Here is a 57,671-nt window from a genome sequence, read left to right as displayed (position 1 = left end):
CTCTATCGCGATACCGCTACCTGGCTGATGTGGCGACGCGACGCGTTTACGCCGAACGTTGAGGCGCTGAAATACCTGATTATCGATATGTTTGACGACCGGCCACAACACGACGGGCTGCTGCATCCGCTGCCGGACAGCGAGCAGACGCCGCTCAAATAAGTAATGACCACCAGGGCCACTGGCCCGCATCTACCGCAAGAGGGATTGCATGAATATGATTAAAACCCGCGCCGCCGTTGCCTGGGCACCTGGCGAGCCGCTGAAAATTGAAGAAGTGGATCTGATGCCGCCGCAGAAAGGCGAAGTTCTGGTACGCATTGTTGCTACCGGTGTCTGCCATACTGATGCCTATACGCTCTCCGGTAAAGATCCTGAAGGCGTCTTCCCGGCTATTCTTGGTCATGAAGGTGGCGGTGTAGTGGAAGCGGTAGGCGAAGGGGTTACCAGCGTGGCGGTGGGCGATCACGTTATCCCGCTCTACACCCCGGAGTGCGGCAAATGTAAATTCTGCCTCTCCGGTAAAACCAATCTGTGTCAGGCGATCCGCGCTACCCAGGGCAAAGGACTGATGCCGGATGGCACCACGCGTTTCTTTAAAGATGGCCAGCCGATTTTCCACTATATGGGTACCTCAACCTTCTCGGAGTACACCGTCGTACCGGAAATCTCGCTGGCCAAAATCAGCAAAGAGGCACCGCTGGAAGAAGTGTGCCTGTTAGGCTGCGGCGTGACCACCGGGATGGGCGCTGTCATGAACACCGCAAAAGTCAAAGCGGGCGACACCGTAGCAATCTTTGGCCTTGGCGGCATTGGCCTCTCGGCGATCATCGGTGCGCAGATGGCGAAAGCGGGCCGCATTATTGCTATCGATATCAATACCAGCAAGTTTGATCTAGCCCGCAAGCTGGGTGCCACCGACCTGATTAACCCGAAAGATTATGACAAGCCTATTCAGGATGTCATCGTTGAGCTGACCGATGGCGGCGTCGATTTCTCCTTTGAGTGCATCGGTAACGTCAACGTCATGCGCTCGGCGCTGGAGTGCTGCCATAAAGGCTGGGGTGAGTCGGTTATCATCGGCGTGGCCGGTGCCGGTGAGGAGATCTCCACCCGTCCGTTCCAGCTGGTCACGGGTCGCGTCTGGCGGGGTTCCGCGTTTGGTGGTGTGAAAGGCCGCAGCCAGCTGCCGGGTATCGTACAGGATTATCTGGATGGCAAGTTCGCGCTGAACGATTTCATCACCCATACCATGGGGCTGGATGAGATCAACGACGCTTTTGATCTGATGCACGAAGGAAAATCGATTCGCTCTGTGGTGCATTTCAACAAATAACCGGAGGCGTTATGGCATCCACGCTGGAACTGCTGGAAGAACACCGTATCTTTGGTGGCTGGCAACAACGCTGGCGACATCAGTCAGCGGTACTGAACTGTCCGATGACGTTCAGCATTTTTCTACCGCCGCCTAAAGCTGATACGCCGCCGCCTGCGGTCTGGTTTCTTGCCGGGCTGACCTGCAGCGACGAGAACTTTACCACCAAAGCGGGTGCCCAGCGCGTGGCCGCCGAGCTGGGTCTGGTGCTGATTATGCCGGACACCAGCCCGCGCGGTGACGCAGTGGCTAATGATGAGAGTTACGATCTTGGCCAGGGCGCCGGGTTTTATCTCAACGCGACGCAGCAGCCGTGGGCGGCGCACTATCGCATGTTTGACTACCTCAGCGACGAGCTGCCGGCGCTGCTGGCAGATAACTTCAAGCTGAGCGACCGGCAGTCGATCATGGGCCACTCAATGGGCGGGCATGGTGCGCTGGTGCTGGCGCTGCGCCTCGGCGGACGCTTTGCCTCCGCTTCCGCCTTTGCACCGATTGTGAATCCCGGCGAGGTGCCGTGGGGACAGAAAGCGTTTACTGCCTACCTTGGCGACGATCGCCAGACATGGCGCGAGTGGGACAGCTGCCTGCTGATGCAGGAGGCGGAGCAGCGTCTGCCGCTGCTGATCGATCAGGGTGACGGTGACCAGTTTCTGGCTGACCAGCTGCGTCCGGAGCGCCTCGAGGCGATTGCGCGTGAACAGGGCTTCCCGCTGGAGCTGCGTATTCAGCCGGGTTACGACCACAGCTACTTCTTTATCGCCACTTTTGTGGAAGATCACCTGCGCTTTCACGCGAAACATCTGCTGGTATAACGGTATCGCCCTGCAGGGCGATACTGCGCAGGGCGCGCATTCATGCGCCCCTGCATTACATCAGCGATTCTGCCACCAGCCCGTCAATCATCACCTGCGGCATGCCCTGCGAGCAGTGCTCAATCCGGCCGCGCACGCCATAGACCTGCGCGAGCGTCTGCGGCGTGATCACCTCTGCGGGTATCCCATCTGCCAGGCGCCTGCCCTGCTTCAGCATCAGCGCATGGTCAGCATGCCGCAACGCGATATTGATATCGTGCACCACCACCACCGTGACCATATTGCGCAGCCGCGTTTCGCGTCGCACCAGATCCATCACGTGAAACTGATAGTTGAGATCCAGCGCGCTCAGCGGCTCATCCAGCAGCAGCAGCTCAGGCCGGCGGATCAGCGACTGCGCCAGGCCCACCAGCTGCTTCTGGCCACCTGAGAGCTGATCGAGATAGCGCATCGCCAGATGGGCAATGCCCAGCTGCTCCAGCAGCGCCATAATCTCCGCTTCGCTGTCAGCATTGTGCAGGCCACCCGACGCGCGCTGCGCCACGATAATCGATTCCAGTACATGCAGGTGGACCCCGGCGGGCAGCGTCTGCGGCAGGTAGACCACGCGCTGTGCACGCTGCGTAAAGGGCTGCGCCATTAAATCAACGCCGTTCAGCCAGAGTGCGCCTTCGCCTTTACCCAGGCCCGCCAGCGCGCGCAGCAGCGTGGATTTTCCGCAGCCGTTCGGGCCGAGCAGCACGGTAATCTTACCGCGCGGCAGCGTGGCAACGTCCAGGTTGTCGATCACCTGACGTTTAGGATAGCCGGCGCTGAATTGCTGAATACGTAAACCTGAACTCATTACACGCTCCCCCGGTGACGCAGGATAATACTCAGAAAGAACGGAACGCCGACCAGCGAGGTGACGATCCCCACCGGAATAATCACGCCCGGGATCAGGTTTTTCGACGCAACCGAGGCGAGCGACAGCACCAGCGCACCGACCAGCGCACTGGCAGGCAGATAGTAGCGGTGATCCTCGCCAAACATCATGCGGGCGATATGCGGTGCTACCAAACCGATAAAGCCGATAGGGCCGACAAACGCCACCGCCAGCGCCGAGAGAATGCTGATGCGTAACAGCGTCGCCAGCCGCAGGCGGCGTACGTCGATACCAAAGCTGATAGCGCGATCTTCTCCCAGCCGCAGCGCGGTCAGCTTCCAGCTGCTGAGCATAGAAAACGGTACCAGCAGCGCAAAAGCGGCACTGAGCATACCCAGTTTTTCCCACGACGCACGCGCCAGGCTGCCCATGGTCCAGAACACCAGCCCCTGCAGCGTGTCTTCACTGGCGATAAACTGCATCATCGATACCAGCGCGTTAAAGGTAAACACCAGGGCAATACCAAACAGCACCACGCCGGAGGTCGAGACTTTGCTCCAGCGCGTAATGCCATCCAGCATCAGCGCGGCAAACAGGGCAAACACAAAAGCGTTAGCGGAGATAAACCACTGATCGGAGAGGCCGGGAAAACCGACGCCGAGGATAATGGCCAGCGCAGCGCCAAAGGCGGCAGCGGAAGAGACGCCCAGCGTAAAGGGGCTCGCCAGCGGGTTATTCAGAATGGTTTGCATCTCTGCGCCTGCCAGTCCCAGCGCCAGCCCGACCACCACCGCCATCAGCGCATAGGGCAGACGAATATCCCAGACAATTACGCGGGTGCCGGCGTCCATTGCGGCCGGATGCAACAGCGTCTGACCAAGCGTTTCCAGCGAGAGTCCGGCCGGGCCGAGGGTGAAATCGAGAATAACCGAGGCGAGAATAGCCACAACCAGTACGCCAGTCAGCAGCAGTCGCTGACGCAGCACCTGACGATAACGTGTCAGGGTGTCAGCTTCAGGGGGGTGTTCCGCTATCAGCACGGAATCCGTCGTACGCATGAGTCTACCTGTATAGCCGTAATCATAACGGCTGACACAATAGAGCAGGTGATAATAATTATCAATTATATCTCTGTAACAAAGCTCAAACGGTCCGGGACGCATAAATGCGTTCCCTGCGTCTGGATTGGGTGCAACCGTTGGGGCGGCATTGATGCCGCCCTGGCCCGGGTGAATCGCATGAAACCAGGGACGCATAAATGCGTCCCCTACGGACCGTGCAATCACAGGGGCGGCATTGATGCCGCCCTGGCCCGGGTGAATTGCCTGAAACCTGGTTCGCATAAATACACAGGGGACGCATAAATGCGTCCCCTGCGTTTGAATTGAAATGCCGCCACGCCAGGTTTTACTGCTTAAAAACCGGGAACTCCATGTCGCTGTATTTCACCACGCGACTGCCGCGCGTCAGCCGGTAACCCATCCAGATAATCAGGAATAGCGGAATACCGATATAGGTTGCTGCCACGCCATACCAGTCGATGGTATCGGCGAGGAACGCCTGATAGTTCTGTCCCAGCGTAATAATCAGGCAGAGCACAAAGGCGAAGATGGGGCCCAGCGGGAAAAAGCCGGATCGATAAGGTAAATCAGCGAGATCGCGTCCCTGAGCCTCATAGCCGCGGCGGAAACGATAGTGACTGATGGCAATCCCCAGCCAGGCGATAAAGCCGGTCATACCTGAGGTATTAAGCAGCCACAGGTAAACTTCCTGATTACCGAACTTTGACGTCAGGAAGCAGAGACCCGCTACCACGGTGGTCGCAATCAGCGCGTTGCGTGGCACGCCGCCTTTTGAGAGTTTTGCAAAGATGCGCGGCGCTTTGCCCTCGCGGGCGAGATTAAACAGCATGCGCGTTGAGGCGTACATACCAGAGTTACCCGCCGAAAGTACCGATGTCAGGATCACTGCATTCATGATCGCCGCTGCGGAGAGCAGACCGGCATTCTGGAACACCAGCGTAAACGGGCTGACGCTGATATCGGTTACGTCATTGTGCAGCAGCTGCGGATCGGTATAGGGCAGGATCAGGCTGATGATCAGAATCGCAAACACATAAAACAGCAGGATACGCCAGAAAACCTGTCGTACCGCGCGCGGAATATTTTTTGCCGGATCTTCCGACTCCCCGGCGGCGATGCCGATAAGCTCCGTGCCCTGGAAGGAGAAGCCGACAATCATCGCCACGCCAATCATTGCGGAAAACCCGCCGGCAAAAGGCGCGTCGCCCACGGTCCAGTTGTGCCAGCCTGCGTGTTCTGCACCGCGCATGATGCCGGTGATCATCAGAATGCCGACCATAATAAAGATAATCACGGTGGCGACTTTAATCAGCGAGAACCAGTACTCTGCTTCGCCAAAACCCTTCACTGAGATGAAATTAATCAGAAACATCAGGCAGAGAAAGGTGGCGCTCCAGATCCAGCCGGGCGTATCGGGGAACCAGTAGTTCATCACCAGCTGCGAGGCGACCAGATCAACGGCGATGGTCACCGCCCAGTTGTACCAGTAGTTCCAGCCCAGTGCGAAGCCAAAGCCCTCTTCAACATATTTTGCGCCATAGGTCGCGAAGGAGCCGGAAACCGGCATAAAGGCAGCCAGTTCGCCGAGGCTGGTCATCAGAAAGTAGACCATCAGCCCGATCAGGGCATAGGAAAGCAGCGCGCCGCCGGGTCCTGCCTGTGAAATGGTGGCGCCGGAAGCGACAAACAGGCCGGTGCCGATGGAGCCGCCGATGGCGATCATGGTGAGATGGCGCGCTTTTAATTCACGGCGCAGCCCAGGTTGTTGTGTTGTTTTTGAGTCATTATGCATGTGTAAACGCTATGCCGGATAAAAATAAGGCGCGATTGTAGCAGCTAACCCTGCGCTGTATAGCATTCACCTCGGGTTATTAGTTACCTTCATGATCGGCGGGCGATTATTAGCAGCACCCGCCGCCGCAGGCTATTCACAGCAGTATGCGAGAAAGCGGTTGAGCGCGTTTGAGAGATGTTTTTGCCGGTGGTGGATACGGTAGAGCGTGCGCGTCAGGCGCGGCAGCGGTACCTCAACTTCTGCCAGCGTACCTGCTTCAAGCAGGTCGGCGATCACCCGGCGCGACAGGCAGCTGATGCCCATACCGTGCCGTACCGCATGCTTGATCGCTTCGGAGTTACCCAGTTCCATACCGAGCTGAAACTGCGGCAGATGCGACAGCAGCTGGTAGTCAACGATTTCACGCGTGCCGGAGCCGCGCTCACGCAGGATCCACGGTGCCGCCGCAAGGCTTGCCAGCGTTACCGGCTGCTGCTGCAGCGCCGAGTCAGGTGCTGCAAACACCACCAGCTCATCTTCCAGCCACGGCGTGCTAATGATATCCGGCTCGTGGCATGGCCCTTCGATCAAACCGATGTCGACGCGGAAATCTGCCACCGCCTGAATCGCATCCTGACTGTTGCCGACGCTCAGTTCCAGCGGCAGTCCGGGAAAGTCGCGCCGGTAAGCGGCAATCATGCCAGGCAGCAAATAGTTACCGATAGTGCTGCTGGCAAACAGCCGGATCGCCCCGCTGTCTTCCCGAAAAAGCTGCTCAATTTCACCCGCCTGCTCCAGCAGCCCCACGGCGCGCGGATAGAGCAGCCGGCCATGTTCATTCAGTACCAGCCGCTTGCCGACGCGGTCGAACAGCTGTACGCCGAGCTGGTTTTCGAGATCCGCCAGCGCCGCGCTCACCGCCGACTGCGACAGCGACAGCACCTGCGAGGCCTGGGTGGTTGAACCGCTCTTCAGCACCTCAGTAAACACTTCAATCTGGCGTAGCGTGATATGCATGATTGCTCCTCAGGCCATATAGCGCTGTATCAGCCAGACGATAATGCCGATCCAGATCAGCAGGATCAGGCCAAAGCCGGCACGACTGACAATTCTCACCCCGCGCGCACGCTGTACCTCCGCGCGTTCAGCGCTGCTGATACGAATGTCGCGCGGCAGCAGACGCAGCAGAATGATCACGCCGAGCGGCACAATGATGGCGTCGTCCAGCAGACCAATAATCGGGATGAAGTCGGGAATAAGGTCAATCGGGCTGAGCGCATAGGCTACCAGTCCAAAGGCCATCAGTTTGAACCACCATGCCGTACGCGGATCGCGACAGGCAAACCACAGCGTCAGAACGTCCCGCTTAATCAGCTGTGCCCAGCGGCGCAGGCGCACAAACATAGCCCTTCTCCTTATCACTTATTCCGGTCGATTATAAAGATATTATCAATTTCACTTTTATAACAGAGAGGCGCAGGCTATTGCCATACTCAGGAGGTGGTTAATGGCTGAATTTAGCATATTTAAACCGGCGCTCCCGCCCTGCCGGGTGGTGCCGGGTCTGGTCCTTACGGCGGCACTGGCAGCTGGCGCCGCCTGGCTTACCACGCTGCCGTGGCTGTCTCACGCCGGTCTGGGCGCGCTGACGCTGGCAATTATTGGCGGCATTATTGCAGGTAATACCTTCTATCCGCATATAGCCATTCACTGCGATAGCGGCGTACTGCTGGCTAAACAGCGCCTGTTGCGCCTCGGCATTATTCTCTATGGCTTTCGCATCACCGTTCAGCAGATCGCCGGCGTTGGCCTGCGCGGCGTCGTGATCGATACGCTGATTATTGGCACAACGTTTCTGCTTACCTGCCTGGCGGGTATCCGGCTGCTGAAAATGGATCGCGAGACGGTGTGGCTGATCGGTGCCGGCAGCAGCATCTGCGGTGCGGCGGCGGTGCTGGCAACGGAACCCGTGGTCAAAGCTGACGCCTCGAAAGTGGCGGTGGCGGTGGCAACGGTGGTGCTGTTTGGTACTGCCGGGATCCTGATTTATCCCCTGCTGTTTACGCTGCTGCCGGCTGTCAGCGCCGCGCAGTTTGGCATCTTTACCGGCTCCACGCTGCATGAGGTAGCGCAGGTGGTAGCGGCCGGGCACGCTATGGGCGCTGAAGCAGAGAACATGGCGGTGATCACCAAGATGCTGCGCGTCATGATGCTGGCCCCTTTTCTGCTGCTGTTGGGCAGCTGGCTCCGGCGGCGTGGCCCGCGCACGGCCACCTCTGCACGCAGCTTTCCGTGGTTTGCGCTGCTGTTTATCGCAGTCGCGCTGGTTAATTCACTGCAGCTGCTGCCGGCCGGACTGATTAGCGCCCTGAACCAGCTGGCTGATCTGCTGCTGGCGATGGCGATGGCAGCGCTGGGTCTGACCACGCGCTTCTCCGCGCTGAAGCAGGCGGGCGCGAAGCCGCTGCTGCTGGGGCTGATAATGTTTTGCTGGCTGATCGCCGGCGGCGGTGCGCTGAATTTGCTGGTGCAACATTTCATGGCATAGCGGCTTCCGCTATCATGTGCGCCTTGCTTTTGTTAACGCCCACACAGGAGAGCGGCATGAAATATATCGGTGCACACGTCAGCGCATCCGGCGGCGTGGATCAGGCAGTGATCCGCGCCCATGAGCTGGAGGCCACCGCCTTTGCGCTCTTTACAAAAAATCAGCGTCAGTGGAAAGCTGCGCCGCTCTCTGCGCAGACCATTGACGCGTTCAAAAGCGCCTGCGCGCGGTATAACTACTCTTCCGCGCAAATCCTGCCGCACGACAGCTTTCTGATCAATCTGGGTCACCCGGAGGCTGAGGCGCTGGAGAAATCGCGTGCCGCTTTTCTGGATGAGATGCAGCGGGCCGACCAGCTTGGTCTGACGCTGCTGAACTTCCACCCCGGCAGCCATCTGCAGAAGCTCGATGAAGAGACGTGCCTGAAGCGCATCGCCGAATCGATCAACATCACGCTGGATAAAACGCAAAATGTGGTCGCGGTGATTGAAAATACCGCCGGCCAGGGCAGCAATCTCGGCTACCGTTTTGAGCATCTGGCGACCATTATTGAGCACGTTGAAGATAAATCACGCGTGGGGGTCTGTCTGGATACCTGTCACACCTTTGCCGGCGGATACGATCTGCGGACCGAAGCCGACTGCATCGCAACCTTTGCCGAATTTGAGCGCGTGGTGGGCTTTAACTATCTGCGCGGGATGCATCTGAACGACGCCAAAAGCGCACTCGGCAGCCGCGTCGATCGCCACCACAGTCTCGGTGAAGGCAACATTGGCAAAACCGTGTTCAGCTGGCTGATGAAAGATGCACGCTTCGACAATATTCCGCTGATTCTGGAAACCATTAATCCCGATATCTGGAAAGATGAGATCGCCTGGCTTAAAGCAGAGCAGCACGCCTGACAACAGGCAATAAAAAAGGGAGCCTTAGCTCCCTTTTTTTATGTCCGTCGGGTTACGCGGCTTTCGCCAGCTCCTCTTCCGGACGCTTCAGTACGGCGTAACCGAGACCGGCAATCGCGGTACCGATGATAATCGCCAGCAGATAGCCCAGCACCGGCGTAATCGCCCCCGGGATCAGCAGCACAAACAGACCGCCGTGAGGTGCCATCAGCTTCGCGCCAATCGCCATTGAGATAGCGCCGGTCACGGCACCGCCAATGATGCAGCACGGCAGCACGCGCATTGGATCGCGCGCCGCAAACGGAATAGCCCCTTCAGAGATAAAGCAGAGACCCAGCACCAGTGCCGCTTTACCGCCCTCCTGCTGTCCTTTGTTGAATTTGCGACGAGCAACCAGCGTGGCCACACCCATTGCCAGCGGTGGCACCATGCCCGCAGCCATAATAGCGGCCATTGGCGCATAGGTTTGCGAACTCAGCAGACCGACGCCGAAAGCATAGGCCACTTTGTTGACCGGACCGCCCATATCGGTACACATCATACCGCCGAGAATGGCACCCAGCAGCACGGCGTTCGCAGTACCCATGTTGGACAGCCAGCTGGTCAGGCCGCTCATGATGCCGGCAACCGGTTTACCCACAACGTAGATCATCAGCAGGCCCGTGATCAGGCTCGCGACCAGCGGAATAATCAGTATGGGCTTCAGGGCTTCCATGCTCTGCGGCAGCTTCACTTTGCTGCTCAGCAGCTTCGCTGCGTAACCTGCAATGAAACCGGCAATGATGCCGCCGAGAAAACCGGCGTTAATGCTGGTAGCAATCATCCCGCCAATCAGACCAGGCGTCAGGCCCGGGCGGTCAGCGATAGAGAAGGCGATAAAACCTGCCAGAACCGGCACCATCAGCGCAAATGCGCTGCCGCCGCCGATCTGCATCAGCGCCGCAGCCAGCGTGCCTGGCTCTTTAAACGCGGTGATCCCAAACGCGAACGACAGCGCAATGCTCAGGCCCCCTGCCACCACCATCGGCAGCATGTAGGAGACACCGGTCAGCAGGTGACGATAGGCGCCCGCTTTCTCTTTACTGTCACTCTGTGCGCTGGCGCTCTGACTGCCGGAAGGCTGATAAATTTTCGCTTCCGCCTGCGCTTTATCCAGCTCCTGCGCCGTTTTTTTCAGCGCCAGGCCGGTGGAGGTGCGATACATCGGCTTGCCGGCAAATTTTGCCAGATCGACGTCGATATCTGCGGCCACGATCACCAGATCGGCGGCAGCCACCTCTTCCGGCGTAATCGGGTTACCGGCACCCACGGAACCACGGGTTTCTACTTTCACCCACCAGCCGCGTTTTTTCGCTTCCGCGTCAATCGCTTCTGCCGCCATAAAGGTGTGTGCTACTCCGGTCGGACAGGCAGTAACAGCAACAATGCGTTTCTGTGCTGTCGCCGCAGCCGGCACCGCTGCAGCGCCTGCTGCCGGCGCGGTTGCTGGCTGCCAGCGCTGCGCGTTTGCCCGCGCCTGTGCGATCGCCGCCTGCGGATCGCGCAGCGCCTGCTGCACATCAACGCACGCCACGGATTTGCCCGCCAGCTGCGCATCTTCCGGAATATGTTCACCGGCAACCAGGATCAGTTCGGCTTCAGCGGCACTGTTGGCCAGCTCCAGTCCGGCCTGTGCTGCTGCAGTGCGCAGACGTTCAGTTGCCAGATGTGCGGAGGCCAGTCCCAGTGAAGAATCTTTTATCAGCAGCGTTTTCATTATCATCGCTCTCCTGCTGTTAGTTAACGGGTTGTAAGTCGACGCGCGCCATCATCGCGGCCAACCGGGTACGATCGGCTACGCCGACGTTGCTCTGACTGACAGCCATCGCCGCCACAGCGGTAGCGAGTCGCAGCGTATGTTCGCTGGATTCACGCATCAGCAGGCCGTAAATCAGGCCGCCGACCATGGAGTCACCGGCACCCACTGTGCTGACAACCTCACAGACAGGCGGTTTTGCCAGCCATTCGCCAGATGCGTTGACCCACAGCGCGCCTTCTGCGCCGAGCGAAATCACGACGTGCGCGATTCCCTGCTCGCGCAGCTCATGCGCCGCGTTAATCACATCCTGCAGTTCAGGCAGTTTGCGGTTAGCCCAGATCTCCAGCTCGCGCCGGTTGGGTTTAACCAGCCACGGCGCTGCTTTCAGGCCTGCAACCAGCGCATCGCGACTGCTGTCAAAAATAATGCACGGGCAGAGCGTACGCAGATCGCTCATCCAGCGGGTAAACGCTTCAGGCGTCACGCCGCCCGGCAGGCTGCCGCTGACGCAGACCATATCGAACTGGCCGAGCCAGGTCAGAGAATCTGCGGTAAAGCGCTCCCAGTCCTGTGCTGTCACCTCAAACCCGGAGAAGTTAAGGTCAGTGACCTCGCCATCTTTTTCCGTGAGCTTTACGTTAATACGGGTACGACCCTGCACAACCTGAAAGCGGTTAGCTATCCCCAGCTCGCTGAACAGCTGCTGGAAACCGTCCTGATTTTCCCGGCCCATAAAGCCACCGACAGTGACGTCGATGCCGAGATCTTTAAGCACTTTGGCTACGTTGATGCCTTTGCCTGCCGCATGCAGGCCGGTGGTTTTCACCAGATTGACTTCACCGCGCTCTATTTCCGGCGTAAAGCCTACCAGGTCATAAGCCGGGTTCAGCGTAATGGTGGCGACGCGACGGCTCATGCTGCCCCCTCACCCAGACCGGAATTAATGGCTTCTTCAATTGCCTGCATCGCCTGTGGCGCATCATCACCGCTGGCGGTAAAGCGCAGGCGATGGCCTTTCTTCACGCCCAGCGCCACCACTTTCATCAGGCTGCGACCGTTAGCAGGCTTGCCGCTGCCGTCGAGATTAGTCACGGTGACGTCACTGTTAAACTGTTTGATCACGCTGACCAGCGCCGTGCCCGGACGCGCATGCAGGCCATGCTCATTGCGAATGGTAAACTCTGCGGTCAGGACTTCAGCCGCTTCATCCACTTCGCTGGTGAGCAGCGCCAGTACACCGGCTGCGTCCGCTTTCAGCAGGCGTTCAGCTTTATTGTTCTGCAGCAGATTGCTCAGGTAGCCCAGCACCTCCAGCGGACGCTCATCCACAGCGGCAACCGTCAGCAGCAGCGCCACGCGTTCGCCCTGCCAGTCAAACGGTGCTGCCGGGCGGCTTACCGCGACTGCGCTGCCCAGGTTGCCCTGCGCGCTGTCGTTCAGCCAGATCCCCTGGCCCAGACTCAGCGGTGTGCGGGAGATAACCTCTGTGATAAATGCCGCGTCAACTGCACCGGCAGCCTGCAGACGACCGGCATTCAGCGCCTGCAGCGTGATCAGATCGTTCGCCGCCACATCCACCGCAATCAGCGAGGTATCAAAGGTAAATTCAGCTCCCTGCTTCTCACCCATCAGCAGCGCGCGCAGATCTTCGGCGGAAGCCGATTTCAGCTGCTCTGCCACGCTGTCGTCGCTTAACACATGCGTCAGCTGACGCAGCAGCGCCAGATGCTCATCTGATTTAGCGGCGATGCCGATAGCGACATAGGCGATCTGCCCTTCGCCCCACTCTACGCCCTGTGGAAACTGATAAACCTGCACGCCGGTTTTCAGCACCAGGTCACGGGTGTCGGTAGTGCCGTGTGGAATAGCAATGCCGTTGCCGAGAAAGGTACTGGTCTGCTGTTCGCGAGCCAGCATGCCGCTGACATAGCCTTCAGCAACATTGCCTGCTGCAGTCAGCGCGGCAGCAACCTGACGAATAGCGTCTTCTTTTGTCTGTGCCGTGGCGCCGGTATGGATGGCCTGAACTTCGAGCTGGAACATATCTCTCCTCGCTTGCTGAATTGAATCGTTTCAGCTTAATGGCGAAAAAACACGCTGCATCACAGCCACTTAGCCGCAACTACAACGCTGAAACGTTTCAGGGAATATGGTACAGGCGGACCTTTGAGGCAAGAAAATGTGTAAACCAAAGAACAGATCTTTGACGCTACGCACACTTCATCGGGAAATTAAGATTTTTCGCACGCTACAGCTGATGAATGTGCTGAAGGTGAAGGCAGCCGGTTGGGCAGATTTTCAGCAGACTTACAGCATGTCAGGGTGCCGTCTCTGCTTCAAGCTGCAGCAGATAGGTCATCGCCTCTTCCCGGCTACGGCCGCACATTTCCGGTCCAGGCTGCAGGCCTGCGCAGACGGCCGGACGCAGTGGCGAACCAAACAGCTGGCAGCGCTGCTGCGCATCCAGCTGAACGCAGGGCGTATTGGCAGGCTTGCCGTGAGGCATACCCGGAATAGGCGAAGAAATTGAGGGCGCGGTGCAGCAGGCACCGCACTGGTCGCGGCATAACATGAGGCGCTCCGGCAGAGATTTCGCGGCGACAATAGCAGCCCTGCCCCCTGAAAGCTATGCGCGGATAACAATTTTACCAGGCCTCACTTGCCTGTTTTCGATCGCGCGCGTAACGTGACGCGCACCTCTCTTTTCTGAGTGAAGAACATCATGCCTAAGGCAAACGAAATCAAAAAAGGAATGGCCGTTACCTGGAACGGCAAGCTGTTGCTGGTGAAGGATATTGATGTGCAAAGTCCCAGCGCACGCGGGGCGGCAACGCTCTATAAAATGCGGTTTACCGATGTCCGTACCGGCCTCAAGGTCGAAGAGCGATTCAAAGGCGACGATATTATCGATGCCATTCAGCTGAGCCGTCGGCCGGTAACCTTTTCTTATATCGATGGCGATGAATATGTGTTTATGGATGATGAGGATTACACGCCCTATAACTTTAAGCAGGAGCAGATTGCCGAGGAGCTGCTGTTTATTCCGGAAGGCGGGATCCCCGGCATGCAGGTGCTGACAATGGAGGGTCAGGTACTGGCGCTGGAGCTACCGCAAACGGTGGATATGGTGATTGCTGATACGACGCCGGGCATCAAAGGCGCATCCGCCAGCGCGCGCACGAAACCCGCAGTGATGAGTACCGGCCTCTCGGTACAGGTACCTGAATACCTCAGCAATGGCGATCGTATTCGCATTCATGTGGCTGAACGACGCTATATGAGTCGCGCCGACTGATCGCCGCGTTGTCCGCGCCCGTCAGGTTGTTATACTATAACACTATCGGGCGCGGTCCGCGTTGCCGGCCGCGCGCTCAGTTCACCGCCTGCCAGATGCAGCAGGCCACAGGGAGAAACTATGACGCGCGTCAACCTCATTACCGGCTTTCTCGGCAGCGGCAAAACCACCACGCTGCTGCATCTGCTCGCCCATAAACCGGCCAATGAGAAATGGGCGATTCTGGTCAATGAGTTTGGCGAGGTGGGCATTGATGGTGCCCTGCTGGCCAACCGCGGCGCGGCGCTAAAAGAGATACCCGGCGGCTGCATGTGCTGCGTTAACGGCCTGCCGCTGCAGGTCGGACTCAATATGCTGCTGAAGCAGACAAAGCCCGATCGTCTGATCATCGAACCTACCGGCCTCGGCCATCCCAAACAGTTACTTAGCATGCTTCGCGCTGCGGTGTATCAGCCGTGGATAACAGTGGATGCGACGCTGACCCTGCTCGATCCACGCCAGCTTGCCGATGCGCGCGTGGCCGCAAACGAAAATTTTCGCGATCAGCTCGCTGCCGCTGACATTATTGTCGCCAGTAAAAGCGATCGGTGGCAGCCGGAAGATCGCCAGCGTCTGGCGGACTGGCAGCGGGATAACCTGGGTGACCGCCTGCTGACAGAAACCGCATGGGGTAAAATCGACCCGGCCCTGCTGACACAGCCGGCACAGATTGATCGCCCGCTTCCTGACGCGGTCCACCATCCCCACAGCTCGCGCCAGCAGGGTCTGGCGGCGCTGAAACTCGAAGGCCAGGCGCGCTGGCGGCGTGCGTTAAACGAAGGTCAGGGCTATGCTTCCTGCGGCTGGATTTTCGATGAAGAGACACAGTTTGATACCATTCCGCTGCTGGAGTGGGCGCGACATGCGCCGGTTGATCGGGTAAAAGGCGTGCTGCGTACGCCGGATGGTCTGGTGAACGTGAACCGACAGGGTGACGATCTGTTTATTGAAACCCGCCCGGTTACCCCGCCTGATAGCCGTATTGAACTGATCCATCATCAGCCAGCCGACTGGAATGCGCTGCAGACCTCGCTGTTGAAGATTCGTTTAAATTAATTGCGCTAGGTTTGCCTGTTATTTTACTTTTTGGGTGTCACTTTTTATGCGCGCAACACGTCTTGTCACTATCCTGCTGCTGAATGCACTGGGTGTGATGCTGTTTCTCTCCTGGTACCTGCCCGCTAATCACGGTTTCTGGTTCGCTGTCGATAAAGGGATCTTTTTCAGCTTTAACGATCTGATGGTCGATCACCACGCGTTTGCCGTGCTGGTAGCGATAACCAACTATCGCGGGTTTGATGCGGTTTCCCTGCTGGCGATGGGGCTGCTTTACCTCGCGTTCTGGCGACGCGAAACGCCGGAAGGACGCCGGCGCATGCTGGCTATCGGGATCACCATGCTGCTGACGGCCGTTGTATTAAATCAGCTGGGCCATCTGCTGCCGGTGAAACACGCCAGCCCGACGCTGTTTTTTGATAATGTTCATCGCGTCAGCGAACTCACCGGCATTCCCGCAAAAGATGCCTCGCGCGATAGCTTTCCTGGCGACCACGGCATGATGCTGATTATTTTTGCCTGCTTTATGTGGCGCTATTTTGGCTTCCGGGCATTTTTAACCGGCGTGCTGATTGTGGTGCTGTTTGCTCTGCCGCGCATAATGGCCGGTGCCCACTGGTTTACCGATATTGCCGTGGGTTCGCTGTCGGTAATATTAGCTGGTTTAAGCTGGTGGCTATTAACGCCCGCCAGCGACAAACTGGTGACGTGGCTATATCGCACGCTGCCTGGCAAATATAAGCCACGCGCGTAATTGTTTAGCGCAGGTAACCGGAGAGCAAAAAGTGACCCGCCTGCGCTTATTTAATGCTTTAAAAAACTATTAGCGACCTAACAGTTTGCCATCAAAAGAAAACATGATGGCAAACAAGCCTTAACATTTTCTCTTGTTATCCCCTGTCCAGTCAGAACCCGCTGAAAATCAGCATTAACGCCGGAATTGCCCGCTTAAGCGGCGGCTTATTTGCGCATTAATTACGCCCACCTGGTGATAAAGTAGCCGTTCAGTGAATGTTTTAATTTACATCAAAAAAACCTATAGAAATTTATATAAAACCACTCGCCACGCGGTCTGTAATCAGTTAACCTCAAGCTCGATTACCCTGGTGCAGCATAAAATGTGGTGGCAAACCGAGCGAAAAATGTGTCCATTAACACATTTTAGTAATTAAGGATTTGTCTTAGACCGCGGTACTTATTAATCTCAACCCGTTTTGTCATCTGGCTGGCGACATTCTGTCGTAAGGACATCGAAGGAACACACGTATAATGGTCAAGTCTCAACCAATTCTGAGATACCTCAGGCGGATTATTCCCGCGGTAGTATTAGCCACACTTTTATCAGCATGTAGTAGCAGCCATAACGGCCAGAATGCGAAAAACGAGAATCATGAAGTTAACAACCACAATGGTTTTTTACTTCAGGCGTCTCAGGACGAATTTGAACAAATGGTGCAGAATGTGGACATCAAGTCCCGCATCATGGAACAGTACAGCGACTGGAAAGGTGTCCGCTATCGCTTAGGCGGTGATACCAAACGTGGCATCGACTGTTCTGCTTTTGTTCAGCGCACCTTTCGCGACCAGTTTGGTCTGGAGCTGCCCCGCTCAACGTATGAGCAGCAGGACACGGGCAAAGGGATTTCACGCGGTAAACTGCGTCCGGGTGATTTAGTGCTGTTCCGTGCCGGCTCTACCGGACGACACGTTGGCATTTATCTGGGCAATGATAATTTTGTTCATGCCTCTACCAGCAGCGGCGTAATGATTTCAAATCTTAATGACAGCTACTGGAAGACACGCTACCGCGAAGCACGACGGGTTCTGGCTAAAAATCCAAGCTGAGCCCTTTTCTCCGATGATTCTCTCAGCCAGAGAAAACAGAAACGCTGCCCCGGCAGCGTTTTTTTATTGCGGATAAACACCCCGCTAAAATCCGGTTGGTAATCAGAAATATAACAAGACTTTCTTTGCATCCTCGTTATATTCTCACTGCCTATCCAGTGCAGCCGTATACGGTTTTACTTACATGGCAATATCAGGAACATTGACACCATGCCTCTGTCGCGGACGCTGAAACCGCACGCTACGCATACGCGCCGTCTGTTCCGGAAGAGTGCGCTGGCAGGTATGGTTTCGTTTATTCTTTTCATCAGCATCCTGCTGTCGCTGACCTGGCATAAACGCCAGCAGCAGCATGAGCTGCTGCTGCAACACAGCGTGGACGACCTGCAGCAGATGCTGTCAGTGCTGACCGATACGCTGCGTCCGCTACAGCAGTATACGCTGCTGGATTGCAACAGCGTCAGCCGTGAGCTCACCTCGCGTGCTGCCTTTGCAGATAATATCCGCGCGATTCTGCTGGTGCGGGACGGCCTCGCCTATTGCTCATCGGCCACCGGCGCCTTCAGACTGCCTGCCAGTGAGATTTCACCCGCCACCGACCTGGAAAGCGATCGCGATTTACGGCTGCTGCCGGGCACCCCGCTGCTGCCGTCGCGCCCGGCGCTGGCGCTGTGGCTCAAATATCCCGGCAGCGCAGAGAGCGGCATTATGACAACGATTAACCTCTCCCTTGCGCCCTATCAGCTGCTCGCCTCTTATTACCCTGAAATCACCGGCATGGCGCTGGTTATTGGCAATGATGCGCTGAAGAGTGACGTCAGCCACACTATTCCGCGCCGCGACCTGCCAGCCGAACTGGCTACCCTTGCGCTGCCTCAGAGTGATATTCGTTTTGTTCTTTATGGCAGCACGCTGGCAATGCGCGACTATCAAATGACGCTGCTGACGGGCGTGCTGTTTGCGCTGATGATCGGCTGCCTGACCGGCGTGCTGCTTAACCGCCGCCAGCGCCCGGCGCGCGAGATTATGCTGGCCATCAGGCGCGGGCAGTTCTATGTCGAATACCAGCCGTTAATTACGGCGCATAACGAACAACCTTATGGCGTGGAAGCCCTGCTGCGCTGGGCACATCCCATCGAAGGCGCCATCCCGCCCGATGTATTTATCAGCTATGCCGAAGCGCAAAACCTGATTATTCCGCTGACCCGGCATCTGTTTCACCTGGTGGCGCGCGACGCGCACACCCTTAGCCAGCAGCTGCCGCGCGGCACGCGTCTGAGCCTTAACCTCTCACCTCTGCATCTGGCAGCCGACAGTTTCCGTCACGACGTGCGGACATGGCTGGCCGGAATGCCGGCAGATCACTTCAGCTATGTGTTTGAGATCACTGAACGCACTATGGTGAGAGAAACGAATGCCGGAGAGGTGTTTGCCTGGCTGCATGCTAACCAGTTCAGCATTGCCATTGATGATTTCGGAACCGGACATAGCGCCCTAATCTATCTGGAAAAGTATCCTTTTGACTATCTGAAAATCGATCGGGGATTTGTTCAGAGTATCGGCACGGAGACGCTGACCTCTCCGGTACTGGACGCAGTGCTGCTGCTGGCTAAGAAGCTCAATCTGAAAACGGTGGCTGAGGGCGTGGAGACCCGCGAGCAGGCCAGCTGGCTGGTCAGCCGTGGCGTGACGCACCTGCAGGGATATCTGTTCAGCAGGCCGCTGCGGCCGGAAAAGTTAGTCAGCTACTATCAAAACTTTCCGCATTTCGGGTATGGCGATATAAATACGCTTACCGGCTAAGCTGAAGCACGGCTGTCAGCGGCCGGTGAAATCTTCTGCAATCGCCACGCCCTGATTTTTCAGGCAGCAGCTGGCGGCACTTTCGTTAATCCGCTGGATCAGCAGACAGGGATGCCCTTCACAACGGGCGATTTTGCACTCTACCTGGATTTGCGCCAGCGTTTCGCGCAGCTGATGCAGAATATCCAGCGCCAGCGACCCTTCATGGCTCAGCAGTCTCAGCGCAACCAGATCTTCATCATTAATGCCGCTGGTGGTTTCCAGCAGTTCAATCTCGCCTATCTGATCTGCAGACCAGCGATAAAGCTGTGGCAGACGATGCACAACAGAGAGTTGCAGCATAGGGTTCCCCAAAGATATTGATCCTGTTTCCCGCCAGAGCCCGCATGCTCATAGCCGGAAATCCCACCTCAAATCAAAAAACGGATGTCAGTGATGACCTTCGCGTTTTAAATACAAAACCATCGAAAAAAAGCGTTATTTGCGAGCGTTCTCGCAGTCAGGCCTATGTTTACCGCGATCGTCAGATACAGACAACCAGTTTATACGCATTAGCGTTACTTTTTTGTCTAAAAATTTTCACATCATGGAAACATTAAGCATAACGAATAGCTGGCGATTCGCGAGCCGCGTTCTCTTTTTTTGCCTGAGGAGGGGAAATACGCCAGGATCGCATAAATACGCCAGGGCCGCATAAATGCGGCCCCTACAGGGGATAGAGCACCACATAAATGTAGGGGCCGCATTTATGCGGCCCTGGGCGGTATGGGGCGCCGCATTTATGCGGCCCCTGAGGGATTAAGTGGTTTTGCGCGGGCGGGCAGCGTAACTAAACAGGATCAGGGAAAGAGTGGCGCACAGTGCAATTGTTGCCACCATTGGCCATGCGCTGTTCATGCTGACCAGCGACAGCAGCGCACCCACCAGGCCGCCAACGCCAAAGCGCAGCGTGCCTGCCAGCGACGAGGCGGTTCCCGCCATGTGCGGAAACTCATCGAGTACAATTGCCATGGCGTTAGAGGAGACGATAGAAACACAGCCGATAAACATCGCTACGCCCAGCACCAGCGGCAGAAAGCCGAGCTGCAGCGCGCTGACAATCAGCAGCCAGAGGCCCATGGCAAACTGAATGGTCAGTCCCAGGCGAAACATCTTCAGCGGGCCAAAACGGCGCACCGCACGGCTGTTAATCAGCGTCATCACAAAAAGAAAGATGATATTCAGGCCGAAATAGTAGCCAAAATCCTGCGGCGAGACGTGATTGACTTCGATATAAACAAAGGGACCGGCGTTGAGAAACGCAAATAAACCGGCAAACGAGAAGCCGCTGGCCAGCATATAGCCGAACACCCGCTTATGGCGTACCAGCGCTACAAAATTGCCCAGCATGGTACGCAGATGAAAGCGCTGACGCTGTTCCGGCTTCAGCGTCTCCCGCACCTGTGTCACCACCAGCACGGTGGTGATCAGCGCGGCAATCGCCAGCGCCCAGAAGATTGCGTGCCAGCTCCAGATAAGCAGCAGCCACCCACCCAGCACCGGTGCCACCAGCGGTGCGATGGTCGTGATCAGCAGCACAAACGACATCATGCGCGAAAAGTCCTCTTTTGAATAACTGTCGCGCATCAGGGCGTTAATAACCACGCTGGCAGCAGCAGCAGAGAGACCATGCAGAAAGCGCATCAGGATCAGCTGATCAATAGAGCCGGAGAGTGCGCAGGCGGCGGCGGCACAGGCGAAAATCAGCGTGCCCAGCACAATGACCGGCTTGCGGCCATAGCTGTCGGCCAGCGGACCATACACCAGCTGCCCGATAGCAAATCCCAGAATGTAGAGATTCAGCGTCATCTGCACGCTGCCCGCGGACACGGCAAACTCGCGGGCAATCTGCGGCATAGCGGGCAGATACATATCAATGGAGAGCGGCATCAGCATCGCCAGCAATCCCAGAATCACCACTAATCCCGCCGGGGAGTTTTTCTCCTTGCGCACCCTTTACTCCGTTATTTGTGCTGTTTCAGTTCGTCTGGCAGCCCGATGCTGTCAATCTCTTCCGGGGTCAGTGCGCGATATTCACCCTCTTCCAGCACCTCATCCAGTACAATCGTGCCGATGCTCTCACGATGGAGCGCAACCACATGATTTCCCATCGCGGCAAACATGCGCTTCACCTGGTGATAACGGCCTTCGCCGATCGTCAGTCGCGCTGCTTTCTCATCGAGGATCTCCAGCCGGGCAGGCCTGGTCAGCGTCTTCTCATTGTGCAGCTGGATACCGGCAGCAAATGTCTCCACCAGCGCCGGATCGAGTGGCGCTTCCACCTCTACCAGATAGGTTTTCTCTAAATGATGACGCGGCGAGGTGATGCGATGCGACCACTGACCATCATCCGTCAGCAGCACCAGACCGGTGGTATCAATATCGAGTCGCCCGGCGGCGTGCAGCTTATAAGCTGACGGCTCCTCAATAAAATAGAGGATAGTGGGATGATCGGGATCGTCTGTAGAGCAGACATAGCCCTGCGGCTTGTTCAGCATAAAGTAGCGCGGTCCCTGCTGAACCACCAGCGGGTTGCCATCATAGGCAATATCATCTTCCGGCATCACTTTGTACGAGGTATCGCGCACAATTTCGCCATTGATGGTGATCTTTCTGGCGCGAATTTCGCGGCCAGCGATAGCACGGCTAACTTCCAGTTGCTGAGATATGAATTTGTCGAGTCGCATGAATTCGCTTTGCCTGTTACTGCGGGGGAAAAACTGAAACGGTGCCTGTGCACGGAATACGTCCGCCGGGTTAACCGTTAAAAAAGTGCGGGCAGTATAGCCTGAAGCTTTGCCTGCTAATAGTGCCGATCCTGCGTTTCATCCGCTTACATGGCATAATATGCCTCTGATCCAGAAAAAAGTTTATGCTGATGGCCTTTACACTTCGTCCCTATCAACAGGAAGCGGTTGATGCAACCGTCGCACACTTCCGGCGCCATACCACGCCGGCAATGATTGTGCTGCCCACCGGTGCCGGTAAAAGCCTGGTGATTGCTGAACTGGCGCGGCTGGCGCGTGGCCGGGTGCTGGTGCTGGCGCACGTCAAAGAGCTGGTCGAGCAGAACCACAGCAAGTATCAGGCTTACGGGCTGGAGGCGGATATTTTTGCGGCCGGCCTGCAGCGCAGGCAGAGCGACGGCAAAGTGGTCTTTGGCAGCGTACAGTCCGTGGCGCGTAATCTTGATCGCTTCGACAGCGCATTTTCACTGGTGATTGTCGATGAGTGTCATCGTATCAGCGACAATGAGGAAAGCCAGTATCAGCAGCTGTTCAGCCACCTGCGCCAGCATAATCCGCAGCTGCGCCTGCTGGGGCTGACCGCGACGCCGTTCCGGCTGGGTAAAGGCTGGATCTATCAGTTCCACTATCACGGCATGGTACGCGGCGATGAAAAAGCGCTGTTTCGCGACTGCATCTACGAGTTGCCGTTGCGCTATATGATCAAACACGGTTTTCTGGTGCCGCCGGAACGTCTTGATATGCCGGTGGTACAGTACGATTTCAGCCGGCTGGTGCCGCAAAACAGCGGCCTGTTCAGCGAAGCCGATCTCAACCGTGAACTGAAACAGCAGCAGCGCGTCACGCCACAGATTATCCGCCAGATCGTTGAGTTTGCCGACGATCGGCGCGGCGTAATGATTTTCGCCGCCACGGTTGAACACGCGCGTGAGATATTATCATTGCTGCCGGAGAACAGTGCTCTGGTATCGGCCGAAACCGCGGTTAAAGAGCGCGACCGGCTGATTCAGCAGTTTAAAGCGCAGCAGCTGAAGTTTCTGGTTAACGTGGCGGTTCTGACCACCGGTTTTGATGCACCACACGTGGATCTCATCGCGATTCTGCGCCCGACTGAATCCGTCAGCCTCTATCAGCAGATAGTCGGACGCGGACTGCGCCTGGCGCCGGATAAACGCGACTGCCTGATCCTCGACTACGCCGGTAATCCGCACGATCTCTTTACGCCGGAAGTGGGTGCGCCAAAAGGCGCCAGTGACAATCAACCGGTGCAGGTGTTCTGCCCCGCCTGCGGGTTTGCTAATACCTTCTGGGGCAAAGCCACTGAAGACGGACAGGTGATTGAACATTTTGGCCGCCGCTGCCAGGGCATTCTGGAGGATGATGAAGGCGGACGTGAGCAGTGCGATTTTCGCTTTCGCTTTAAAAGCTGCCCTGACTGCGGCGCTGAAAATGATATCGCCGCACGGCGCTGCCAGCAGTGCGACAATATATTAGTCGACCCCGATGACATGCTGAAAGCGGCGCTGAAGCTGAAAGATGCGCGGGTGCTGCGCTGCAGCGGTATGACGCTGGCGCATGGCCGTGATGACAAGGGAGAATGGCTGAAAGCCACCTATTACGATGAGGATGGCAGCGACGTCAGCGAACGCTTCCGGCTGCAGACACCCGCACAGCGGAAGGCGTTTGAGCAGCTGTTTATGCGGCCGCATCAGCGCGCGCCCGGCGTGGAGCTGGGCTGGCAGCAGGCGGCCGATGTGGTCGCGCTGCAGCCGCTGCTGCGTCATCCTGACTTCGTGGTAGCGCGTGCCCGGGGACAGTTCTGGCAGGTGCGGGAGAAAGTGTTTGATTACCAGGGGCGCTTCCGCCGCGCCAATGAGCTGCGCTAGATGGCAGAATCATTTGCCCCCCTGCCCCGATCCGGCTATAATCCCGCCCGCTTTTGCATCCGCACAAGCGTTTGAATAACCGTCCTGTTGCTGGGTCGCCTGTAGCAGGAATTATTGAAGAGAAATAATGATGTTCACTATCAACGCAGAAGTACGTAAAGAGCAGGGTAAGGGTGCGAGCCGCCGCCTGCGCACAGCTAACAAGTTCCCGGCTATCATCTATGGCGGAAATGAAGCTGCAGTTTCTATCGAACTGGATCACGACTCCGTGATGAACATGCAGGTTAAGCCTGAGTTCTACACCGATGTGCTGACGCTGGTTGTTGACGGTAAAGAAACGAAGGTTAAAGTTCAGGCTGTTCAGCGTCACCCGTTCAAGCCAAAACTGCACCACATCGACTTCGTTCGCGCGTAATCGCAGACGACATCGGGAAAAACGCCGCTTTTGCGGCGTTTTTTTATGCCGGTGATTTACTTCCCGCCGGTGCGACGCTGCAGCTGATCGCGCAAATTAGGCGGTGTGCCTTTAATGGTCAGGGTATCGGTTGCCGGATCCCAGAAGATACGCTCGCCAAGCAGCAGCGCATCAAAATTCAGCGTTAACCCGCCACCGCTGCCGGAAAATTTAGTCAGCTGGCGCAGCGTGCTGCGGTCAGCCGGAAAGTGCTCCTCCAGCTCATAGCCCTGCTCCTGCGTAAACGCCTGAAAGCTTTTCTCACCCAGAGGTGGTAACTCCTGTGAGAGATCGTCCAGCGCAATCTCCTCACCCGCCTGCAGCTGTTCGTTACAGTAGCTGTAAACCTGCTGACGATAGTTCTGCCGCTCGTTCTTATCCAGATTTGACTCAGCGCAGTAATCATCGACCGCCTGCAGCAGGCCGCGGTTCTGCGCCTTAGTGTCGAGGCCCACGCTGGCGCCGAGAAAATCCATAAAGAAGTCAGCAACCTTGCGTCCGACGCGTCCCCGCAGAAAAGTAAGATAGCGCGTTGATTCCGGGTTGGTTTCCCACTCGGTAAGATCGATGCGCGCCACAATATCGGCGTGATTGATGTCAAGATAGTGCGTACTGCTGATATCCAGCTGTTCATTAACGCGCATGCTGGACTGACTGTTCAGCACCGCAACCAGCAGATACTCTACCGCCAGATAGCGGTAGTGCATAAACAGCACCACGCCACCGTCAGCAAACGGGTATTTACTCAGCTCATCGCGGAGACGGCCGGTGGCAGCACGGCTGAATGCCAGGAAGTTATCCTGCCCGCGACGGCAGTTGCGCAGCGCGTCGGCCAGTTCGCTGTCTTCATTGAACAGACCATAGGCTTTGCTTTTAGCACTGTAAACGCGATGCAGCTCTTCAGCCATGCTGCTTACCGCCTGCGTAACCGGCAGCAGCGTATCGCGCAGTACCAGCTCCAGCTGGTTCTCGTCGCGTTTGATTAACTGATGCAGGGCAATCTGGTCAATATCCAGACTCATGATAGACTCTCCTTTAAACTCAGGGGCGTATTCAATCACCGCCCGCTGCCGCTTTCAACTGCGCGCACAAACTGATCGCTCTGCCTGCGATAAAAGTGCGGAAAAAAGCACATGGTTACGGTACTATACCGGCTTTTCACACTTGATTAGTCGACGATATGCCACAATCATCCCGTTATAGCGACGAGCGCGTTGAGCAGCTTCTCGCACAGCTGGCGCAGGTTCTTGAAAAAGACAAAGCGCCTCTCGATCTTTCCCTGATGGTTCTGGGAAACATGGTCACCAATTTGATCAACTCCGATATCGCACCAGCCCAGCGCCGCAGCCTGGCCCGGTCATTTGCGGAAGCGTTGCAGTCTTCCGTGCGCGATGATAACGCTCATTAATTTGCAGATCTGATCCCTATATATGGTAACCAACCGGCAGCGCTACCGTGAAAAAGTCTCCCAGATGATTAGCTGGGGGCACTGGTTCGCGCTGTTTAATATCCTGTTTGCGCTGGCTCTCGGCAGCCGCTACCTGTTGGTCGCTGACTGGCCCTCCTCACTGGCGGGCCGGATTTACGCTTTTACCAGCTGGATGGGGCATTTCAGCTTTATCGTTTTTGCCGCCTATCTGCTGATCATCTTCCCGCTTACCTTTGTGGTGATGTCGCAGCGTCTGCTGCGGGTACTCTCCGCGATCGTTGCCACCGCCGGGCTGACGCTGATCATGGTCGACGGCGCCGTGTTCAACCGCTTTCACCTCCACCTTAATCCGGTGGTCTGGGAGCTGGTGGTTAACCCCGATCAAAGCGAGATGGCGCGTGACTGGCAGCTGATGTTTATCAGCGTGCCGGGCATTTTTCTGGTGGAGATGCTGTTTGCCACCTGGAGCTGGCAAAAACTGCGCAGTCTTAACCGGCGCTCATTTGGCAAGCCGCTCGCTGCGCTGTTTATCAGCGCCTTTTTTGCCAGTCATCTGCTCTACATCTGGGCCGATGCGAATTTCTACCGCCCTGTCACCATGCAGCGCGCCAATCTGCCGCTCTCTTATCCCATGACGGCACGCCGCTTTCTGGAGCGTCACGGTCTGCTGGATGCGCAGGAGTATCAGCGCCGTCTGGTGCAGCAGGGCAATCCTGAAGCGCTGTCGGTGCAGTATCCGCTAAGTGATATTACCTTCCGTGATGGCGGAACGGGTCACAATCTGCTGGTGCTGACCATTGATGGCGTAAATAACGCCACTATGGACAGCGCGCTGCCATCGCTGAAGCAGTTTGCTGCAGAGAATGTCCGTTTTACCCGGCACTACAGCGCCGGCGTACAGCCGGAAAAAGGCGTGTTTGGCCTGTTTTACGGCATCTCTTCCAGCTATATGGATGGCGTGCTGGCATCGCGCATTCCGTCGGCGCTGCTGAACGCACTGAACGCACAGGGCTACCAGTTTGGCCTGTTCTCCTCCGATGGGTTTAATCAGCCGCTCTACCGTCAGGCGCTGCTGGCGGACTATACGCTGCCGGAAGCGGCGTCGCAGCCTAACAGCCAGACGGTCTCACAGTGGCAAAACTGGCTCAATGGTCAGAAAAGCAGCCGCTCTCCCTGGTTTTCCTGGGTAGCGCTGAACGGTATAACGGCCAGCGGCGACAGCACGAAAGCGCGTCAGCGCAGCTATATGCGCCAGGCGGGCAGCGTGGATGAGCAGATTGCTGCAGTACTGACCACGTTGCAGCAGCGCGACCTGCTGAAAAATACGGTGGTGGTGATCACCGCTCAGCGTGCGGTAACCTTTAATAACAGCGATAACCCGGGCAACCGTGCGATGCTGCAGATTCCGCTGGTGGTGCACTGGCCCAACACGCCTGCACAGACGATCGATCGCCTGACCGATCAGCAGGATGTGATGGCAACGCTGATGCAGCGTCTGCTGCACGTGCGCACCAGCCCGGTCAGCTATTCGCAGGGTGAAGATCTGTTTGCCGCTCAGCGCAGCCATAACTGGGTAGCCAGCAGTGAAGATGGCAAACTGGTGATCACCACGCCATCGGTAACGCTGATGCTGAATAACAGCGGCAGCTATACCGCATGGGATGCCAGCGGTCGCGAGCTGAAAGATCATAAGCCGCAGCTGGCGCTGCTGCTGCAGGTGCTGACGGAAGAGAAGCGCTTTACGGCAAACTGATTAAATATGAGGCAGTTAACGCTGGCGCATCTTGCAATCGTCTGGGGAATCAGTAGTATGGTTTTCCACGTTCGGCACGTAGCGCAGCCTGGTAGCGCACTGTCATGGGGTGTCAGGGGTCGGAGGTTCAAATCCTCTCGTGCCGACCAAATTATCCCGTAAAAAAGCAGCCTTCATGGCTGCTTTTTTATTGCCTGTCCGGCGCACTATCGATACGTACCCTTTTTTCTCAAACTCTCATTTTTCAGCCAGTTGCCCCTGCAACTGAGCGCGATCACATTTTGCGCCTGTCATGGTGTGCTTTCATCAAAACGCAACAAAAGTGTCATGAACATCCCCTACTCTGATGCTCTCTTTTATTTGACGGGAATCGATTATGGTCATCAAAGCAAAAAGCCTGCAGGATGCAGAAGACCTTCTGTATTCAGGCATCAGCAAAGTAGAACTGGCCTATGACATCGGCAGCGACGACTTCTTTCGTCTGGCAACGCACTGGTGCGATCGCGGTGCCCGTATTACCCGCGGCCATCAGCATTTTGTTGTACAGCTGAAAAGCTTTGCCATCCCGCCCAATCACTGACGCTGCCGCGTTCCGCCAGCCGCCTGTAACCGGCTCAATGGCCGGTTATGACTGATGTATTAGCGTTACGTTAACGACCGGTATCCGTTCGCTCAACTGCATCAAGCGTGGCCATATCGCGCTCGCGGCCGCTGAGTTCCACCAGCTGCCCGTTGCGCATCTCCAGCAGCCGATCGGCGTGAGTAAAGTAGTGATCGTCATGACTGATGGCAAACACCGTTTTACCTGACGCCTGCAGCCAGGGCAGCAGCTCGCGGTAAAAGATTCGGCGGAAATGCGGATCCTGGTCGGCCGCCCATTCGTCCAGCAGCAGAATATCCCGCTCTTCCGCGGCGGCCAGCAGCAGCGCCAGGCGCTTGCTCTGCCCTTTCGACAGCTGCAGATTCAGCACCCGGTTGCCATCAAGCTGCAGTTTCTCGCTCATTTTTAGCCGCTCCAGCCAGCGCTGAACCAGGGCCGGATCGGCCGGCTCACCGCCGTGGCCAATCAGACGGTCAAACAGATGCACATCGGTAAATACCGCTGAAAAGTGCTGCCGCCACAGATCGGGTTGCTTACTGCTTATCTCTTTACCATCCAGCAGCAGGCTGCCAGCGTGCGGCTGATAGAGGCCGGTCAGCAGCATCGCCAGCGTGGATTTACCGCTGCCGTTACCGCCAATAAGAAACAGCAGCTCGCCACGCCGCAGCGTCAGGTTGACCGGGCCCACCGCAAATCCCTGTTCGCCATAATGGAAACAGACGTCGCGCAGCTCCAGCGTTTGCCACGTGCTGACTGGCGACGGGACGCTGAAGGCAGGCTCATAAGGTGCCAGGTCGAAACGGTTGAGTTTGCGAAACGCCACCTGAGCGCTGAGCAGCGTTGGCAGCGCCCCCACGGCAGAGAGCAGCGGCGTGCGCAGAAACAGCAGCGTCAGTGAATAGGTTGCCGCCACGGCGGTGTTCGCCCAGCCAAGACCGTTTGCCATAAAAAACACAATACCGATGCCGCCCAGCATCATGATGTTAGACCAGTTAACGGCGCTGAGATGGAAGGTGTCGGCGCGCACAATATGGTGGCGATAGCGGCCCGCATTCTCCTGATAAACCGTGTCATAAATCAGTCGCGCCCGATCGCGGTTAAGCTGCAGCTCTTTACGCCCTTCGATAATGGTCTGGAAATCACGATAGAGATCGTCTTCGATATCACGCAGCTTTGCCATATGCTGATAGACGCGCGAAACCAGCAGCCAGCCGCCCACCAGCGTGATGGTCAGCCACAGCATGGTCACCAGCAGCATTTCCGGGGAGAGCCACGCGAGATAAAGCGCCGAACCCAGGGTGATAATAATGCCCTGAATCAGCTCCGGCAGCCGGACAAACGCGATGGTAATGGCACGCACATCGCTGGTCAGCCCCGCCAGCAGCTGAGCGCTGCCCAGCTGTTCAATGCGCTCAACGCTGGTATCGAGGATACGCTTGATAAATTCGCCCCGCAGCCGCCAGACAAAATGGTGTCCCAGCTGCGTCAGCGCCAGCTGTGAAGCGAGCGTGACCGCCATCAGCAGAAACAGCTGACCGAGAAACGCCGGCAGCACCGTTGCGTCACTGTTGATCGCCACAATCAGCTCATTGTTGATATAGGCGATGAGGCCTATTCCGAGTGCGGCACTCAGCAGCGTAAGAAGGAGCACGCCGGTAAACGGCCAGCGATACTGACGAAAAACCACCTGAAGCAATGCCATCACTCTGTTCCAAAGGTCAAAAAAATGCTGCCTGCAGTTTAATGCCCCCTCAGATGATAGCAAGAATAATTCTCATTCCCTGTTGCATCAGTGTGCCCGGCGAAAGGTCAGATTATAGCGAACGGCACCCGCCTCAGGATGTACACCGGGTTTGAGCGGCAGAATACCGTGATAGCGCAGCCGCGACGGGCCACCCCATACCACAATATCGCCATGCTCCAGCAGCACGCGCTGCGTGGCGTCACCGCGCGCAAACCCGCCAAACTGAAAGACCGCCGGCAGCCCCAGCGAAACAGAGACGATCGGCTGATGCAAATCGCGCTCATCTTTGTCCTGATGCAGCGACATTTTTGCACCTGGCGCATAGCGGTTGATCAGGCAGGCATCCGGCGTAAAGTGACTGAAACCCGCCTCCTGCGCACACTGCTGCGCCAGCTCACGAAACAGCGGCGGCATCGCAGGCCAGCGCTGGCCATTGCTGACATCCTGTTCACTGTAGCGGTAGCCGCGCGCGTCACTGAACCATCCCACATCACCGCAGTTGGTCATCGCCACGGACATACGGTAGCCCCCTGGCGTAATACGGTGCGTGAACGGATGCTGCGCCGCAATCGTTTCAATTGCTGCCAGTAGCGCGGGTGCATCAGCACAGGCGCGGCGGCGCAGAATGACCGCCCCCTCCGCCAGCGGCTCCTGCCACGGCGCTTCATCGCTAAACAGATCCAGCATTATTGCCTCCGGTTACGATTTATCGATAAGAAATGCCCTGAACCGGGGGGACATCCAGTGGCTGAAGCCGTCACCCTCTTTGGTGATCAGATAAACAGCCAGATGCTCTTTCAGCGCCAGCGCTTTTGCGCGTTCGGTGCCCAGCACCATCAGTCCGGTATCCCAGCCATCCGCTTCCAGCGCCGTTGTGGCAATCACCGTCGCAGAAACCAGCTTATGCTGAATGGGCCGCCCGGTTGCGGGATCGATGACGTGCGAAATGCGTTTGCCATCCAGTTCATAATAGTTGCGATAGCTGCCGGAGGTGCTGATGCCGTGCCCCTGCAGGTCAACGCGCGCCTCAACCGCGTTTTCGCGATCGGTGGGTTTCTGAATAGCCACCCGCCACGGCTGCTGGCTGGCATTGCGGCCGCGACTGAGTACAGCCCCGCCGACCGATACCAGATAGTCGGTTATTCCCTGCTGTTCCATCAGTCGCGCCAGGTGATCGGTGGCATAGCCCTCCCCCATAGTGGAGAGATCCACATAAAGGCCCGGCAGATCTTTCTGCAGCCACTGCCCGCTTACGCTCTGGATCACCCGCAGATGCGAGAGGCCGGTTTCAGCTTTGGCCGCCGCGATTGCTGCCTCATCAGGCTGATGCGCCGGTTGCCCGGCAGGCCCGAAACCCCATAAGTTCACCAGCCTGCCTGCCGTGATATCCATGGCACCCGCGGTTTTGGCACCAATGCGCAGTGAGAGAGTCACAATGTCCGCCATATCTGCACTGACGGGCTGCGGCGCTGTACCCTGGTACTGATTAAAGCGCGACAACACTGAAGTGCTTTTCCAGGTAGAGAGTTCACCGTCATCGCGATCAAGCTGCTGCTGGATGGCCTGCTGCAGCGCGCCTTTACGCTGCGGGTCGACACCGGCAAGCGTGACCCGCCAGACGGTGCCCATGGTGTTGCCCTGCAGAACCAGCGGCTCACGTTGCGGAGTGCGGTCGCAGGCCGTCAGCCCCGCCACCACCAGAGTCGTCAGCAAAATATTCCGGAAATACATCTTTTCCTCGTCTGTTACACAGAAATACAGCGTATTACAAAGCATAAGCTGCGGGTAATTTACGCTAAATCTCATTGAATTAACGCCGATCATGCTGCAGGCTTTAACACCAGGCACAATCCCTTTAAGGAGCACAGATGATGTATGTATTAATCGCCGCCCTCTCCGCCGCGCTGTTCCTGTACGGCAGTTATCGCAGCTGGCAGCACGCGCGTCAGCGTTCACTGGAAAGCTACAGCGCACGGCGACGTTAAGCCCTGCACTATTATTATCCACTCTGCACTACTTCAGGGCTGGCGCAGTGTAACAAACCCCGTTTGAGGCGTGTGACGCTGAGAGCGGCAGCATGGCATAAATGCTGCATTGTTGAGAGCAGGTTTATTCTCAGCGAGGTGCAGTATGGCAATGTCGAAAACGCAGAGTGAAAAGTGGCAGCGGTGGCTGAGCTTTTCTGCTTTTACCCTGGCAGGTATTGCGCTGGAGGGAGGTCAGCCCGCTGCGGCGGCGCAGACTGCACCGCGTCCGGCGGCAAAAGCCCGGCGCTGGCGTGGCGTACAGTAGATCAGATGCTGAGCCCGCTTAATGCCGGCCTGCGGATAAATGCGGATATCACAGAATAAAGCAGGAAAGGTGGCGCGCAGCCCGCAGGGCGGCGCGCCAGATACTCAGAACTGGTAAACCAGACCCAGCGCCACAATGTCATCGGTATTGATACCGGCATTGTTGGTAAAGGTGTTATCATCCAGCAGATTGATCTGATAATCCACATAGGTCGACATGTTTTTATTGAAGTAATAGGTCGCGCCCACGTCGATATATTTTTTCAGGTTCTGGCTGCCATAACCTTCAATATCTTTACCGCGTGAATTGACGTAAGCCAGTGACGGACGCAGGCCGAAGTCAAACTGATACTGCGCAACCACTTCCCAGTTGTCCGCTTTGTTGGCATAACCGAAAGCGTCAGAATCCACTGAACCAAAACGCGTTGCGTTGTAAGAGCGGGTATACATCGCAGCCAGATAAATATTGTTTGCGTCATATTTCAGGCCGCCGGTATAAGCTTCCGCTTTATCACCCTGACCCAGTACACCTGCAGCATTCTGGTTATTGGTGCGATCGGACTGGAACATCGCACCGCCCAGTGCCAGACCATTACCTAAATCATAGGTGGTGCTCAGGCCCCAGCCGTCACCGTTTTCACCCAGAACATCACGGCCAGAGGCGGATTCAGTCGGGTTGTCATTTTTGCCCTGGTACTGAACGGCAACGTTCCAGCCATCCACCAGACCAAAGAAATTATTATTACGGTAAGTTGCCATACCGTTACCGCGCTGGAACATAAAGTTGTCCGCGCCATAAGTATCGCCACCAAACTCCGGCAGGACGTCAGTCCATGCGCCAATATCATACGCAATGCCGTAGTTGCGGCCGTAATCGAAAGAGCCAGCGTCACCAAAACGCAGACCGGCAAAGCCGACGCGGGTATAGCTGTCTTTGGTGCCTTCGCTCTCAGCCGTGTTCAGCGCGGCCTGGTATTCCCACTGACCGTAACCCGTCAGCTGATCGGTCACCTGAGTTTCACCTTTAAAACCAAAGCGCAGGTAAGACTGGTCACCGTCTGAGCCATCGTTGTCAGAGAAGTAGTGCAGACCATCTACTTTGCCGTAGAGGTCGAGTTTGTTGCCATCTTTATTATAGATCTCGGCTGCGCTTGCTGAACCCGCCACCAGCAGTGCCGGGATCATCAGGGAGAGAACGCGACGATTCATTTATTTACCCTCGGTTATGTGCCTTTATAGTTATGCCACTGCAAACTGAATGTTAAAAATTCAGCCGGCAATTCATTGTTGTTTTATAGTGGGCAATAATCTATCAGGAAAATGATACTAAATTTCCGAAAGTGTTTCAGTTGATTACAAATTTATTGCCACATGTAAATATCGTGGAACTAATAATCAGCACGCATTGATAAAAAATAAAGCACAAATAAACAAACGTAATTAAATTCCTTTTAACTCAACACAATGCGTTAATTTAATGCCGCACTGAATGATAAAACTTTGTTGCCGTCAGCCTCTACAATTATCAACGCTATCATCATTTATTTTATTATTATCTTCATTCACCCCGAATGAGTGTTTTACCCTGATTCCCGCCGGACATATTTGTCCGGCATTTTTTTATCTGCTCTGTTTTCCCGCCAGTATAATAACGCAATCAGCGCTCACGCAGCGCTTCAGTCGCTTTATTCAGTGGCTTAAGCAGATAATCCAGCACCGATTTTTGCCCGGTTTTTATCTCTACATCTGCCAGCATACCCGGCAGCACAGGAAAGTGCTGTCCGCGCCGGGTGGTCAGCGTTGCCGTCTGCGTTCGCACATAGACCCGAAAATAGGGTGGCTCGCGCGGGTCGCTCCCCTCCAGCGTATCCGGTGATACGCTCTCAACGATGCCCGGCAGATCGCCATAAATAGCGGTATCATACGCAGTGATTTTTACCGTTGCAGGCAATCCGGCACGGATCCAGGCGATATCCCGTGGCGCAACGCGCGTCTCGATCAGCAGCCGATCTTCCAGCGGGACGATCTCCATCAGTTTGCCGCCTGGCTCGACCACACCGCCCGGCGTGGTAATCGCTATCGCTTTAACGATGCCATAAACCGGCGAAAGCAGTGCAGTACGCGTCAGCTGATCTTCTCTGCCTGCGGCAACCTGCAGCTGCGCATCCAGCTCTGCGCTGTTTTTGACCTGTTCTTCGTGCGTCCGCACCGCGTAATCGTTGCGCACCTCATCGATTTTTCCCTGCAGATCGCTGACCTGGCGCCGCAGCCGGATCGCTTCGACTTTCCCCGCCGCGCCGCGGGCCACCAGCGGCTCAGTCAGGTTGAGTTCTGCCTGTACCAGCGTCAGCGACTGCTGAAGATTCTGCAGCGTTATCGCCAGATTTTGCCGGCGCGACTGATAGAGCTGGCTTTCACGCGCAACCAGCTGCGGGTAGCGGCGAATATCCGTGCTGAACTGCAGGGGTCGATCGCTGAGCTCGGCATCCAGCCGCTCTGCCGTTGCCCGCAGTGTGCGTACTCTGGCGCTGGCTTCGCCATAGCTGGACTGGTAGCGGGCGGGATCGAGCGTGGCCAGCAGCTCGCCCTTACGAACAATATCGCCCTCGCGCACGCTGAGCTGTTTGAGGATCCCGCCATCCAGATTGTTGATAATCTGTGCCCGGCTGGAGGGCGTAACTTTGCCGCTGCCTGTTGTGACCTCATCCAGCACGGCCACGTGCGCCCAGATCAGCAGCAGCAGCAGCGTAAGCGCGCAGAGCCAGATAATGCGCGACGCCGCCGCCTCGTTATCCGTGTTCATCTGCCACCTCCGGCTGCGGAGTACTGCGCTGCAGAATGGCATCGCGCGGGCCATCAGCCACGATTTCGCCGTTCTTCATGACGATAATCCGATCAACCAGCCCCAGCAGCGCCGGACGATGCGTGACCAGCACCAGTGTACGCCCCGGCAGCCACTGCGCCAGCTGACGGATCACCTGCGCCTCCAGAGGTTCATCCAGCGCCGCCGTAGGCTCATCCAGCAGTACAATCTGCGGCTGACGCAATAGCATCCTGCTGAGCAGAATCATCTGCCGCTGACCGCCAGAGAGCCCGCGTCCGCCTTCATGAATGAGACGATCAAGCGCGGCGGCATCCTGCTGCAGCAGCGATAACGCCCCGCTTATGCGCAGCGCCTGCAGCATCTCCTGCTCGGTGGCGTGCGGGTTACCAAGCAGCAGGTTCTGCCGCAGGGTGCCGAAAAACAGGCGCGCCTCCTGCGACAGCCAGCCGAGCTGCCGCCGCAAATCTGCCGGATCGAGCTGCTGCATGCTGACGCCGTCAATCATAATGCGCCCGCTGACGGGCATCGCCTGCCCCGCCAGGATTTTCAGCAGGGTCGATTTCCCTGCCCCCACCCCGCCGAGAATCGCTATACGCTCGCCGGGGCGGATTGTCAGGCTATCGATAGCAATTGTCCGCAGGCTGTTTTCATCATAGTGATAGCGTACCTGCTGCAGCTGATAGTGTCCGCTGAGCACCGGCGCATAAGCCGGCATGCCGTTCTGTGGCTGGTCAACCGGCTTTTTAAGCAGCTCGTTGAGTCCGGTCATGGCGCTGCGCGCATGCTGCCAGCGCGAAAATACCAGCGTCAGCTGCATCAGGGGAGCGAGCGTACGCGCGGAGAGCAGGCTGCTGGCCACCAGCGTACCGGTAGTGATCTGGTTGTTCAGGATCAGATACACCCCGGCAACCAGCATTCCCGCATAGGTCAGCTGCTGCACGCTGCCCGCCCAGCCGGTGAGGCGCGCGCCCCACAGCCGCTGCTGACTGGCGAGCGTCGCACTGACCTCATGCGTCTGTTCCCACTGCCGCTGGAACCAGGCCTCCGCCTGCAGCGCCTTGATATCCTCCACCCCCTCCAGCGTCTCTACCAGCAGCGCCTGCCGCAGAGCACTTTCACGCTGGCCCTGCTTCGCCAGCCGCGCCATCGGGATCTGTACCAGCAAACCCGGGATCACAATCAGCGGGATCGCCAGCAGCGGCACCAGCACCAGCCAGCCGCCAATCGCTGACAAAATAAACAGAAACAGCACGACAAAGGGGATATCTGCCGCAGCGCTGACCGTGGTAGACGTCAGTAACTCGCGTACCTGCTCGACCTCACGCAGCTGCGCAATAAAAGCGCCGGTTGAGCGCGGCCGCGCCTCGTTGCGAATGCGCAGCGCACGGGCAAAAAGCTGCGCCGAGAGGGCCAGATCGATCCGCTTGCCCATCCCGTCAGCAACCCGGGTACGCGCCAGCCGAATCAGATATTCCATCAACGCAGCAAGCAGCACCCCGCTGAACAGCACCCATAGCGTGGGTTGGGAGCGGGCCGGTATGACCCTGTCGTACACCTGCATTGAGAACAGGATGCCCGCCAGCGCCAGCAGATTGCTGACCAGCGAGGCGAGACTGATTTCAGCCAGACGCCGTTTCATGGGCCGAAAATGCTGCCAGAACCAGTGTGGCTGCCAGGGACGCACAAACGTATCCATCCGCACATCCCGTGCGCGGGCCGCCAGCGTAATCACGCCCACTTCCGGCTGCGCCTGTGCCAGCAGGTCGCTCAGCGGGGCTGAGCGCACACCGTCGCCGCCCGCACTCAGCCAGTACTGCACCCTGCCCTCCTCATCTGCCGACTCTGCCAGCGCCAGCGTGCCGTCATTCAGGCGCAGCAGCAGCGGCATCACGGCCTGACGCCAGCGCAGTTTGCGTGCGCTGACAAATTGCAGCACCAGCCCCATGCGCTGCGCCAGGTCGGTCAGCTGCGCCTGCGGCGATGCTGCTGCCAGCCACTGAAGCTGCAGGCGGCGGCGATCGGTGGCGATCCCCAGCACGGCCGCAGCCCGGTCCAGCGCAGCAATCGCTTCGTCGCGTGTATGCGAGGGTGAACGCATCCCTGAGTCGCCTTATAAAAAAAATGATGGCCTGCCTGTGCCGCAGGTAACTTATACCAGTGCCGCTACCGGTTGCTGCTGCAGATGATCGGCCAGCGTCCAGGCAGTGTCGCTGCTGCCGTAATGGTGATCAGGCTCGCTGACCATCGCCGTGGCCCCGGGTATGGCGTCTCCGGCACCATAGTGCGCCAGCAGGGTATCAATAGCCGTTGCGCTGAAATCGCTGCTCCCGGCATCGCCATTTACCGTGACCGTCTGGACGGCGCTGGCCAGATTGCCGGCCTTGTCCTGGGCACTGACGCTCATCTGATAGCTGCCCGGCTCCAGCGTCGCCAGCTGGCCCGCCAGAATGGTCAGCGACCACTCTCCGCTCTCCTCTACCGCGGCACTGTAGTGCTGATCGCCCAGCGTCACGGTGACCAGACTTCCCTGTGCCAGATGAAGAGAACTGCCCTGGATAAGATGCCAGTGATCCACCTCATCATGCGCAATAACGCCATCGCCAAACGGCTGCTGCAGCGTCAGCGACGGCAGCTGATGAATCGCCACGGTGAACAGATCGCTGAGGGTCTGGCTATCGTGATTACCGTAGCTGTCCCAGCGCTCAGCGATAGCGCTGACAGGCCCATCCGGCAGCGCCTGCAGATCGGCCACGCTGAGCGTGACCATGCCATCGACTGGCGTGTACGCCTTGCCATTCAGCGTCAGCTGATTTACGCCCTCAAGATAAAAACTCAGCGTATGCTGCGCTTCCTGCGCGTTCAGAATGGTATCGCCGCCAATATTCATTTCGCAGTAAATGTCGGGCAACTGCGTCACGACGTTAAGCGTCAGCGTGCTGTCGGTGCTGTTGCCGGCGGCGTCGAGCGCATAAACGCGCACTTCGCCGGTCGAAATAAAGCTGCTGACCTCGCTGGCAGGAATGATCGCCTGCCAGTGACCCTGCGCATCGATAGCCGCATGAAAGACTGTCTCTCCGACGCAGAGCTCCAGCTTCTGGCCCGGAGCCAGTGCTGAGAGCGTACCGCTCAGCGTCAGGTCCTGCTGGCTCTCGGCAAAATTAATGACGTTGTCAGCGGTAACGCTGTCGAAGCTGATGTGTGGCAGGCTTTCCGGGTGTGTTACCAGCGTCAGCTCATGCTGTACCGTACTGGTTTTGCCATTGGGATCGCGGGCGCTGACCTGCAGCTGATATATCCCATCCGACAGCGCCTGCAGATCCTGCGGCGTAAACGTCGCCTGCCATGCGCCGTGCTCATCGACGAGGGCAGTGGTGCTTTTGTTTCCCAGCGTCAGAGTGACATGGCTGTTAAGCGGCATATGGGTGACCTGCCCGCTGATCTCCACGCCATAAATGCCCTCCGCTACGCTAATGGCGTTATCACCGCTCACGGGATGTACGCTGATCTCCGGCCTGAGAGTTTTATCTACGTAAACGCCAAACCCCACTTCGGTCGCGGTGCTGTTACCCGCTTTATCAGTGATGGTCAGCGTCAGACTGTAGTTGCCATCCGCTAATCCCTGTAATACTGAGGGGGGCATAGTTGCATTCCAGTAACCCCAGTGATTGACCGTGCTGTGCCAGCTTTCACCGTTGAAGCTGATTGTTACCGTTGCGCCCGGTTCCTGTTCTGCGCGACCGCGCAGGTGGATGGCGCGGCTGCTCTCCCAGGCAGCGATAACGCCATCCTGCGCCAGCGGCTCATAGGGGTGCAGTGCGGCCGGCGGCGTGGTGTCGGCACGACGCTGCTGACTGGCCATAACCGGGCTGGCACCCTCAGTGCCAGAGGTAAATAACGACGCGAACGATAGAGTGGATTGATCTGAAAACATAGGTAACCTCGTTACAGAGTACGTATTGCACCAGTGATTACCTGTATTAATGTTTCAGGCAGAGTGGTGCGCCATACAGGCCATAACAGTATGGCCCGTTTCGCCTGATGGAAACGGGTTACCCGCAGGTAACAAGGTTAAAGGTATGACGTTAAATGCGTGCTCCCGGTCGGGCTGGCACGCGTGACGATCTTGCTATAAGCGGCACCTTTAGCGGTGACCTGCCTTATCTTAGCGCGTTTTTCTGACTGCTGTCTGGTGGCAAAAATCCGGAAAATCGTTCTGAATTGCGCACCCGGCTAAAACCACAGTCAGCTAACCGCCTGCCGCTGATTGCATCAGTATATGTCATCAATTGACCGACTTAATTTGCGTTAAGTCACTTAATGTTTATCAGGCAGTACCAGGAAATATCTGGAAAAAATTCCGGCCTGGCTAAATGTCGGTAAGATGTCCGATTCCTGTGCAGCAGCAGGCAAGGCAAATTGCGCGTTAATTCCGCTGCACCCCCTGCTTTAATGCTAAACTTCGACGCTTTAACAGCGGATCAAAATAACTTCTATGACTGCACTGGACGCCGCACAGCCAGCCAAACTGCATCAGCGTGTTAATTTCGGCACGCGTACTGTTTTTCTTATCGCCGGGTTGAGTATGTCTGCCTGGGCGCCGCTTGTGCCTTACGCCAGCCAGCGCCTGCAGCTGAGTGGTGCCTCTCTCGGCGGGCTTCTGCTATGTCTGGGCATCGGTTCGCTGGCTGCGATGCCGGTTACCGGCACGCTGATTGGTCGTTTTGGCTGCCGCCGAATCATGACCTGCTCTGCGCTGCTGATTCTGGCCGTGTTGCCGCTGCTGGCCACGCTGGACCAGCTTTGGCTGATGGCATTGACGCTGATGCTGTTTGGCGCCGGACTCGGCATGCTGGATGTTGCCATGAACGTGCAGGCGGTTCATGTGGAAAAAGCGGCACGCAAACCCATGATGTCCGGCTTTCACGGCTTTTTTAGCCTGGGCGGTATTATTGGCGCCGGCGCGGTGAGTCTGCTGCTGGGGGCCGGGCTGACGCCGCTGCAGGCCATCAGTATTATGATGGTGCTGATTGCCGTGCTGCTCTGCTGCAGTCTGCCAACGTTAATGAGCGAGCGACTGCGTCAGGCCGATGAGCCCTGGCTGGTGATCCCGCGTGGCTGGGTCGCTTTTCTCGGCTGTCTCTGCTTTATTCTGTTCCTCGCCGAAGGCGCCGTGCTGGACTGGAGCGCCCTGCTGCTGCTGCAGAGTCCGGGCATCAGCGTGGCCTATGCCGGGCTGGGCTATGCGGTGTTCTCGGTTGCCATGACGATTGGACGGCTGACCGGCGATAAAATCATTCAGCGTTTTGGCCGCTATCGGGTCATGCTTACCGGCGCGCTGGCTGCCAGTGCAGGTATGACGCTGGCCGTGCTGGTTCCCTGGCCGCAAGCGGCACTGCTGGCATTTCTGCTGGTAGGATTCGGACTGGCGAATACGGTGCCGATGCTGTTTAATGCCGCCGGCAACCAGCAGACCATGCCTGTTAATCTGGCGATATCGGCCATGACAACGTTAGGCTATGCGGGTATTCTCTCAGGCCCGGCGTTGATCGGCTTTATTTCCCAGTGGCTCACACTGAGCGGTGCATTCCTGCTGATTGCTCTGATGCTGCTGGCTGTCGCTGCCAGCGCACGACGGGTTACGCGTTAATTGCAGGATCCTGAGACTCACTATGCTTTATAAATTTCCACTGACTTCCGGCAACGTTACACGCTTTGTCGTGGTGTTCAACCTGGTGCTGCTGCTGGCACTGGGTGCGATGGTACATAACAGCGTCAGCGCCTGGATCGCTGAGAAGCGCTATGCCATGACCGATCTGGCGCGTGATATGCAAAAGCGCATCGATGCTTACCGCTTCGCCACCTGGCAGATTTACGAAAACCTCGCTACCAGTGCTGCCGGTTCTGCTCCCAACAGCACGCTGCAGGAGACCCGGCTACGCCCGGATGTCTACTATCTGGAAAAAACGCGCCGTAAAACGGAAGCGCTGATCTTTGGTTCGCATGACGGCAGTACGCTGGATATGACCATGCGTATGTCCGGCTACCTCGATACCTTATGGGGGGCAGAAAACCCCGCGTGGTCGATGTATTTTCTGAATGGTCAGGATAACAGCCTGATCATGATCTCTACCCTGCCGCTGAAAGATATGGCGACGCGCTACAAAGAGAGCGCGCTGAATACGCTGGTCGACAGCCGCCGTGCTGAGATGCTGCAGCAGGCTAACGCCCTGGATGAGCGCGAAAGCTTCTCGCCGCTGCGTCATTTCACCTGGCAGAACGATCACTATTTTACGCTGCGCACGACCTTTAACCAGCCGGGTCACCTGGCGACAGTGGTTGCGTTTGATCTGCCGGTTAACGATCTGGTGCCGCAGAACCTGCCGCTGGAGAATTTTCAGCTGCGTCAGGATGCTACCCAGAGCAGCAGCACTGATGATGGCAGCGACGGCACCACCAGCGTTACCCTGGTCAACCCCGATCTGGAGATTGCCGCCTCGCTGCCCAGTACGCCGCTGCAGCTGGTTTATCGCGTACCGCTGCTTAACCTCGCGCTGGATACGCTGCATAACCTGATGTGGCCGCTGCTGATCAATCTGCTGCTCTTTCTGCTGTCGATTGCCGGCATGACCCTGCTGCGTCAGCAGGCGCTGCGCCCGAATGAGAATCAGAGCGCAGAGCTCGATTCGTTGCGTATGCTGAATGAAGAAATTGTCGCCAGCCTGCCGGTCGGGCTGCTGGTGTACGATTTCGCCACTAACCGCACTTTGCTTAGCAATAAGATTGCCGATCACCTGCTGCCGCACCTGAATCTGCAGAAGATTATTAATATGTCTGACCAGCATCAGGGCGTGCTGCAGGCGACTATCAATAATGAAGTGTATGAGATCCGCCATGCGCGCAGCGTGCTGTCACCGCATACGCAGCTGTTTATGATGCGCGATCAGGATCGCGAACTGCTGGTCAATAAGAAGCTGCAGAAAGCACAGCAGGTACTGGACCGCAATCACCAGATGCGTCAGCAGCTGATGCAGCAGCTCGGCCATGCCCTGAATCGCCCGCTGCAGGATATGGTGACGCGCCTGGTCCAGCTCAGCCAGCGTAGCGACGATGAGAGCGTGCTGGATCTGCTGGATGAGAGCCAGCGGCTGGCCCGCCTGGTGGATGACATTGTGCTGCTGAACCGGCTGGAAGCGCATGACTGGTCGCCGGAAGCGAGCGCATTTAATCTGCAGGATCTGCTGGACGAAATCGCGCTGGAGAGCCTGCCGCTGCTGCGGCGCAAGGGCCTGACGCTGGTGGTCAATAATCAGCTGGCGAATGATGAAATGCGCAGCGGCGATCGCCGCGCGCTGCGCAAGGTGCTGACCACCCTGATGCATTATGCGCTGACCACCACGCAATGGGGCAAAATCACGCTGGAGGTTAAAACGCCGGCGGATAAACCCGATGTACTGCAGCTCCAGCTGGTCGACACCGGCTCCGGGCTGACCGCGGATGAACTGACGAACGCCGATTTTCCCTACCTTGGTGAGACGTCACAGGATCGTTTCGGCCAGGCTTCCGGAATGGCCTTTTTCCTGTGTAAACAGCTCTGCAAACAGATGGGCGGTCAGTTAGACATTATCGCTAAACCCGATATCGGCACGCGCTATAACATTCAGCTGCCGCTCGCGCTGCAGCCGCTGCTGGATGAGCAGGAAGAAAAATTACTGGAGGGCGTGACTGCCCTGGTCGATATAGCAGTTGAAGATGTACAGAAAATCGTCTGTCGCCATCTGGAGAACTGGGGGGCGAAGTGCCTGACCTCAGATGAACGGCTTTCTGGTCAGGAGCATGACGTTCTGATCACGGACGACCCTGAACGTCTCAGCGGCTGGGCGTTACTGCTGGCGGGCGATGAGCTGGGGCACCACGCCCTGAGCGACAGGCAGTATCGCGTGAACTATAACCTCAGCAACGCCCTGCTTGACGCACTGCTGGCCCTGATTGAGAAGCAGCTGGCCAGTGATTTGATGGAGGAGAGTGAAGAAAATGAGGCTGCCACACCGCTGTTAAGCGGCGGCTATTTCCAGCTGTTTACCGAGACAGTACCGCCTGATGTCAGGAGGCTGTATACTGAAGCGTCGGATAGTGACTATCCTTCTCTTGCTCAGACAGCGCATCGCCTGAAAGGCGTTTTTGCCATGCTCAATTTGCTGCCGGGTAAACAGCTTTGTGAAGCGTTAGAACAGCATATTAAAATGTGCGACGATTTAACCATTAAAAATACCACCAGTGAAATTGACGCCTATGTCAATCAACTGCTGCAGCAAGGTAACCAATAAGATGAATAACCTGAACGTAATTATTGCCGACGACCATCCCATTGTTCTGTTTGGTATCCGTAAGTCTCTGGAACAGATTGAATGGGTTAACGTAGTAGGTGAGTTTGAAGACTCTACAGCACTGATCAACAGCCTTTCTAAGCTGGACGCGAATGTTCTGATCACCGATCTCTCTATGCCTGGCGAGAAGTATGGCGACGGCATTACCCTGATTAAGTACATCAAGCGTCACTACCCCGATCTCTCGATCATTGTTCTGACCATGAACAACAATCCGGCGATCCTGAGTGCCGTGCTGGATCTCGATATCGAAGGGATTGTGCTGAAACAGGGCGCCCCGACCGATCTGCCAAAAGCGCTGGCCGCGCTGCAGAAAGGCAAAAAATATACGCCGGAAAGCGTCGCTAAGCTGCTGGAGAAGATCAGCGCAGGCGGCTATGGTGACAAGCGTCTGTCGCCGAAAGAGAGTGAAGTACTGCGTCTCTTTGCTGAAGGTTTCCTCGTGACTGAGATTGCCAAGAAGCTGAACCGCAGTATCAAAACCATCAGTAGCCAGAAGAAATCAGCCATGATGAAACTGGGTGTGGATAACGATATTGCGCTGCTGAACTATCTCTCCTCGGTCAGCGCCACGCAGATCGACAAAGATTAATCTTTGCGGGCGGCCTGCGGGCCGTCCGATTCTTCCTGTGCGCTCCGGTGATCCACACCGCAACGCCTCGCCCTCTCCTCTTCCGCTATCGTCTTCTTCGCTGATCTCCGGCCTGACAACAGCATGCGGTTACTGAACCGCACACATTATGTCTGGCGCCCGGTACGCACGCGCGCAGCATAGCGTGCCAGAGTGACTTTCAGCTCATCCAGCGTCACCGGTTTTGACAGGCAGTTATCCATACCGGCATCCATACAGCGTTGCTTCTCTTCCGCCAGCGCATTGGCAGTGACGCCAATTACCGGGAAGACATGCCCCAGCTGGCGCAGGCGCTGCGTCAGGCGATAACCATCCATGTTCGGCATGTTGACGTCGCTCAGCACGATGTCGATATGATTGCGGCTCAGCACGTTAAGCGCATCAACGCCATCCTGCGCCGTTTTGGTCTGGTAACCCAGCGTGCCGAGCTGCTCCGACAGCAGCATACGGTTGATGGGATGATCATCCACAATCAGAATAGTAATATCTTCATTGCTGCTGGCATTTTCAGCTGCAGGCGGCGGCAGTGGCGTGGTGGTATCGCTGTCAATCGTGATGCGGTAAATACGCCCCAGCAGCAGCGGCAGGTCGTGCAGCGTTGCGCTGCTCTGCACCCAGACGCCCGGCGACCGTTCCTGCGGCATGTCGATATGTTCACCGCAGATCAGAATGCGCGCGCGCACCGCCTGCATCAGTGAATCATCGTGATCGCTTATCACCACATCGTCGCTTTCAGCCTGCCCCTGCCATGCCGCCGCTTTGAGTCCCTGTTGCTGCAGCAGACGCAGCAGAAACGCAGCGAGATAATCATTGCGCAGATCGAGCCAGATCGCTTTCTCCTGCAGGCCATCCAGCAGCGGCGGTGCCGGCTGCTGGCCGGCGTAGATCGGAATACGCACAATAAACTGGCTGCCCATACCCGGTTCAGAATCGACCTCGATATCGCCATCCATCATGTTGATCAGCTTTTCACAGATCGCGAGTCCCAGCCCGGTACCCTGGAAGTTGCGCTGGACGCCGGACCCTACCTGGAAGAAAGGATCAAACAGTCGCGTTACCTCTCTGGCCGGAATGCCAACCCCGGTGTCGCGCACGCGAAAGGCGAGATACCCCTCTTTGACATAGGCGTGCAGAATAATGCAGCCGGTGTGGGTAAATTTAATGGCGTTATTAAGCAGGTTGGAGATCACCTGCTGCAGCCGCAGCGGATCGCCATCCAGCGCCAGCGGCACATTGTTTTCCATGAAAACATAGAGCGTAAGGCGCTTGCGCACTACCAGCGATAAATAGTTGCTGGTGATATGGTTAATGACCTCACGCGGTGAGAAGGGGCGCGGCTCAATCTTCAGCTGTTCTGACTCTATCTTTGAGAAGTCGAGAATGTCGCTGATAATTTTCAGCAGCAGGCTGGAGGAGTTATTCATCGCAGTAACCAGTGACTCCACCCCTTTGGGCAGGCTTTTGGTTTGCAGCAAATCGAGGTTACCGATGATGCCGTAAAGTGGCGTGCGCAGTTCATGGCTGACGGTTGCAAGGAACATCGATTTCGACTGGCTCGCCTGTTCGGCGGCGTGTGCCATTTCCTGCAGCGACTGCTCCATACGTACGCGGGAGGAGACATCAACCAGCACGCAGATGGCCACATTTTCATTGCGGTAGCGCGAGTGCACAAAGCTGATCTGCAGGTTGGTATTACTGCCGGTCAGCACATCAACAAAATTCACCTGCTGGCCGCTGATGATTTCGTTAAGCCGCTGGCGATCTTCCTGCGTCAGCAGCGTAAGGTAGTTGTGTGCCAGTTCGTTACTCAGAATATTGGTGCCATCGCTGGTGCGCAGGATGCAGATCCCTACCGGCGCCGATGCGACAATTTTACGGTTAAACTGCTCATGCTCTTCCAGCCGGTGTGCGTTATCTTCCGCCGGCAGGAACATGCGGCGCTCGAATATCCACGCCAGGGTGAAAAGCAGAATCGCACTGAAAATGTTGAGCAGCAGCGCGTTAAGCAGCAGCAGCCGCAGCTGATCCACCATCACCGAGGTGGGCAGAGACCAGATGATATTCAGTTCTGATGGCGGCAGCGGCTTTTTCAGCACCAGCTGGCGATAGCTATCGAGGTAGCCAAACCAGGTGTTCTCATCCGGCAGATCGTCCAGCGCATAACCGGGTCCGCTACGGCGACTGCTCAGCAGCGGGCGATAATTTTCATCGGTGATGGTCGCCACCAGCGGCAGCCCGCCGGGCTGGATAAATTCATCCAGCCGGATATTCTGCTCAACGCCCAGCAGCGCCTGCAGTTTATTGGCGACGTAAACCGGAACGACCATATAGAAGTTGCCGTTTCCGGGCTGCGCGCTGTCGGTGATCCAGTACATCGGATTGCGCCGATCTTCCTCATTACTGTTGCGATAGTGCAGCACATGTTCACGCAGCGCCTTCATGCTGCGTTCACGATCTACCGGATTGCTGCTGCCAATGGTGAAATCAGCCAGGCACTGGCTCTCGCCGCCGATAAAAAATACGCGATTCAGCTCATAAGCCGCAGCAAAATTGCTTTTCCAGTAGTTGATAAAATAGCTGAGCGAGTCGAGCGAGTTACGCCAGGTATTGCTCATTGAGGTGCAGTCACCATCGGAAAAGAGCGGCGTAAACTGCGGCAGCGTGCTTTTGCCGGCGGGCAGGCCGTTGAGCATGTCCAGTCCGTTAGCGCTGCTGCTAAGGCGGTTTTCCGTGATGTACTTTAGTTCGCGCATGACGTCAGCCGAGTGCCGGACGTACCACTCTGCTTTACCGTAATTCGCCGCGAACTCCTGGCGTATTCCATTCTCTTTTTCATGCAGCACATTGATGATATAGAAGGTGGTCAGCAATGCACCCAGCGACCAGAGCAGCAGCGCCAGCGCCCGAAAAAGATAGCGCGAGATACGAAGCGTGGTACGAAAGGAGACGAGATATTTCAAGAGAGGCTCACTGGCGGTAACGGTTAACAGGACCCAAAAAGGTGCACATACACTAGCTTTATCGCTGCGAAAAAGCCAGTTGGTGCAGGGTGCAGGACGAAAACTCAGATAATAAAACGGCAGGTCGGTTGCCCTGACCTGCCGCTGCTAAGGTGCATCAGACAGTTATGCGTCGTCTTCTGCGTCCGGTGCCTCGTCATCGCTGTCGACTTCCGGCGCAATATCTTCTTCGCCTTCCGCCACGCTGCCGTCGATGGCATCCAGCTCCTCTTCTTCAACCGGCTCCGCCACACGCTGCAGGCCAACAACGTTCTCATCGTCCGCGGTGCGGATCAGGATCACGCCCTGCGTGTTACGGCCGACCACGCTGACTTCTGATACGCGGGTACGTACCAGCGTGCCGGCGTCGGTGATCATCATAATCTGATCGCCGTCCACTACCTGTACCGCACCGATGACCGGTCCGTTACGATCGGTGACTTTGATCGAGATAACACCCTGAGTGGCACGTGATTTAGTCGGATACTCGCTGTTAGCCGTACGCTTACCGTAACCATTCTGCGTAACGGTGAGGATTGCGCCCTCTTCACGCGGCACAATCAGTGACACCACTTTATCGTTTTCTGCCAGCCTGATACCGCGCACGCCTGAGGCTGAACGGCCCATGGCACGCACTGCACTCTCAGCAAAGCGCACCACTTTACCGGCGGCAGAGAAGAGCATCGCTTCATCATTGCCGTTGGTCAGCGCCACGCCGATCAGCTCATCATCTTCACGCAGGTTAATGGCGATGATGCCGGCACTGCGTGGACGACTGAACTCCTGCAGCGCAGTTTTCTTCACGGTACCGCTGGCTGTCGCCATAAAGATATTGAAGCCTTCGGTATACTCACGCACCGGCAGAATAGCCGTAATGCGCTCATTGGCTTCCAGCGGCAGCAGGTTAACGATAGGACGCCCACGTGCGCCGCGGCTCGCTTCCGGCAGCTGATATACCTTCATCCAGTAGAGACGGCCCCGGCTGGAGAAGCAGAGAATCGTGTCGTGAGTATTGGCGACCAGCAGGCGATCAATGAAGTCCTCTTCTTTGATACGTGCGGCTGATTTGCCCTTACCACCACGGCGCTGCGCTTCATAATCTGACAGCGGCTGATACTTAACGTAACCCTGATGCGACAGGGTAACAACCACATCTTCCTGATTGATCAGATCTTCAATATTGATATCTGCGCTGTTTGCAGTGATCTCAGTACGGCGCGCATCGCCAAACTGATCGCGCATCGCTTCCAGCTCTTCGCGGATCACTTCCATCAGGCGGTCAGCGTTCTGCAGAATGTGAATCAGGCCGGCAATCTGATCCAGCAGCTCTTTGTACTCATCAAGCAGTTTCTCATGCTCAAGGCCGGTCAGTTTCTGCAGACGCAGATCCAGAATCGCCTGAGCCTGCTGCTCGGTAAGATAGTAGCGGCCGTCACGAATACCAAATTCAGGCTCCAGCCACTCCGGACGTGCAGCATCATCACCGGCACGCTCCAGCATAGCGGCAACGTTGCCGAGATCCCATGCCTGCGCCAGCAGGGCACCCTTCGCTTCTGCCGGCGTTGGCGCGCGACGGATCTGCTCGATAATCGGATCGATGTTCGCCAGCGCAATCGCCAGACCTTCAAGGATGTGGGCACGATCGCGCGCTTTGCGCAGTTCAAAGATGGTGCGACGCGTCACCACTTCGCGACGGTGACGCACAAAGGCTTCGATGATCTCTTTCAGCGCCATGATCTTCGGCTGACCCTGGTGCAGTGCCACCATGTTGATGCCGAAAGAGACCTGCAGCTGCGTCAGCGAATAGAGGTTGTTCAGAACCACTTCACCCACGGCGTCGCGTTTAACTTCAATGACAATGCGCATACCGTCTTTGTCGGACTCGTCGCGCAGTCCGCTGATGCCTTCAACGCGCTTCTCTTTAACCAGCTCGGCAATTTTTTCAATCAGACGCGCTTTGTTGACCTGATAAGGGATCTCATTGACGATAATGGTTTCGCGGCCGGTTTTCGCATCAGTTTCGATTTCGCCACGCGCGCGGATGTAGATCTTACCGCGCCCGGTGCGGTAGGCCTCTTCGATACCACGACGGCCATTGATAAAGGCCGCAGTCGGGAAGTCCGGCCCGGTGATGTGCTCCATCAGCCCTTCTACGCTGATGTTTTCATCATCGATAAACGCGAGGCAGCCGTTGATCACTTCAGTCAGGTTATGCGGTGGAATGTTGGTTGCCATTCCCACGGCGATACCAGAGGAGCCGTTTACCAGCAGGTTAGGAATTTTGGTTGGCAGCACTTCCGGGATCTGCTCGGTGCCATCGTAGTTTGGCACAAAGTCGACCGTCTCTTTTTCCAGATCGGCCAGAAGCTCAGAGGAGATCTTCGCCATACGGACTTCGGTATAACGCATCGCTGCAGCGGAGTCGCCATCAACGGAACCGAAGTTACCCTGACCATCAACCAGCATATAGCGCAGGGAGAACGGCTGGGCCATACGGACAATACTTTCGTATACAGCAGAGTCACCGTGCGGGTGATACTTACCGATAACGTCACCTACCACACGGGCAGATTTCTTATAGGCTTTATTCCAGTCGTTACCCAGTTCGCTCATGGCGTAAAGCACGCGGCGATGCACCGGCTTCAGGCCATCACGGACATCGGGTAAGGCTCGGCCAACAATGACCGACATGGCGTAATCGAGGTAGGAGTTTTTCAGCTCTTCTTCGATATTGACCGGTGTAATTTCTCTCGCAAGGTCGCTCATGGAGCCGCTATCCCTCTACTTAATCCCGGATTTTAAAGGTGCGAAAGTATATCACATTGCTTACGTGCGGTGAACGTAAAGCGGGGTTTTCTGGCGCTTTTCATTCACGCTGAGAGATGCCACCTGGCGTTTAAGCGTTTATACTCAGGAGATATTTTGCCAGGAGTCGTTATGCAATGAGTGAACAACCGCAGGAAAGCCGTCAGAACGTCGATCACAGTGAGATTGCCAAGTTTGAAGCGGTCGCTTCGCGCTGGTGGGATTTAGAGGGCGAATTTAAGCCGCTGCACCGTATTAATCCGCTGCGTCTGGGCTGGATTGCGCAGCACAGCAATGGCCTGTTTGGCAAAAAGGTGCTCGATGTCGGCTGTGGCGGTGGCATTCTGGCAGAGAGTATGGCGCGTGAAGGCGCGGAAGTGACCGGACTGGATATGGGCGCGGAACCGCTGGCCGTCGCGCGTCTGCATGCGGAAGAGAACGGCGTCAGCGTCAATTATATTCAGCAGACAGTGGAAGATCACGCTGACAGCCATGCCGGCCAGTATGACGTGGTGACCTGCATGGAGATGCTGGAGCACGTACCCGATCCGCGCTCGGTTGTTATGGCCTGCGCCCGCCTGGTAAAACCCGGTGGTGAAGTCTTTTTTTCTACCATCAACCGGAATCCAAAAGCCTGGCTGCTGGCAGTATTCGGCGCAGAATATGTGCTGCGCATGCTGCCGCGCGGTACGCATGACGCTAAAAAGTTTATCCGCCCGGCGGAACTGCTGGACTGGGTTGATGAAACCACGCTGCGTGAACGTCACATGATTGGCCTGCACTATAATCCGCTGACCAATAAATTCCGTCTCGGGCCAGGTGTGGACGTGAACTATATGATTCATACCCACGCTCAGGCTGATGCCGCAGACGAAACACGCTGATAGCAGAGGCTCGCGCTACAGGGCGAGCCTCTTTTCCTCTTCCCCGCTAGCCGATCTTCTCTGTTTCGTCTCTGCCATAATCACGGGTTCCGCGCCTTTGATTGAGATTTACGCGCTCAGTCATACTATTAAAAAAAAGTATGAAGCCGTTGACAGCTAACCCAGGCCTTATGCCACGCGGATCCAGGATTTTTCCCGGCTACCAGGACTGATTCTTTGCCAAAAATCAACTCTTGTTAAGCAAAGAATGCTGACTAAAATACTCACCATATAGTTAGTAAAACTTCCCGAACCCCCTATATATAGTGTTTATCCACAGGCTTACTCACAGCGAGCGGCTTGTGCATAGACCTTGTGAATAGTTAGGGGATAATTTCCTATTTCATGGACAGGTAAACACGCGACATGAACCAAAGTCTGCTCGTCACCAAACGCGATGGCCGTCAGGAACGCATTGATCTCGATAAAATTCACCGTGTACTCGACTGGGCGGCTGAAGGGCTGAACAACGTTTCAGTTTCTCAGGTTGAACTGCGCTCCCACATTCAGTTTTATGATGGCATCAGAACGTCTGATATCCATGAAACCATCATCAAAGCTGCAGCCGATCTGATTTCGCGCGATGCGCCGGATTATCAGTATCTGGCCGCACGTCTGGCTATCTTCCACCTGCGTAAAAAAGCCTACGGCCAGTTTGAGCCGCCGAAGCTTTACGATCAGGTCGTGAAAATGGTGGAGCTGGGCAAATATGACCGCCACCTGCTGGAAGATTACAGCACCGAAGAGTTTGAGCTGATGGACAGCTACATCGATCACTGGCGTGATATGAACTTCTCTTACGCTGCCGTTAAGCAGCTGGAAGGAAAATATCTGGTGCAGAACCGCGTCAGCGGCGAGATCTATGAGAGCGCCCAGTTCCTGTATATCCTGGTCGCGGCCTGCCTGTTCTCGAACTATCCACGCGATACGCGCATGAGCTACATCAAGCGCTTTTATGACGCGATCTCCACCTTTAAGATCTCGCTGCCGACGCCAATCATGTCTGGCGTGCGCACCCCAACCCGTCAGTTCAGCTCCTGCGTCCTGATTGAGTGCGGCGACAGTCTGGATTCTATTAACGCCACCTCCAGCGCCATCGTGAAATATGTGTCACAGCGTGCCGGTATTGGTATCAATGCAGGCCGCATCCGTGCGCTGGGCAGCCCGATTCGCGGCGGTGAAGCGTTCCATACCGGCTGCATTCCGTTTTATAAGCATTTCCAGACGGCAGTGAAATCGTGCTCTCAGGGCGGCGTACGCGGCGGTGCCGCCACGCTGTTCTACCCGATGTGGCATCTGGAAGTGGAAAGCCTGCTGGTGCTGAAAAACAACCGTGGTGTGGAAGGTAACCGCGTGCGCCACATGGACTACGGCGTTCAGATCAACAAGCTAATGTACACCCGCCTGCTGAAAGGCGAAGACATTACCCTGTTCAGCCCGTCAGATGTCCCGGGCCTGTATGATGCGTTCTTCGCCGATCAGGAAGAGTTTGAGCGTCTCTACACCAAATATGAAAAAGATGAGAGCATCCGCAAGCAGCGCGTAAAAGCGGTCGATCTCTTCTCGCTGATGATGCAGGAGCGCGCTTCAACCGGCCGCATCTACATCCAGAACGTCGATCACTGCAATACCCACAGCCCGTTTGATCCGGCGATTGCGCCAGTGCGTCAGTCTAACCTCTGCCTTGAGATTGCGCTGCCAACCAAGCCGCTTGACGATGTGAATGATGAAAACGGCGAGATTGCGCTCTGTACGCTTTCTGCCTTTAACCTCGGTGCTATCAACAGCCTCGACGATCTGGAAGAGCTGGCAGTACTGGCGGTGCGCGCGCTCGATGCACTGCTGGATTATCAGGACTATCCGATTCCGGCAGCACAGCGTGGCGCAATGGGTCGCCGTACGCTGGGTATTGGCGTCATTAACTACGCTTACTACCTGGCGAAGCACGGCGTGCGCTACTCAGACGGCAGCGCCAACAACCTGACGCACAAAACCTTTGAGGCCATTCAGTACTATCTGCTGAAAGCGTCAAATGAGCTGGCAAAAGAGCAAGGTGCCTGCCCGTGGTTTAAAGAGACCACCTATTCGCAGGGCATTCTGCCGATTGATACCTATAAAAAGGATCTGGACGCCGTCTGCAATGAACCACTGCATCTCGACTGGGAAGCGCTGCGTGAATCTATTACCACGCACGGCCTGCGTAACTCCACGCTCTCTGCCCTGATGCCGTCAGAGACCTCTTCGCAGATCTCAAATGCCACTAACGGTATTGAGCCGCCGCGCGGTCACATCAGCATCAAAGCGTCTAAAGATGGCATTCTGCGTCAGGTCGTGCCGGAGTATGAGCGCCTGAAAGATCAGTATGAACTGCTGTGGGAAATGCCTTCTAACGATGGTTATCTGCAGCTGGTTGGCGTGATGCAGAAGTTTATCGATCAGGCGATCTCCTCGAACACGAACTACGATCCGGGCCGCTTTGCCAATGGCAAAGTGCCAATGAAACAGCTGCTGAAAGATCTGCTTACCGCCTATAAGTTTGGTGTGAAGACGCTCTATTATCAAAACACCCGCGACGGCGCAGAAGATGCACAGGACGATCTGGCACCGTCAATTCAGGATGATGGCTGCGAAAGCGGCGCCTGCAAAATTTAACCGGCGACGCGTACTTATGTCAGGGCTGGCGCTGCCAGCCCGCTTCACTTTTTGGACTTAGTCATGGCTTATACTACTTTTTCACAGAATAAAAACGATCAGCTGAAAGAGCCGATGTTCTTCGGCCAGTCCGTGAACGTGGCGCGTTTCGATCAGCAGAAATATGACATTTTTGAAAAGCTGATTGAAAAGCAGCTCTCATTCTTCTGGCGTCCGGAAGAGGTCGACGTCTCACGCGATCGTATCGATTATCAGGCGCTGCCGGATCATGAGAAGCATATCTTCATCAGCAACCTGAAGTACCAGACGCTACTCGATTCTATCCAGGGCCGTAGCCCGAACGTCGCGCTGCTGCCGCTGATCTCTATCCCGGAGCTGGAAACCTGGATCGAAACCTGGGCGTTTTCTGAGACCATTCACTCACGCTCCTACACCCATATCATCCGCAACATCGTCAACGATCCGTCGCTGGTCTTTGATGATATCGTCACCAACGAGCAGATTCTGGCGCGTGCGCAGGATATCTCTAAGTACTACGACGATCTGATTGAGATGACCAACTACTGGCATCTGCTGGGTGAAGGCACGCATCAGGTCGCTGGTAAATCAGTTACCGTCAGCCTGCGTGCGCTGAAAAAGCAGCTCTATATCTGTCTCATGAGCGTCAATGCACTGGAAGCGATCCGCTTTTATGTCAGCTTCGCCTGTTCATTCGCTTTTGCCGAGCGTGAACTGATGGAAGGCAACGCCAAAATCATCAAGCTGATCGCGCGTGATGAAGCGCTGCACCTGACCGGCACCCAGCATATGCTGAACCTGCTGCGCAGCGGTGAAGACGATCCGGAGATGAAAGAGATTGCTGCTGAGTGCCGCGATGAGTGCTTCGAGCTGTTTAAAAAGGCGGCGCTGCAGGAGAAAGAGTGGGCAGAATATCTGTTCAGCGGCGGCTCAATGATTGGTCTGAACAAAGATATTCTGTGCCAGTACATTGAATACATCACCAATATCCGTATGCAGGCAGTGGGTCTCGATCTGCCCTTCCAGACCCGCTCTAACCCGATTCCATGGATCAACTCGTGGCTGGTGTCTGACAACGTGCAGGTTGCACCGCAGGAAGTGGAAGTAAGCTCCTATCTCGTGGGTCAGATCGACTCCGAAGTAGGCGAAGATGACTTCAACGATTTTCAGCTCTGAACATGAGCCGCGCTGTTGTTATCCTGCGCAGTTCAGGCTCCCGCCTGGAGTGCGCAGAGGATCATCCCAATTTGCTGACCACGCTGGAGGCGCATAACCTCTGCGTGGAATTTCAGTGCCGTGAAGGCTACTGCGGCTCCTGTCGTATGCGCCTGGTACGGGGCGAGGTTGATTACGCTGAAACCCCGCTGGCCTTTATTCAGCAGGGTGAAATCCTGCCCTGCTGCTGCAAGGCGCGCGGCGAGATTGAGATTGAGCTGTAACCGCCATTTCTGCTGATAGATTTCCCTGCTATTAGCTTCAGGTAAGTCGTCAGAGACGTTGCCCCTTGCTGCACCGGCATGAATCCATCCCTGGAGCCTGCCGCCGCGCCGTCCTGGCGCGGAGGCTGCTGCAAGCGGCAACGTCTCTCACGCCCCTGAGGCATATTTATTGCTGCCAGCAAACTTCAGCTTACCGCAGCACCAGCGTTGAGGGGCTGAGGGGATGTTAAGCTAAGCCGGACGTCACGCGGCATGGATGCCGCGTGCCGAGGCCCGCAGGGATGCGGGTTTTGCCGATCCGGGCGTGCTTAACATCCCCTCTGCCCATGCTGATGCTCGCTGCATAAAATATTTAATGCTTTACCGTTTCCAGGATGTCGATCCAGCCGTGTCCGGTAGAAACCTCACTGCCGTGCAGCCAGCGACGCAGCATGTTCATTGCCATCATCGCCACCACTTTCTGCCGGGTTTCCTGATTATGACGACTGTGTGAAAACTTCACCCGCTGTCCCCAGCCCGCTTCGGGCGTCTGCAGCACAATCGCGATTTCTCCCTCAGCCAGCTCACCGATAGAGAGCGCCAGAACGCTGCCCTGCTCTGCTGCCAGCGCACGTGTCCGATCAACCTGCGCTTCAAGCGTTTCTGCCTGCGGCGACAGGATCTCACCCGCGCTTAGCGGCACGCCTGCCGCGGCCAGCTGCCAGTGCAGAAAGCCCGCGGTAAACTGCTCACTGGTGGCGAGGCGGAACTCACGCTGCTGCAGTTCACGGGCCAGTAGCGCGGGCAGCCCTTCGGTGCCTTCAAAAATCGTACATTCGGCCAGCAGCAGCTTTACCTGCTGCCAGACCTGCTCCATCGCCACGCGCGCGCTGGCAGGTCCGGTAAGCTTGATTTCAATAATTGGCATCGAAGAGCGGTAGCCCATCACTACCCCCTCCGGCAGCGCCAGCGGTTCAAGCTCGGCCGCAATATCGCTCTCTCCGCGACCAAAAGTTGTCAGGCGCAGGCAGAGCGGCGGTTCAGGCAGGGTAAAACGTGCTTTCAGGCGCGGGATAATCTCCTGCTCCACCATCAATTTAAATTCTGACGGCACGCCCGGCGTAAAGAAAATCCAGCAGCGGTTGAGCTGAAGTGCGAAGCCGCAGGCTGTGCCCGCCGGGTTATCGATAAGCGTGGCATTAGCCGGGATCTCGGCCTGTTTGCGGTTGCTGGCGGCCATTACGCGACCGCGACTGGCAAACCAGGCCTCCATTTTTGCCAGCCATTCTGTCTGCAGTACCAGTTCGCAACCGCTGGCGGCCGCAGCAGCCTGCGCGCTCAAATCATCGGACGTCGGACCCAGTCCCCCGTTAACAATCAGGACATCTGCGACCTGGCTGCGGCTCTGTAATGCATCAATCAGCGACGGCAGCGCATCCCCTACGGTCATGCGGCTGGTCATCGGCAGGCCATGCTGAAACAGCACATCCGCCAGCCATGCCGCATTAGTATCCACTATTTGTCCATGCAGCACTTCATCGCCCGTGGCGAGCATCTCAACACGTATCACGTTGCATTCTCCTTGTCCTGGTTACGCTTTACTGTAGAAAGCAGACGAGGTAAACACAATCATCAAAAAGGGAAATCGGGAAAGAGATCGTAAACTGAGAAGAGAGTATGGCAGGCGAAGCCGGGCGCAGCGTGATGCGCGCCCGGCAGCAGTATTAACGACGGGCCAGCAGTAAACCTACAAACAAGCCTGCAGCGGCACCAATACCGACGCCCTGCCACGGTTTTTCATGAACGTAATCATCGGCACGATACGCCGCCTGCTTGGCACGGTAGTAATAGCTGTCCGATGCCTGACTGACGCGGCTCTTCACATCTTCCAGCGCCTGCTCAGCTTTTTGTTTGAGCTCAATATACTTCTGATCGGCCGGATCGCCGGAAGCGCGCAGCACTTCTTCAAGCGTTTCAGTTAACAGCGCCAGATCGTCGTCAACACTTGATTCATAACGGTTATCAAATTGGTCTGAAGATGACATTATGCGGTTCCTCCGTGTTCATAACGTGTCGATTAACTATAGCTATAAATCATAACTTTGCTGGCTGAAATTACGTTCGCACGCACCGGAAAAGCGCGACGGCTTTGTAAAAGTATGCCGGATAACCTCCTGCGGCAGAGAATCTGCTTCGTTTATTTGATTAATCTGATAAATTTTCCGGCGAGTGAATTTTTTGATTGCGCCACTGTCGTAACTCCCTGTAGCCCGACGCTAACCGTCTGGAAACAGACACAATACACCCGAGCAGCTAAGGATTAGAATTCCGGCATGAATCGTAGAAAATTTGTGAAAGCGTCCGTCGCTCTGTCAGCCCTGGGTGGCATGACCGGGCTCTCCTCGCTGTTTGCGCAATCTGCATGGGCCGATGACGGCATTGCCGACGGTAAAGCAGTGCGCTTCGACTTTGATGTATTGAAACAAAAGGCCGCAGCGCTGGCGAAAAAGCCCTGGGGCGGTGCGCCAGGTGCGCTGCCTGACACGCTGGCGACCCTTACGCCGCAGGCGTATAACGAAATTCAGTATGACGCTCAGCACTCGCTGTGGAACAACGTGGCCGATCGCGAGCTGGATGTGCAATTTTTTCACGTCGGCATGGGATTTAAACGACGTATTCGCATGTTCTCCGTGGATGCGGCCAGCCGCGAAGCACGGGAGATCCACTTTCGCCCGGAACTGTTTAACTACCATGATGCGGGCGTCGATACGCAGCAGCTGGCGGGTAAAAACGATCTCGGCTTTGCCGGTTTCCGCGCGTTTAAAAAACCGGAGCTGGCGCGACGCGATATCGTCTCTTTTCTCGGCGCCAGTTAC

The 57,671-nt window shown here is 56.5% G+C and carries 48 protein-coding genes and 1 tRNA gene (2 of these 49 running past the window's edge); 25 read left to right on the top strand and 24 right to left on the bottom strand.

What is annotated here, in order from left to right:
* The 3 genes in view from ptrR to fghA are tightly spaced (at most 49 nt apart) and all read left to right on the top strand, a layout consistent with a single transcriptional unit that may run on beyond the window.
* Positions 1–162 carry the 3' portion of a putrescine utilization regulator PtrR gene (ptrR, locus tag SB719_RS00800; protein ID WP_292976394.1) on the top strand. Its footprint begins 765 nt before the window's first position, so only the last 162 of its 927 coding nucleotides appear in the window; the start codon falls outside the window, past its left edge; its stop codon occupies positions 160–162.
* Positions 163–211: 49 nt separating this feature from the next.
* Positions 212–1,336 (top strand): S-(hydroxymethyl)glutathione dehydrogenase/class III alcohol dehydrogenase, encoded by a 1,125-nt coding sequence (locus SB719_RS00795; protein WP_065648881.1) that lies wholly within the window; start codon positions 212–214, stop codon positions 1,334–1,336.
* 11 nt (positions 1,337–1,347) lie between these two features.
* Positions 1,348–2,190 carry an S-formylglutathione hydrolase gene (gene fghA, locus SB719_RS00790; protein ID WP_304233224.1) on the top strand — a complete coding sequence of 281 codons (843 nt, stop codon included), beginning with the start codon at positions 1,348–1,350 and terminating at the stop codon, positions 2,188–2,190.
* 55 nt (positions 2,191–2,245) lie between these two features.
* On the opposite strand, the gene SB719_RS00785 is transcribed toward fghA, so the two are convergent.
* The 5 genes from SB719_RS00785 to SB719_RS00765 form a co-directional block, all read right to left on the bottom strand.
* On the bottom strand, positions 2,246–3,034 hold the full coding sequence (locus tag SB719_RS00785; protein WP_065648879.1) for an ABC transporter ATP-binding protein: 789 nt from the start codon (positions 3,032–3,034) through the stop codon (positions 2,246–2,248).
* On the bottom strand, positions 3,034–4,113 hold the full coding sequence (locus tag SB719_RS00780) for an iron ABC transporter permease (RefSeq protein ID WP_314686215.1): 1,080 nt from the start codon (positions 4,111–4,113) through the stop codon (positions 3,034–3,036). The genes SB719_RS00785 and SB719_RS00780 overlap by 1 nt, the downstream gene beginning before the upstream one ends.
* Before the next feature lie 349 nt (positions 4,114–4,462).
* Positions 4,463–5,929 (bottom strand): amino acid permease, encoded by a 1,467-nt coding sequence (locus SB719_RS00775; RefSeq protein ID WP_065648877.1) that lies wholly within the window; start codon positions 5,927–5,929, stop codon positions 4,463–4,465.
* A 132-nt stretch (positions 5,930–6,061) separates the two neighbouring features.
* Positions 6,062–6,928: a DNA-binding transcriptional regulator YeiE gene (gene yieE, locus SB719_RS00770; protein WP_314686211.1), complete on the bottom strand. Its 867-nt coding sequence runs from the start codon at positions 6,926–6,928 to the stop codon at positions 6,062–6,064.
* A 9-nt stretch (positions 6,929–6,937) separates the two neighbouring features.
* The gene (locus SB719_RS00765; protein ID WP_292976382.1) at positions 6,938–7,315 is read right to left on the bottom strand and encodes a YkvA family protein; all 378 of its coding nucleotides are present in this window, start codon (positions 7,313–7,315) and stop codon (positions 6,938–6,940) included.
* Between the two features lie 103 nt (positions 7,316–7,418).
* On the opposite strand from SB719_RS00765, the gene SB719_RS00760 reads away from it, so the two are divergent.
* Together SB719_RS00760 and nfo are read left to right on the top strand one after the other, a co-directional pair.
* The gene (locus SB719_RS00760) at positions 7,419–8,459 is read left to right on the top strand and encodes a YeiH family putative sulfate export transporter (RefSeq protein WP_304233228.1); all 1,041 of its coding nucleotides are present in this window, start codon (positions 7,419–7,421) and stop codon (positions 8,457–8,459) included.
* 56 nt (positions 8,460–8,515) lie between these two features.
* Entirely contained in the window at positions 8,516–9,361 is an 846-nt protein-coding gene (nfo, locus tag SB719_RS00755; RefSeq protein WP_065648873.1) for a deoxyribonuclease IV, read from the top strand.
* A gap of 52 nt (positions 9,362–9,413) precedes the next feature.
* On the opposite strand, the gene fruA is transcribed toward nfo, so the two are convergent.
* The 4 genes from fruA to SB719_RS00735 form a co-directional block, all read right to left on the bottom strand.
* Positions 9,414–11,117, bottom strand: coding sequence for a PTS fructose transporter subunit IIBC (fruA, locus tag SB719_RS00750; RefSeq protein ID WP_412158757.1), 1,704 nt, complete (start codon positions 11,115–11,117; stop codon positions 9,414–9,416).
* A 19-nt stretch (positions 11,118–11,136) separates the two neighbouring features.
* On the bottom strand, positions 11,137–12,075 hold the full coding sequence (gene fruK / locus SB719_RS00745) for a 1-phosphofructokinase (RefSeq protein WP_065648871.1): 939 nt from the start codon (positions 12,073–12,075) through the stop codon (positions 11,137–11,139).
* Entirely contained in the window at positions 12,072–13,202 is a 1,131-nt protein-coding gene (fruB, locus tag SB719_RS00740; RefSeq protein WP_065648870.1) for a fused PTS fructose transporter subunit IIA/HPr protein, read from the bottom strand. The genes fruK and fruB overlap by 4 nt, the downstream gene beginning before the upstream one ends.
* Before the next feature lie 274 nt (positions 13,203–13,476).
* Positions 13,477–13,731 carry a YkgJ family cysteine cluster protein gene (locus tag SB719_RS00735; RefSeq protein ID WP_304233237.1) on the bottom strand — a complete coding sequence of 85 codons (255 nt, stop codon included), beginning with the start codon at positions 13,729–13,731 and terminating at the stop codon, positions 13,477–13,479.
* 150 nt (positions 13,732–13,881) lie between these two features.
* On the opposite strand from SB719_RS00735, the gene yeiP reads away from it, so the two are divergent.
* The 5 genes from yeiP (at position 13,882) to SB719_RS00710 (ending at position 19,197) form a co-directional block, all read left to right on the top strand.
* Complete coding sequence (gene yeiP / locus SB719_RS00730) at positions 13,882–14,454, top strand: elongation factor P-like protein YeiP (protein ID WP_065648868.1); 573 nt, start codon at positions 13,882–13,884, stop codon at positions 14,452–14,454.
* A 120-nt stretch (positions 14,455–14,574) separates the two neighbouring features.
* Positions 14,575–15,549, top strand: coding sequence for a CobW family GTP-binding protein (locus SB719_RS00725; protein ID WP_065648867.1), 975 nt, complete (start codon positions 14,575–14,577; stop codon positions 15,547–15,549).
* A gap of 46 nt (positions 15,550–15,595) precedes the next feature.
* Positions 15,596–16,303 carry a phosphatase PAP2 family protein gene (locus tag SB719_RS00720; protein ID WP_304233245.1) on the top strand — a complete coding sequence of 236 codons (708 nt, stop codon included), beginning with the start codon at positions 15,596–15,598 and terminating at the stop codon, positions 16,301–16,303.
* Positions 16,304–16,818: 515 nt separating this feature from the next.
* On the top strand, positions 16,819–17,394 hold the full coding sequence (mepS, locus tag SB719_RS00715) for a bifunctional murein DD-endopeptidase/murein LD-carboxypeptidase (protein WP_065648865.1): 576 nt from the start codon (positions 16,819–16,821) through the stop codon (positions 17,392–17,394).
* Positions 17,395–17,604: 210 nt separating this feature from the next.
* On the top strand, positions 17,605–19,197 hold the full coding sequence (locus tag SB719_RS00710) for a cyclic di-GMP phosphodiesterase (RefSeq protein WP_412158756.1): 1,593 nt from the start codon (positions 17,605–17,607) through the stop codon (positions 19,195–19,197).
* A gap of 15 nt (positions 19,198–19,212) precedes the next feature.
* Here the strand turns inward: SB719_RS00710 and SB719_RS00705 are convergent, their stop codons facing one another.
* The 3 genes from SB719_RS00705 to rsuA all read right to left on the bottom strand — a co-directional run bounded on the left by SB719_RS00705 (position 19,213) and on the right by rsuA (position 21,923).
* Complete coding sequence (locus SB719_RS00705) at positions 19,213–19,539, bottom strand: hypothetical protein (protein WP_065648863.1); 327 nt, start codon at positions 19,537–19,539, stop codon at positions 19,213–19,215.
* 456 nt (positions 19,540–19,995) lie between these two features.
* Positions 19,996–21,189 carry a Bcr/CflA family multidrug efflux MFS transporter gene (locus SB719_RS00700; protein ID WP_065648862.1) on the bottom strand — a complete coding sequence of 398 codons (1,194 nt, stop codon included), beginning with the start codon at positions 21,187–21,189 and terminating at the stop codon, positions 19,996–19,998.
* Between the two features lie 11 nt (positions 21,190–21,200).
* Positions 21,201–21,923: a 16S rRNA pseudouridine(516) synthase RsuA gene (gene rsuA / locus SB719_RS00695; protein WP_314686189.1), complete on the bottom strand. Its 723-nt coding sequence runs from the start codon at positions 21,921–21,923 to the stop codon at positions 21,201–21,203.
* A gap of 191 nt (positions 21,924–22,114) precedes the next feature.
* Between rsuA and SB719_RS00690 the strand changes: the two genes are divergently transcribed.
* On the top strand, positions 22,115–23,869 hold the full coding sequence (locus SB719_RS00690) for a DEAD/DEAH box helicase (RefSeq protein ID WP_304233252.1): 1,755 nt from the start codon (positions 22,115–22,117) through the stop codon (positions 23,867–23,869).
* A gap of 130 nt (positions 23,870–23,999) precedes the next feature.
* Positions 24,000–24,284, top strand: a complete 285-nt coding sequence (gene rplY, locus SB719_RS00685) for a 50S ribosomal protein L25 (protein ID WP_065650440.1) — start codon at positions 24,000–24,002, stop codon at positions 24,282–24,284.
* Between the two features lie 56 nt (positions 24,285–24,340).
* On the opposite strand, the gene yejK is transcribed toward rplY, so the two are convergent.
* The gene (gene yejK, locus SB719_RS00680) at positions 24,341–25,345 is read right to left on the bottom strand and encodes a nucleoid-associated protein YejK (RefSeq protein ID WP_304233255.1); all 1,005 of its coding nucleotides are present in this window, start codon (positions 25,343–25,345) and stop codon (positions 24,341–24,343) included.
* A gap of 158 nt (positions 25,346–25,503) precedes the next feature.
* Here yejK and SB719_RS00675 point away from each other — a divergent pair, with 158 nt between their 5' ends.
* The 4 genes from SB719_RS00675 to SB719_RS00660 all read left to right on the top strand — a co-directional run bounded on the left by SB719_RS00675 (position 25,504) and on the right by SB719_RS00660 (position 28,085).
* Positions 25,504–25,731 (top strand): YejL family protein, encoded by a 228-nt coding sequence (locus SB719_RS00675; RefSeq protein ID WP_065648859.1) that lies wholly within the window; start codon positions 25,504–25,506, stop codon positions 25,729–25,731.
* A 22-nt stretch (positions 25,732–25,753) separates the two neighbouring features.
* Entirely contained in the window at positions 25,754–27,505 is a 1,752-nt protein-coding gene (yejM, locus tag SB719_RS00670) for an LPS biosynthesis-modulating metalloenzyme YejM (protein WP_314686182.1), read from the top strand.
* A 72-nt stretch (positions 27,506–27,577) separates the two neighbouring features.
* Positions 27,578–27,654, top strand: a tRNA-Pro gene (locus tag SB719_RS00665).
* A gap of 227 nt (positions 27,655–27,881) precedes the next feature.
* Entirely contained in the window at positions 27,882–28,085 is a 204-nt protein-coding gene (locus SB719_RS00660; RefSeq protein WP_065648857.1) for a hypothetical protein, read from the top strand.
* A 70-nt stretch (positions 28,086–28,155) separates the two neighbouring features.
* Here the strand turns inward: SB719_RS00660 and SB719_RS00655 are convergent, their stop codons facing one another.
* The 3 genes from SB719_RS00655 to apbE all read right to left on the bottom strand — a co-directional run bounded on the left by SB719_RS00655 (position 28,156) and on the right by apbE (position 31,581).
* Positions 28,156–29,808, bottom strand: a complete 1,653-nt coding sequence (locus tag SB719_RS00655) for a multidrug ABC transporter permease/ATP-binding protein (RefSeq protein WP_065648856.1) — start codon at positions 29,806–29,808, stop codon at positions 28,156–28,158.
* A gap of 87 nt (positions 29,809–29,895) precedes the next feature.
* Entirely contained in the window at positions 29,896–30,537 is a 642-nt protein-coding gene (gene alkB, locus SB719_RS00650; RefSeq protein ID WP_314686178.1) for a DNA oxidative demethylase AlkB, read from the bottom strand.
* Between the two features lie 12 nt (positions 30,538–30,549).
* Positions 30,550–31,581: an FAD:protein FMN transferase ApbE gene (gene apbE / locus SB719_RS00645; RefSeq protein WP_304233269.1), complete on the bottom strand. Its 1,032-nt coding sequence runs from the start codon at positions 31,579–31,581 to the stop codon at positions 30,550–30,552.
* A gap of 399 nt (positions 31,582–31,980) precedes the next feature.
* Between apbE and SB719_RS00640 the strand changes: the two genes are divergently transcribed.
* Positions 31,981–32,142 (top strand): hypothetical protein, encoded by a 162-nt coding sequence (locus SB719_RS00640; protein WP_167350667.1) that lies wholly within the window; start codon positions 31,981–31,983, stop codon positions 32,140–32,142.
* A gap of 104 nt (positions 32,143–32,246) precedes the next feature.
* On the opposite strand, the gene ompC is transcribed toward SB719_RS00640, so the two are convergent.
* From ompC to SB719_RS00620, 4 genes are all read right to left on the bottom strand, one after another.
* On the bottom strand, positions 32,247–33,350 hold the full coding sequence (gene ompC, locus SB719_RS00635) for a porin OmpC (protein WP_292976342.1): 1,104 nt from the start codon (positions 33,348–33,350) through the stop codon (positions 32,247–32,249).
* A gap of 448 nt (positions 33,351–33,798) precedes the next feature.
* Positions 33,799–34,944 (bottom strand): HlyD family efflux transporter periplasmic adaptor subunit, encoded by a 1,146-nt coding sequence (locus SB719_RS00630; protein ID WP_065648852.1) that lies wholly within the window; start codon positions 34,942–34,944, stop codon positions 33,799–33,801.
* A complete protein-coding gene (locus SB719_RS00625; RefSeq protein WP_314686164.1) occupies positions 34,931–37,063 on the bottom strand; it encodes a type I secretion system permease/ATPase in 2,133 nt (710 codons plus the stop codon). Before SB719_RS00625 ends, SB719_RS00630 begins: the two co-directional genes overlap by 14 nt.
* Positions 37,064–37,114: 51 nt before the next feature.
* Positions 37,115–38,824, bottom strand: a complete 1,710-nt coding sequence (locus SB719_RS00620) for an Ig-like domain-containing protein (RefSeq protein ID WP_304233277.1) — start codon at positions 38,822–38,824, stop codon at positions 37,115–37,117.
* A 633-nt stretch (positions 38,825–39,457) separates the two neighbouring features.
* Here SB719_RS00620 and SB719_RS00615 point away from each other — a divergent pair.
* Genes SB719_RS00615 through rcsB form a run of 3 tightly spaced genes read left to right on the top strand, consistent with a single transcriptional unit; the run spans position 39,458 to position 43,941 of the window.
* On the top strand, positions 39,458–40,612 hold the full coding sequence (locus SB719_RS00615) for an MFS transporter (protein ID WP_065648850.1): 1,155 nt from the start codon (positions 39,458–39,460) through the stop codon (positions 40,610–40,612).
* Positions 40,613–40,634: 22 nt separating this feature from the next.
* A complete protein-coding gene (rcsD, locus tag SB719_RS00610; protein WP_065648849.1) occupies positions 40,635–43,289 on the top strand; it encodes a phosphotransferase RcsD in 2,655 nt (884 codons plus the stop codon).
* A gap of 1 nt (position 43,290) precedes the next feature.
* Entirely contained in the window at positions 43,291–43,941 is a 651-nt protein-coding gene (gene rcsB, locus SB719_RS00605; RefSeq protein ID WP_033750421.1) for a response regulator transcription factor RcsB, read from the top strand.
* Between the two features lie 146 nt (positions 43,942–44,087).
* Here the strand turns inward: rcsB and rcsC are convergent, their stop codons facing one another.
* Together rcsC and gyrA are read right to left on the bottom strand one after the other, a co-directional pair.
* Positions 44,088–46,940, bottom strand: a complete 2,853-nt coding sequence (rcsC, locus tag SB719_RS00600) for a two-component system sensor histidine kinase RcsC (protein ID WP_304233290.1) — start codon at positions 46,938–46,940, stop codon at positions 44,088–44,090.
* Positions 46,941–47,105: 165 nt separating this feature from the next.
* Entirely contained in the window at positions 47,106–49,745 is a 2,640-nt protein-coding gene (gyrA, locus tag SB719_RS00595) for a DNA topoisomerase (ATP-hydrolyzing) subunit A (protein WP_065648847.1), read from the bottom strand.
* Positions 49,746–49,921: 176 nt separating this feature from the next.
* Here gyrA and ubiG point away from each other — a divergent pair, with 176 nt between their 5' ends.
* The 4 genes from ubiG (at position 49,922) to yfaE (ending at position 54,816) form a co-directional block, all read left to right on the top strand.
* Positions 49,922–50,668: a bifunctional 2-polyprenyl-6-hydroxyphenol methylase/3-demethylubiquinol 3-O-methyltransferase UbiG gene (gene ubiG, locus SB719_RS00590; RefSeq protein WP_065648846.1), complete on the top strand. Its 747-nt coding sequence runs from the start codon at positions 49,922–49,924 to the stop codon at positions 50,666–50,668.
* Positions 50,669–51,073: 405 nt separating this feature from the next.
* Positions 51,074–53,359 (top strand): class 1a ribonucleoside-diphosphate reductase subunit alpha, encoded by a 2,286-nt coding sequence (nrdA, locus tag SB719_RS00585; RefSeq protein ID WP_065648845.1) that lies wholly within the window; start codon positions 51,074–51,076, stop codon positions 53,357–53,359.
* A gap of 63 nt (positions 53,360–53,422) precedes the next feature.
* Positions 53,423–54,553: a class Ia ribonucleoside-diphosphate reductase subunit beta gene (gene nrdB, locus SB719_RS00580; RefSeq protein WP_065648844.1), complete on the top strand. Its 1,131-nt coding sequence runs from the start codon at positions 53,423–53,425 to the stop codon at positions 54,551–54,553.
* 2 nt (positions 54,554–54,555) lie between these two features.
* Positions 54,556–54,816 (top strand): class I ribonucleotide reductase maintenance protein YfaE, encoded by a 261-nt coding sequence (yfaE, locus tag SB719_RS00575; protein ID WP_065648843.1) that lies wholly within the window; start codon positions 54,556–54,558, stop codon positions 54,814–54,816.
* A 352-nt stretch (positions 54,817–55,168) separates the two neighbouring features.
* Here the strand turns inward: yfaE and SB719_RS00570 are convergent, their stop codons facing one another.
* Together SB719_RS00570 and elaB are read right to left on the bottom strand one after the other, a co-directional pair.
* The gene (locus tag SB719_RS00570) at positions 55,169–56,365 is read right to left on the bottom strand and encodes a nicotinamide mononucleotide deamidase-related protein YfaY (protein WP_412158755.1); all 1,197 of its coding nucleotides are present in this window, start codon (positions 56,363–56,365) and stop codon (positions 55,169–55,171) included.
* A 154-nt stretch (positions 56,366–56,519) separates the two neighbouring features.
* A complete protein-coding gene (gene elaB / locus SB719_RS00565; RefSeq protein ID WP_065648841.1) occupies positions 56,520–56,840 on the bottom strand; it encodes a stress response protein ElaB in 321 nt (106 codons plus the stop codon).
* 288 nt (positions 56,841–57,128) lie between these two features.
* Between elaB and SB719_RS00560 the strand changes: the two genes are divergently transcribed.
* Positions 57,129–57,671: the start of a glucan biosynthesis protein D gene (locus SB719_RS00560; RefSeq protein ID WP_293006555.1), read on the top strand. It continues 1,116 nt past the right edge of the window; the window shows 543 of its 1,659 coding nt (coding positions 1–543); its start codon is at positions 57,129–57,131; the stop codon falls past the right edge of the window.

It is taken from the genome of Pantoea sp. SIMBA_079 (assembly GCF_046940275.1).
Classification (GTDB): Bacteria; Pseudomonadota; Gammaproteobacteria; order Enterobacterales; family Enterobacteriaceae; genus Pantoea; species Pantoea borealis.
This window is presented reverse-complemented; position numbering and strand designations above follow the sequence as displayed.

Coding starts and splice junctions, on each gene's coding strand:
- SB719_RS00660 (WP_065648857.1), top strand. CDS start 27,882: ATGGTCATCAAAGCAAAAAGCCTGCAGGATGCAGAAGACCTTCTGTAT.
- yeiP (WP_065648868.1), top strand. CDS start 13,882: ATGCCTAAGGCAAACGAAATCAAAAAAGGAATGGCCGTTACCTGGAAC.
- SB719_RS00710 (WP_412158756.1), top strand. CDS start 17,605: ATGCCTCTGTCGCGGACGCTGAAACCGCACGCTACGCATACGCGCCGT.
- SB719_RS00795 (WP_065648881.1), top strand. CDS start 212: ATGAATATGATTAAAACCCGCGCCGCCGTTGCCTGGGCACCTGGCGAG.
- SB719_RS00630 (WP_065648852.1), bottom strand. CDS start 34,944: ATGAACACGGATAACGAGGCGGCGGCGTCGCGCATTATCTGGCTCTGC.
- fruA (WP_412158757.1), bottom strand. CDS start 11,117: ATGAAAACGCTGCTGATAAAAGATTCTTCACTGGGACTGGCCTCCGCA.
- alkB (WP_314686178.1), bottom strand. CDS start 30,537: ATGCTGGATCTGTTTAGCGATGAAGCGCCGTGGCAGGAGCCGCTGGCG.
- yejK (WP_304233255.1), bottom strand. CDS start 25,345: ATGAGTCTGGATATTGACCAGATTGCCCTGCATCAGTTAATCAAACGC.
- rcsB (WP_033750421.1), top strand. CDS start 43,291: ATGAATAACCTGAACGTAATTATTGCCGACGACCATCCCATTGTTCTG.
- rsuA (WP_314686189.1), bottom strand. CDS start 21,923: ATGCGACTCGACAAATTCATATCTCAGCAACTGGAAGTTAGCCGTGCT.
- SB719_RS00675 (WP_065648859.1), top strand. CDS start 25,504: ATGCCACAATCATCCCGTTATAGCGACGAGCGCGTTGAGCAGCTTCTC.
- yieE (WP_314686211.1), bottom strand. CDS start 6,928: ATGCATATCACGCTACGCCAGATTGAAGTGTTTACTGAGGTGCTGAAG.
- ompC (WP_292976342.1), bottom strand. CDS start 33,350: ATGAATCGTCGCGTTCTCTCCCTGATGATCCCGGCACTGCTGGTGGCG.
- fruB (WP_065648870.1), bottom strand. CDS start 13,202: ATGTTCCAGCTCGAAGTTCAGGCCATCCATACCGGCGCCACGGCACAG.
- apbE (WP_304233269.1), bottom strand. CDS start 31,581: ATGTATTTCCGGAATATTTTGCTGACGACTCTGGTGGTGGCGGGGCTG.
- nfo (WP_065648873.1), top strand. CDS start 8,516: ATGAAATATATCGGTGCACACGTCAGCGCATCCGGCGGCGTGGATCAG.
- yejM (WP_314686182.1), top strand. CDS start 25,754: ATGGTAACCAACCGGCAGCGCTACCGTGAAAAAGTCTCCCAGATGATT.
- SB719_RS00615 (WP_065648850.1), top strand. CDS start 39,458: ATGACTGCACTGGACGCCGCACAGCCAGCCAAACTGCATCAGCGTGTT.
- SB719_RS00640 (WP_167350667.1), top strand. CDS start 31,981: ATGGCAATGTCGAAAACGCAGAGTGAAAAGTGGCAGCGGTGGCTGAGC.
- SB719_RS00765 (WP_292976382.1), bottom strand. CDS start 7,315: ATGTTTGTGCGCCTGCGCCGCTGGGCACAGCTGATTAAGCGGGACGTT.
- yfaE (WP_065648843.1), top strand. CDS start 54,556: ATGAGCCGCGCTGTTGTTATCCTGCGCAGTTCAGGCTCCCGCCTGGAG.
- SB719_RS00735 (WP_304233237.1), bottom strand. CDS start 13,731: ATGTTATGCCGCGACCAGTGCGGTGCCTGCTGCACCGCGCCCTCAATT.
- SB719_RS00775 (WP_065648877.1), bottom strand. CDS start 5,929: ATGCATAATGACTCAAAAACAACACAACAACCTGGGCTGCGCCGTGAA.
- SB719_RS00760 (WP_304233228.1), top strand. CDS start 7,419: ATGGCTGAATTTAGCATATTTAAACCGGCGCTCCCGCCCTGCCGGGTG.
- rcsD (WP_065648849.1), top strand. CDS start 40,635: ATGCTTTATAAATTTCCACTGACTTCCGGCAACGTTACACGCTTTGTC.
- SB719_RS00625 (WP_314686164.1), bottom strand. CDS start 37,063: ATGCGTTCACCCTCGCATACACGCGACGAAGCGATTGCTGCGCTGGAC.
- fruK (WP_065648871.1), bottom strand. CDS start 12,075: ATGAGCCGTCGCGTCGCCACCATTACGCTGAACCCGGCTTATGACCTG.
- SB719_RS00655 (WP_065648856.1), bottom strand. CDS start 29,808: ATGGCATTGCTTCAGGTGGTTTTTCGTCAGTATCGCTGGCCGTTTACC.
- SB719_RS00785 (WP_065648879.1), bottom strand. CDS start 3,034: ATGAGTTCAGGTTTACGTATTCAGCAATTCAGCGCCGGCTATCCTAAA.
- ubiG (WP_065648846.1), top strand. CDS start 49,922: ATGAGTGAACAACCGCAGGAAAGCCGTCAGAACGTCGATCACAGTGAG.
- fghA (WP_304233224.1), top strand. CDS start 1,348: ATGGCATCCACGCTGGAACTGCTGGAAGAACACCGTATCTTTGGTGGC.
- SB719_RS00720 (WP_304233245.1), top strand. CDS start 15,596: ATGCGCGCAACACGTCTTGTCACTATCCTGCTGCTGAATGCACTGGGT.
- SB719_RS00620 (WP_304233277.1), bottom strand. CDS start 38,824: ATGGCCAGTCAGCAGCGTCGTGCCGACACCACGCCGCCGGCCGCACTG.
- SB719_RS00725 (WP_065648867.1), top strand. CDS start 14,575: ATGACGCGCGTCAACCTCATTACCGGCTTTCTCGGCAGCGGCAAAACC.
- gyrA (WP_065648847.1), bottom strand. CDS start 49,745: ATGAGCGACCTTGCGAGAGAAATTACACCGGTCAATATCGAAGAAGAG.
- SB719_RS00780 (WP_314686215.1), bottom strand. CDS start 4,113: ATGCGTACGACGGATTCCGTGCTGATAGCGGAACACCCCCCTGAAGCT.
- mepS (WP_065648865.1), top strand. CDS start 16,819: ATGGTCAAGTCTCAACCAATTCTGAGATACCTCAGGCGGATTATTCCC.
- SB719_RS00690 (WP_304233252.1), top strand. CDS start 22,115: ATGGCCTTTACACTTCGTCCCTATCAACAGGAAGCGGTTGATGCAACC.
- nrdA (WP_065648845.1), top strand. CDS start 51,074: ATGAACCAAAGTCTGCTCGTCACCAAACGCGATGGCCGTCAGGAACGC.
- rplY (WP_065650440.1), top strand. CDS start 24,000: ATGTTCACTATCAACGCAGAAGTACGTAAAGAGCAGGGTAAGGGTGCG.
- SB719_RS00705 (WP_065648863.1), bottom strand. CDS start 19,539: ATGCTGCAACTCTCTGTTGTGCATCGTCTGCCACAGCTTTATCGCTGG.
- elaB (WP_065648841.1), bottom strand. CDS start 56,840: ATGTCATCTTCAGACCAATTTGATAACCGTTATGAATCAAGTGTTGAC.
- nrdB (WP_065648844.1), top strand. CDS start 53,423: ATGGCTTATACTACTTTTTCACAGAATAAAAACGATCAGCTGAAAGAG.